This is a genomic window from Sediminibacterium sp. FW305-C-61 (genome assembly GCF_058231065.1).
In genome coordinates this window covers 288,357-346,027 of sequence record NZ_JBIQXR010000005.1, presented here as the reverse complement: position 1 = coordinate 346,027, position 57,671 = coordinate 288,357, and the positions used below count along the sequence as shown (strand labels likewise).

Annotated in this window: 46 protein-coding genes (2 of these 46 cut by a window edge); 27 read left to right on the top strand and 19 right to left on the bottom strand. The window is 39.7% G+C overall.

Features of this window, described 5'->3' with window-relative positions:
• The 3 genes in view from ACH30E_RS14570 to arfB are tightly spaced (at most 3 nt apart) and all read right to left on the bottom strand, a layout consistent with a single transcriptional unit that may run on beyond the window.
• Positions 1 to 296 carry the start of a cytochrome-c peroxidase gene (locus ACH30E_RS14570; protein WP_490825197.1) on the bottom strand. The gene continues 778 nt to the left of window position 1, outside the view, so only the first 296 of its 1,074 coding nucleotides appear in the window; its start codon is at positions 294 to 296; its stop codon lies beyond the left edge, outside the window.
• The gene (locus ACH30E_RS14565) at positions 293 to 988 is read right to left on the bottom strand and encodes an MbnP family protein (RefSeq protein WP_490825199.1); all 696 of its coding nucleotides are present in this window, start codon (positions 986 to 988) and stop codon (positions 293 to 295) included. Before ACH30E_RS14565 ends, ACH30E_RS14570 begins: the two co-directional genes overlap by 4 nt.
• Positions 989 to 991: 3 nt before the next feature.
• On the bottom strand, positions 992 to 1,402 hold the full coding sequence (gene arfB, locus ACH30E_RS14560) for an alternative ribosome rescue aminoacyl-tRNA hydrolase ArfB (protein WP_366517268.1): 411 nt from the start codon (positions 1,400 to 1,402) through the stop codon (positions 992 to 994).
• A gap of 36 nt (positions 1,403 to 1,438) precedes the next feature.
• Between arfB and dtd the strand changes: the two genes are divergently transcribed.
• The 3 genes from dtd to ACH30E_RS14545 are packed head-to-tail and all read left to right on the top strand — an operon-like array spanning position 1,439 to position 2,612.
• Positions 1,439 to 1,891 carry a D-aminoacyl-tRNA deacylase gene (gene dtd / locus ACH30E_RS14555; protein ID WP_294997284.1) on the top strand — a complete coding sequence of 151 codons (453 nt, stop codon included), beginning with the start codon at positions 1,439 to 1,441 and terminating at the stop codon, positions 1,889 to 1,891.
• The gene (locus ACH30E_RS14550; protein ID WP_490825200.1) at positions 1,891 to 2,292 is read left to right on the top strand and encodes a group III truncated hemoglobin; all 402 of its coding nucleotides are present in this window, start codon (positions 1,891 to 1,893) and stop codon (positions 2,290 to 2,292) included. The genes dtd and ACH30E_RS14550 overlap by 1 nt, the downstream gene beginning before the upstream one ends.
• Entirely contained in the window at positions 2,289 to 2,612 is a 324-nt protein-coding gene (locus ACH30E_RS14545; RefSeq protein ID WP_490825202.1) for a nucleotide pyrophosphohydrolase, read from the top strand. Before ACH30E_RS14550 ends, ACH30E_RS14545 begins: the two co-directional genes overlap by 4 nt.
• A gap of 99 nt (positions 2,613 to 2,711) precedes the next feature.
• On the opposite strand, the gene ACH30E_RS14540 is transcribed toward ACH30E_RS14545, so the two are convergent.
• Positions 2,712 to 4,106 carry an aminopeptidase P family protein gene (locus ACH30E_RS14540; RefSeq protein WP_490825203.1) on the bottom strand — a complete coding sequence of 465 codons (1,395 nt, stop codon included), beginning with the start codon at positions 4,104 to 4,106 and terminating at the stop codon, positions 2,712 to 2,714.
• Positions 4,107 to 4,636: 530 nt separating this feature from the next.
• Here ACH30E_RS14540 and ACH30E_RS14535 point away from each other — a divergent pair.
• On the top strand, positions 4,637 to 6,100 hold the full coding sequence (locus ACH30E_RS14535; RefSeq protein WP_490825204.1) for a glycine--tRNA ligase: 1,464 nt from the start codon (positions 4,637 to 4,639) through the stop codon (positions 6,098 to 6,100).
• Positions 6,101 to 6,217: 117 nt separating this feature from the next.
• On the top strand, positions 6,218 to 6,601 hold the full coding sequence (locus ACH30E_RS14530; RefSeq protein ID WP_490825205.1) for a four helix bundle protein: 384 nt from the start codon (positions 6,218 to 6,220) through the stop codon (positions 6,599 to 6,601).
• Between the two features lie 61 nt (positions 6,602 to 6,662).
• Here ACH30E_RS14530 and ACH30E_RS14525 read toward each other — a convergent pair whose 3' ends face one another.
• Positions 6,663 to 7,391, bottom strand: a complete 729-nt coding sequence (locus tag ACH30E_RS14525) for a ferredoxin--NADP reductase (protein ID WP_490825206.1) — start codon at positions 7,389 to 7,391, stop codon at positions 6,663 to 6,665.
• Positions 7,392 to 7,914: 523 nt separating this feature from the next.
• Positions 7,915 to 10,479 (bottom strand): zinc-dependent metalloprotease, encoded by a 2,565-nt coding sequence (locus ACH30E_RS14520; RefSeq protein ID WP_294989908.1) that lies wholly within the window; start codon positions 10,477 to 10,479, stop codon positions 7,915 to 7,917.
• A 341-nt stretch (positions 10,480 to 10,820) separates the two neighbouring features.
• Between ACH30E_RS14520 and ACH30E_RS14515 the strand changes: the two genes are divergently transcribed.
• The 8 genes from ACH30E_RS14515 to ACH30E_RS14480 all read left to right on the top strand — a co-directional run bounded on the left by ACH30E_RS14515 (position 10,821) and on the right by ACH30E_RS14480 (position 18,628).
• The gene (locus tag ACH30E_RS14515) at positions 10,821 to 11,687 is read left to right on the top strand and encodes a MotA/TolQ/ExbB proton channel family protein (protein WP_294989911.1); all 867 of its coding nucleotides are present in this window, start codon (positions 10,821 to 10,823) and stop codon (positions 11,685 to 11,687) included.
• Positions 11,688 to 11,756: 69 nt separating this feature from the next.
• Positions 11,757 to 12,404, top strand: coding sequence for an ExbD/TolR family protein (locus ACH30E_RS14510; protein ID WP_294989914.1), 648 nt, complete (start codon positions 11,757 to 11,759; stop codon positions 12,402 to 12,404).
• Positions 12,405 to 12,461: 57 nt separating this feature from the next.
• Complete coding sequence (locus tag ACH30E_RS14505) at positions 12,462 to 13,013, top strand: ExbD/TolR family protein (protein WP_294989917.1); 552 nt, start codon at positions 12,462 to 12,464, stop codon at positions 13,011 to 13,013.
• Positions 13,014 to 13,071: 58 nt separating this feature from the next.
• Positions 13,072 to 13,905 (top strand): energy transducer TonB, encoded by an 834-nt coding sequence (locus ACH30E_RS14500; protein WP_294989919.1) that lies wholly within the window; start codon positions 13,072 to 13,074, stop codon positions 13,903 to 13,905.
• 219 nt (positions 13,906 to 14,124) lie between these two features.
• Positions 14,125 to 14,949, top strand: coding sequence for an energy transducer TonB (locus ACH30E_RS14495; protein WP_294989922.1), 825 nt, complete (start codon positions 14,125 to 14,127; stop codon positions 14,947 to 14,949).
• 189 nt (positions 14,950 to 15,138) lie between these two features.
• Positions 15,139 to 16,521, top strand: a complete 1,383-nt coding sequence (gene mnmE / locus ACH30E_RS14490; protein WP_490825208.1) for a tRNA uridine-5-carboxymethylaminomethyl(34) synthesis GTPase MnmE — start codon at positions 15,139 to 15,141, stop codon at positions 16,519 to 16,521.
• A 457-nt stretch (positions 16,522 to 16,978) separates the two neighbouring features.
• Positions 16,979 to 17,524 carry a hypothetical protein gene (locus ACH30E_RS14485; protein WP_490825209.1) on the top strand — a complete coding sequence of 182 codons (546 nt, stop codon included), beginning with the start codon at positions 16,979 to 16,981 and terminating at the stop codon, positions 17,522 to 17,524.
• A 30-nt stretch (positions 17,525 to 17,554) separates the two neighbouring features.
• Positions 17,555 to 18,628: a putative phage abortive infection protein gene (locus ACH30E_RS14480; protein WP_490825210.1), complete on the top strand. Its 1,074-nt coding sequence runs from the start codon at positions 17,555 to 17,557 to the stop codon at positions 18,626 to 18,628.
• A gap of 399 nt (positions 18,629 to 19,027) precedes the next feature.
• Here ACH30E_RS14480 and ACH30E_RS14475 read toward each other — a convergent pair whose 3' ends face one another.
• The 3 genes from ACH30E_RS14475 to ACH30E_RS14465 form a co-directional block, all read right to left on the bottom strand.
• A complete protein-coding gene (locus ACH30E_RS14475) occupies positions 19,028 to 20,473 on the bottom strand; it encodes an RtcB family protein (protein ID WP_490825211.1) in 1,446 nt (481 codons plus the stop codon).
• Between the two features lie 107 nt (positions 20,474 to 20,580).
• Entirely contained in the window at positions 20,581 to 21,678 is a 1,098-nt protein-coding gene (locus ACH30E_RS14470) for a slipin family protein (RefSeq protein WP_490825213.1), read from the bottom strand.
• Between the two features lie 579 nt (positions 21,679 to 22,257).
• Positions 22,258 to 23,418, bottom strand: coding sequence for an AAA family ATPase (locus ACH30E_RS14465; protein WP_490825215.1), 1,161 nt, complete (start codon positions 23,416 to 23,418; stop codon positions 22,258 to 22,260).
• 618 nt (positions 23,419 to 24,036) lie between these two features.
• Here ACH30E_RS14465 and glpK point away from each other — a divergent pair.
• From glpK to ACH30E_RS14430, 7 genes are all read left to right on the top strand, one after another.
• The gene (glpK, locus tag ACH30E_RS14460; RefSeq protein WP_490825216.1) at positions 24,037 to 25,530 is read left to right on the top strand and encodes a glycerol kinase GlpK; all 1,494 of its coding nucleotides are present in this window, start codon (positions 24,037 to 24,039) and stop codon (positions 25,528 to 25,530) included.
• A gap of 210 nt (positions 25,531 to 25,740) precedes the next feature.
• The gene (locus ACH30E_RS14455) at positions 25,741 to 26,850 is read left to right on the top strand and encodes a hypothetical protein (protein ID WP_490825217.1); all 1,110 of its coding nucleotides are present in this window, start codon (positions 25,741 to 25,743) and stop codon (positions 26,848 to 26,850) included.
• 2 nt (positions 26,851 to 26,852) lie between these two features.
• Positions 26,853 to 28,421, top strand: coding sequence for a toxin-antitoxin system YwqK family antitoxin (locus ACH30E_RS14450; protein ID WP_490825218.1), 1,569 nt, complete (start codon positions 26,853 to 26,855; stop codon positions 28,419 to 28,421).
• A 174-nt stretch (positions 28,422 to 28,595) separates the two neighbouring features.
• On the top strand, positions 28,596 to 29,165 hold the full coding sequence (locus ACH30E_RS14445; RefSeq protein ID WP_490825220.1) for an RNA polymerase sigma factor: 570 nt from the start codon (positions 28,596 to 28,598) through the stop codon (positions 29,163 to 29,165).
• Positions 29,162 to 29,971, top strand: coding sequence for a HEAT repeat domain-containing protein (locus tag ACH30E_RS14440; protein ID WP_490825222.1), 810 nt, complete (start codon positions 29,162 to 29,164; stop codon positions 29,969 to 29,971). The genes ACH30E_RS14445 and ACH30E_RS14440 overlap by 4 nt, the downstream gene beginning before the upstream one ends.
• Positions 29,972 to 29,996: 25 nt before the next feature.
• Entirely contained in the window at positions 29,997 to 30,860 is an 864-nt protein-coding gene (locus ACH30E_RS14435; RefSeq protein WP_490825223.1) for a DUF4097 family beta strand repeat-containing protein, read from the top strand.
• Between the two features lie 9 nt (positions 30,861 to 30,869).
• A complete protein-coding gene (locus ACH30E_RS14430) occupies positions 30,870 to 31,694 on the top strand; it encodes a DUF4097 family beta strand repeat-containing protein (RefSeq protein WP_490825224.1) in 825 nt (274 codons plus the stop codon).
• A gap of 162 nt (positions 31,695 to 31,856) precedes the next feature.
• Here the strand turns inward: ACH30E_RS14430 and ACH30E_RS14425 are convergent, their stop codons facing one another.
• The 6 genes from ACH30E_RS14425 to ACH30E_RS14400 form a co-directional block, all read right to left on the bottom strand.
• Positions 31,857 to 33,266, bottom strand: coding sequence for an OmpA family protein (locus ACH30E_RS14425; protein WP_490825226.1), 1,410 nt, complete (start codon positions 33,264 to 33,266; stop codon positions 31,857 to 31,859).
• 201 nt (positions 33,267 to 33,467) lie between these two features.
• Positions 33,468 to 33,956 (bottom strand): hypothetical protein, encoded by a 489-nt coding sequence (locus ACH30E_RS14420; RefSeq protein ID WP_490825227.1) that lies wholly within the window; start codon positions 33,954 to 33,956, stop codon positions 33,468 to 33,470.
• 51 nt (positions 33,957 to 34,007) lie between these two features.
• Positions 34,008 to 34,163 (bottom strand): lmo0937 family membrane protein, encoded by a 156-nt coding sequence (locus ACH30E_RS14415; protein WP_490825228.1) that lies wholly within the window; start codon positions 34,161 to 34,163, stop codon positions 34,008 to 34,010.
• Positions 34,164 to 34,266: 103 nt separating this feature from the next.
• Positions 34,267 to 34,491 (bottom strand): CsbD family protein, encoded by a 225-nt coding sequence (locus ACH30E_RS14410; protein ID WP_490825229.1) that lies wholly within the window; start codon positions 34,489 to 34,491, stop codon positions 34,267 to 34,269.
• A gap of 94 nt (positions 34,492 to 34,585) precedes the next feature.
• Positions 34,586 to 34,939, bottom strand: coding sequence for a cupin domain-containing protein (locus tag ACH30E_RS14405; RefSeq protein WP_490825230.1), 354 nt, complete (start codon positions 34,937 to 34,939; stop codon positions 34,586 to 34,588).
• A gap of 97 nt (positions 34,940 to 35,036) precedes the next feature.
• Entirely contained in the window at positions 35,037 to 35,597 is a 561-nt protein-coding gene (locus ACH30E_RS14400) for a helix-turn-helix domain-containing protein (RefSeq protein WP_490825231.1), read from the bottom strand.
• Positions 35,598 to 35,745: 148 nt separating this feature from the next.
• Here ACH30E_RS14400 and ACH30E_RS14395 point away from each other — a divergent pair, with 148 nt between their 5' ends.
• A complete protein-coding gene (locus ACH30E_RS14395) occupies positions 35,746 to 37,101 on the top strand; it encodes a 3-keto-disaccharide hydrolase (RefSeq protein ID WP_490825232.1) in 1,356 nt (451 codons plus the stop codon).
• Between the two features lie 102 nt (positions 37,102 to 37,203).
• Positions 37,204 to 38,556, top strand: coding sequence for a Gfo/Idh/MocA family protein (locus tag ACH30E_RS14390; protein ID WP_490825233.1), 1,353 nt, complete (start codon positions 37,204 to 37,206; stop codon positions 38,554 to 38,556).
• Between the two features lie 87 nt (positions 38,557 to 38,643).
• Here ACH30E_RS14390 and ACH30E_RS14385 read toward each other — a convergent pair whose 3' ends face one another.
• A complete protein-coding gene (locus ACH30E_RS14385; RefSeq protein WP_490825234.1) occupies positions 38,644 to 39,630 on the bottom strand; it encodes a LacI family DNA-binding transcriptional regulator in 987 nt (328 codons plus the stop codon).
• A 298-nt stretch (positions 39,631 to 39,928) separates the two neighbouring features.
• Between ACH30E_RS14385 and ACH30E_RS14380 the strand changes: the two genes are divergently transcribed.
• From ACH30E_RS14380 to ACH30E_RS14365, 4 genes are all read left to right on the top strand, one after another.
• Positions 39,929 to 42,991, top strand: coding sequence for a SusC/RagA family TonB-linked outer membrane protein (locus tag ACH30E_RS14380; RefSeq protein WP_490825236.1), 3,063 nt, complete (start codon positions 39,929 to 39,931; stop codon positions 42,989 to 42,991).
• An 18-nt stretch (positions 42,992 to 43,009) separates the two neighbouring features.
• Entirely contained in the window at positions 43,010 to 44,623 is a 1,614-nt protein-coding gene (locus ACH30E_RS14375) for a RagB/SusD family nutrient uptake outer membrane protein (RefSeq protein WP_490825238.1), read from the top strand.
• 107 nt (positions 44,624 to 44,730) lie between these two features.
• A complete protein-coding gene (locus tag ACH30E_RS14370) occupies positions 44,731 to 48,075 on the top strand; it encodes a VCBS repeat-containing protein (protein WP_490839009.1) in 3,345 nt (1,114 codons plus the stop codon).
• 4 nt (positions 48,076 to 48,079) lie between these two features.
• Positions 48,080 to 51,439, top strand: coding sequence for a VCBS repeat-containing protein (locus ACH30E_RS14365; RefSeq protein WP_490825240.1), 3,360 nt, complete (start codon positions 48,080 to 48,082; stop codon positions 51,437 to 51,439).
• On the opposite strand, the gene ACH30E_RS14360 is transcribed toward ACH30E_RS14365, so the two are convergent.
• From ACH30E_RS14360 to ACH30E_RS14350, 3 genes are all read right to left on the bottom strand, one after another.
• Positions 51,417 to 52,346, bottom strand: coding sequence for a hypothetical protein (locus ACH30E_RS14360; RefSeq protein WP_490825241.1), 930 nt, complete (start codon positions 52,344 to 52,346; stop codon positions 51,417 to 51,419). The two genes, ACH30E_RS14365 and ACH30E_RS14360, sit on opposite strands and share 23 nt — an antisense overlap.
• A 66-nt stretch (positions 52,347 to 52,412) precedes the next feature.
• Positions 52,413 to 53,735, bottom strand: coding sequence for a vanadium-dependent haloperoxidase (locus ACH30E_RS14355; RefSeq protein ID WP_490825243.1), 1,323 nt, complete (start codon positions 53,733 to 53,735; stop codon positions 52,413 to 52,415).
• Positions 53,736 to 53,739: 4 nt separating this feature from the next.
• Positions 53,740 to 57,291 (bottom strand): VCBS repeat-containing protein, encoded by a 3,552-nt coding sequence (locus ACH30E_RS14350; RefSeq protein WP_490825244.1) that lies wholly within the window; start codon positions 57,289 to 57,291, stop codon positions 53,740 to 53,742.
• A 53-nt stretch (positions 57,292 to 57,344) separates the two neighbouring features.
• Here ACH30E_RS14350 and ACH30E_RS14345 point away from each other — a divergent pair, with 53 nt between their 5' ends.
• Positions 57,345 to 57,671: the beginning of a kojibiose hydrolase gene (locus ACH30E_RS14345; RefSeq protein ID WP_490825245.1), read on the top strand. It continues 1,707 nt past the right edge of the window; only the first 327 of its 2,034 coding nucleotides appear in the window; its start codon is at positions 57,345 to 57,347; its stop codon lies beyond the right edge, outside the window.

The window sequence follows — 57,671 nt, the reverse complement described above, 5'->3', positions numbered from 1 at the left end:
TTAAAACCATGACTCAGGTTATGATCATAAGTATTGAATGCACCAAATTGCTGGTGACAGGTACCGCATGAGATAGATCCGTCTTTGCTCAATCGTGTATCATAAAATAGCTGTCTGCCAAGTTCAATACCTTCTTTGGTAAGTGGGTTCGATTTAAAATCATATACCGGTTTAGGCCAACCCTTCGGAACTATAAAAGAAACAGGTGTTGGTTTAATAATGTTGTTGAGTGTGATCCATGAAATAGACAACGAAGCAAGTATGGCAATGGTTATTATGGTTCTTGAATACCTCATGGTTGCTGGTTGATCGAGAACATGGTGCTGTAATTATTGGCAAAACGAATGGCCAGTGCACCGGGGCTATGACAAATAGGCGTTTTGGCAATATCAATGTCTTTGAACCAGACAGAAGCATCTGCAACAATGGATATTGAATGGGTAAATACAGGACTCTTTAATTCAATATTTCTTGTGGTATTCTGGTTGTTGCGAAATCCTCCAATATGATAGGTAAACTGTTTACCCGCAATCATCGAACTACTGGCTGTTCCTTCCAGTTTGGCCATGATATAACCGGTGTTCCAGGTCCAGAACATACCCTGCAGTGGGTCCAATGCACCTGTTTGAACGCCGGATACATTGCGGATACTATCAACACCTAATAAAAAACCAATGCCAACATAATCATCTTCCGGAACGCTTAGTGTTAACCGGGTAGTTTTTTCATCAGCAATATCTATCAGGAAATATTCATTGGCTGGTGTGAAAATTTTGCCCTTGCTGTTGGTGAGTTTAATATGCGAAACATAATATTTGAAACGATTTACAACCAGTGTATCCTTACCCAGGTAATAGGTTTGTTCTGGTATTAGCGGGTCGGTACCGAATCGATTAACGAATTGTATGGTTAGTGGCCGAACTTTTTGGGCCCTTGCTTCAGCAAAAAAACAGGTTATGAGATATAAGAGGCAGAATATTCTTTTCACAATTCAGAGATAATCGTTCTTGTTGATTTTTTTTCTTTGCGCTTTATTACGGGTATGCATTTTCTTTGACTCCAATCTTTTCTCCTTCGCTGCTTTACTGGGTTTTGTGGGCTTGCGAATTTTCCTTTTAATAAGGGAAGTAGTGATAAGCTGGGTGATTTTACGGATCACTTCCTCCTTATTGCCCAATTGCGATCTTTCAGATTGTGATTTTACCAGCAGATAACCATCATCTGTAATCCGATTGCTTAGTCGATCAATAATCATGGCTTTTTCTTCATCGGTAAAAAATACCGAGTCTGCCACTTTCCAGCGGCCTTCTACCATGGTTTCCACTTTGTTCACATTTTGACCGCCTTTGCCGCCACTGCGTGCAGTCTGGAATTGTATTTCGGTTCTAATATCTATCTTCATTACAAAATAAAGTTCGTACAAAAAGCGGAATCAATTATGAGAATTGTGATTCAAAGGGTAAGTGAAGCAAGTGTTCAGGTTGATGGGCACATCACAGGAAGTATACAACATGGTTTACTGGTACTTGTGGGTATTGAAGACATTGATACCAAAGAAGATATAGAATGGTTAAGTAATAAAATCGTAAACATTCGATTGTTCAACGATGCCGATGGGGTGATGAATTTATCGGTAAAAGATGTCGATGGTGAAATTTTACTGGTAAGCCAGTTTACCCTGCATGCCAGTACTAAAAAAGGCAACAGGCCTTCTTATATACGTGCATCCAAGCCCGATATTGCCATTCCCATGTATGAGGAAATGATTAAACAGTTATCTGGTGATCTGGGTAAGCCGGTGCAAACAGGTATTTTTGGTGCCGATATGAAAGTGCGTTTACTGAACGATGGTCCGGTAACCATTGTGATGGATTCAAAAAACAAAGAGTAATGGACATTCAAAGTCGGGCAGATATTGAAACACTCATGCGTGCCTTTTATCAGAAAGCCATTCCTGATGCTGTTATCGGGCATTATTTTACTTCTGTAATGCAAATGGATCTGGAAAAGCACCTACCTGTTATTATAGATTTCTGGGAAACGGTGTTGTTTGGTATGGCGCGATACAAAGCAAATGCCATTGCGGCACATAAACACCTGCATGAAAAGTCGCCTTTTACAGACGCTCATTTCAATCAGTGGGTAACTTTATTCCAGGCAACAGTAGATGAATTATTCAATGGCGATAAAGCCGAGCTTGCTAAACAGCGGGCTTATTCAATAGCAACAGTGATGAAAATAAAAACCATTCATGCTGATGCCCCCATCAACCATCAAAACAAATCATTATGACCATAGCAGCAGCTCAGGAACAGGTAGACCAATGGATTAATACCACTGGTGTGCGTTATTTCAATGAATTAACCAATCTCGGCATTTTAATGGAAGAAGTCGGAGAGTTAAGCAGACTGATGGTAAGAAAATACGGGGAACAGTCGTTCAAAGAATCCGACAAAGGCAAAGAACTCAGCGATGAAATGGCCGATGTATTATGGGTATTAATTTGTCTGGCCAACCAAACAGGCGTAAATCTGACAGAGGCACTGGAGAAGAATTTTGAAAAGAAAAATATCCGCGACGCGGATAGACATAAAAATAATCCGAAACTGTAGAAGAGAGATGAAACAGAAAAATAAGAAATAAGGAATAAGAAATCAGAAAGGAAAAAACAAATCCTACTTCCTGATTTCTTATTCCATGTTCCTTATTTCTTATTTATCAAATATGCTTTTCTGCTTTGCCATCTTCTCTATTTCTGCAACCGAGCGTGGTGAGCCGGCAGAGAGGTTACGATGTCCGTCTTTGGTAATCAGGATATCGTCTTCAATACGAACACCAATACTCCACCATTTTTTGTCGCATTTGCTTCCAGGGGGAATATAAATACCTGGTTCCACAGTAATGTAAACACCTTCCTGTAAAATACGTGGACCCATATCATGTACATCTAACCCAAGGTGGTGCGATGTGCCATGTGGAAAGTACTGACGTGCTTCCTGTTCATTGGCTGCAATGCCCAGCTTAATTAAGCCACGGTTAACTACACGACGTGCGGCAGCATCTACATCTCCAAATGGTGCGCCTGGTTTACAGGCTGCAAAACCAGAATCCTGCGCTTCTAATACCAGTTCATAAATCAATTTCTGTTCAGGAGTAAATTTGCCGTTCACCGGAATAGTTCTGGTAACATCGGCAGTATAGCCATGGTATTCAGCGGCGCAATCGCTCAACAGCAGGTCGCCGTCTTTCATTAAACGCAGGTTGGTAATATAGTGTAGTACACAAGCGTTTTCAGATGATCCATTGATACTTGGATAGCCTGGATATTCAGAACCATTTTTCTTAAAATTATATTCCATAATGGCCTGAGCCTGGTATTCTGTCATGCCTGGTTTTACAGCTCGGATCACATCATTGTGCCCCTCAACACTATAAGCTGCAGCTTTCTCCAGCAGCTTAATTTCTTCTGGCTGTTTAATCCCCCGTAATGACGACATGATCATACGTGTAGAGCGATCGCCAAGTGGTTTTTTTGATTCGGTGATGAAGTTGTCTACAATAGCAGCCATACGTGATAACTGGTCGCGGTTGCTGTATTTCGATAGAATATCTTCTCCTTTATATAAACTCAATATGGTATCTACCGTATTAAAATCGAAAGTACTGGCAGTGAATTTATCGTTGGTGAATACGTTCGCTATTTTGTATTTATTCTTAACGCCATCCACACCCAAAATTTTACCTGTCCACATTTCTTGTTGTGGATTGCGGTTCTGTACAAAAATGAACTCTGTTCCGGTGGCACCAAGGATGGTTACTGGTTTTTTGAAAAGCAGAAGAAGTGAATTGGGTTCTTCAAGTCCCGTTAAATAGTAAAAATTTTTGCTTTGTGCATATTGGTAATCAACATCATTGTTTCTTACCCTTACCTGCGAAGCGAAAAATACACCTACGGAATTATCCGGCATCATTTCCCTGAATGCAGCTCTGCGGCCAGCATGGAATTCGGGACTAAGGTAATCGTTAGGATACTCGGTAGTTTGCTGCGCCATAGTGATGGCTGGCATCAACAAACAAAGCAGCCTGAAGCAAGTTTTTCTAAGCATGTTGTATTTTTTTGAGCGCACTAAAACTATAGGTTTTCAGTGAGTCGGGCGAAAAAAAATGAAGAATGGAACTGAACTTGGCATCTTGTCATAACCCCTGCACCATGAGCTATACGACAAATGTCCTCTCCTAAGTGGGTATAAAACAAGTCTTAAAATAGCAGGTTCAATTAGGAGATTTGTATAACATGAATAAAAATCATCATAAACATCCTTCAAACTCCTATATCCAACCATTATTTAAAGGAGGGACTTTGATCGGGGGTTGATGGGGATCGGATGGGGATGAGATGGGTAGATATTTGCTTGTTGAACCAATGTGTCCGGGGAAAAATAGCTCCTGGCTGTAGGTCAAGGGTAGGATAGAGCACATCGATCTTTGAATTAAATCAACGATACCCCGGATTGAATAATTAACGCAAAACTGTACAAGTTTTCCCATTAATAGCAGAAGCCTAAAATAACCGCCAATCAAGGCTTGCTGCTTGCAGCTTGGAGCTTGCAGCTTATTCTCTTACTTTTGCCCCGTTATGAGCATACAACAAGACAATCGTTTTCAGGCTATTATATCACATGCCAAAGAGTATGGATTTGTATTTCCCAGTAGTGAAATTTATGATGGATTAAGTGCGGTGTATGATTATGGTCCTTATGGAGCAGAACTGAAAAAGAATATCCGTGATTACTGGTGGAAAAGCATGACCCAGATGCACGATAACATCGTAGGTATCGATGCCGCCATTTTCATGCACCCTACTACCTGGAAAGCTAGTGGTCACGTAGATAATTTCAGTGACCCGATGATCGATAATAAAGACAGCAAAAAAAGATACAGGGTAGATCATTTACTGGAAGCCAAAGCGGATCAGCTAAGAGAGAAAGGTGCAGCAGCAGAAGCCGATGCCCTGATCGAAGCAATGGAAAAATTACTGGCTGCTGAAGATTTTAGTGGACTCAAACAACTGATGGACGACCAGAAAATTGTCTGCAGTGTGAGCGGGACCGCTAACTGGACAGATATCCGTCAGTTTAACCTCATGTTCTCTACCCAATTGGGTTCGGTGGCAGAAGATGCTGATACCATTTACCTGCGTCCGGAAACTGCTCAGGGTATTTTTGTAAACTTCCTGAATGTACAGAAAACCGCCAGGATGAAAGTGCCTTTTGGTATTGCACAAACAGGTAAAGCTTTCCGCAACGAAATTGTCGCACGCCAATTTATTTTCCGCATGCGTGAATTTGAGCAGATGGAAATGCAATTCTTTGTTCGTCCCGGCACACAAATGGAGTGGTACAATTTCTGGAAACAGGAGAGACTGAACTGGCATTTAAGTCTTGGTATACCGGCTGAAAAATACCGTTACCATGATCATGTGAAACTGGCGCATTATGCAGACGCAGCATTGGATATTGAATACGAATTCCCTTTTGGATTTAAAGAGGTAGAAGGTATTCACAGCCGTACCGATTTCGATCTGAAGAGCCACCAGGAGTACAGCAAAAAGAAACAGCAATATTTTGATGCTGATATAGACCCTGCAACAGGTAAACCCTACGGCAACTATATTCCATATGTGGTAGAAACATCCATTGGTTTAGATCGTATGTTCCTGTTGGTAATGAGTCATGCATACGAAGAAGAAACCATTACCAAAGAAGATGGTAGTACTGATAGTCGTGTAGTAATGCGTATTCCCGCTAAAATCGCCCCGAATAAACTGGCCATTCTTCCATTGATGAAAAAAGACGGCTTACCGGAAATAGCGAAGCAGTTACTAGACGAGTGCAAGCCGCATTTCAAATGTTTCTACGAAGAAAAAGACGCCATCGGTAAACGCTACCGCAGACAAGACGCCATCGGCACACCATTCTGCGTAACAATCGACCATCAAACCAAAGAAGATGGAACGGTAACCATCAGACATCGTGATAGCATGAAACAGGAAAGAGTGGCGATGAGTGAGGTGAAGAGGATTGTGATGGAAGCGATTTAAACAGAGGAATAAGAAATAAGGAATAAGAAAGTAGTATTCATAGCGTATTTATACATCTTATAAATACGCTATTTTTTTATATATATAATGATGAAATTTGTGTGATAAAGCTGTTGTATGGAAACCAGATACAAATTTGATCTTGAAGACAGGTTGATTCAGTTTGCAGTTCATTGTATACAAGCCGCAGAGAAATTACCTAAAACATTTGCTGGAAATCATTTGGGAGGGCAATTGACCAGAAGTGGTTCTGCACCTGCTTTGCATTATGGGGAGGCACAATCAGCAGAATCAAGAACTGATTTCATTCATAAAATGAAAATCGCATTGAAAGAATTACGGGAAACAAGAAATTGTCTTGCCATTATAGAAAAATTGAACTGGGAAATTTCAATTAACCTGTCAACAATAATGCAAGAATGCACAGAACTCGTATTTATCTTCCTCAAATGTATTGACACTGCTAAAAAGAATAATACACGTAAATACACCTCTTCCTGATCCCGTATTCCTCTAAAGACTTTCTTATTCCTTATTCCTTATTTCTTATTCCTCTGTTCCCTCACCCATAAAGTTCAAGGTGAATATCTTTCTTCTCATACCCCATGGCGATGATGCGTTGTTTGGCTTCGTCGATCATGTTTTTCCAGCCGCAGAGGAAGAAATGGGAAGGCTTTTTTTGAATGCGTAAAAGATCTTCGTAAACGCCGTGTACATATCCTGTATATGCACCTTCTGCTACTGTTTCTTCGCGAGAGAAGACAGGGTGGTAGTAGAAGCCGGGCATTTCTTTTTCAAGTTGTTTCAGTTCTGGTCCATAAAGACAGTCGCCATGTTTTCTGCAACCAAAAATGATATGTATATCCTGATGTGGAAGTTTATGTCGGTGGATATGGTGAGCCATTGAACGGAAAGGGGCAATACCGGTACCGGTGCAGATCAGGAATAAATCTTTCTCGATTATTTCCGGTAAGGTGAAAACACCTTGAGGGCCGCGTAAGGTAAGTTCCGAGCCTACTTGAATTTCTTTGAATAAATAGTTGGTGCCTGCGCCGTCTTCGAGAAGTACAATTACCAGTTCTATAATATTGGTTCCATCTGGCGCGGAGGCTATGGAATAGCTGCGCCAGCGTTTATTTTTCTTCTCGTGTATGGGGAGGTCGAGTGTTACAAACTGACCGGGTTTAAAATCAAAAGAAGCCAATTCCGGAATCTCGATCCAGAAACGTCGGGTAGAATCGGTAGCGTCTTCAATCCTGATGACCTTACCTATGCGCCATGGTTCAAGCATACGAATGGTTTTACACAATGTAAGGATAATTTGAAAATTTGAAAATTTGGAAATTTGGAAATGAGGAGGATTATAACAACTTCGTTGTTATGAATAGAATAGAATCCCCATCAATAAAGCATTACTGTCCGGGGAAATTTAACCGCGAGATGTAGGTGTTGCGTATGATGGAACACAGATCTTCATGATTTTCAGGATCTATCATGATAAATCCTGAAAATCATGAAGATCTGTGTTCTATTAATAGCAGATAGTGCATTTACGGCAACAAAATATTTCTTTAAGCAGCTGACTTTAAATTTTCTCCCACCTTTAATTCCATTAGAAGCAGAAAGTCTAAAATAAGCACCCGTCAAGGCTTGTAGCTTGCGGCTTGAAGCTTGAAGCCAATTTTCCCCGGACAGCAATGTCAATAAAGCTTTGCCTGCATTTCATTTCCAAATTTCCAAATTCTCAAATTCCCAAATTAAAAAAAGGCGCAGTAGTTAATTACTGCGCCTTTTTCAAAGAGGTAGATCCTGCTTTATTTAGGGTCTAATGCTCTTTTTATTTTTTCAGCGAGGTCTTGTAGGTGAACCTTGCTCATTTTGTCTGCATTGGTAGCAGCAGCAGCGTTTACCTGTGCGCGTAACTGAGTAAGTTGTGCACGGGCAATACTGTAAACATCGCTACGGCTGTTAGCGCCAGAAGCATATGGGTTAGTGAATCCGCCACCAAATACAATTGTTGTTGCATTGGTTTGAGGAGGGTTCAACAGGTTGTTCAGTTTCTCTACATAACTTTTCTGCAGCATTCTGCGGTAGTTATCGATGGCTTTATTTGATTTCAATTCACTGAACAGATCATTTTGTAAGTCGTTCATCATTTCAAGTGCGCTATAAGCTTTATCTGCACCGAAACGTTCTGCGCTATACTGCATGCGGTTTAACCTATCGAGGGTTAACAGTGTACCCAGTGCACCTTCCTGCGCTGCAGCCAGTGGATCATTTGTACCTGGAGGATTGATTTTATCCCAGATTTTTTTGTCGATCAGCCATTTTGGAGTCTGGAATACCTGACGGTTCATATAGCCTAAAGCTTCGCGCTGCATAGCTTTAGGAACAGGCTCATAAACAGGCTCATCCTGTTCTGCAACTTTAAAGGTTTCATAAACACCACCGATATTTCTGGAAACGTGTCCATAATAACGACGGTATTGACCCAGTAACTGACCGTACATAGTGGCGATATTACCATTCAGATCGCCTTCTTCTTTGGTCCATTCTACAAGGTTGGCAAGAATGCGTTGCAGGTTTTTAATACCGTAGTCACTAGCTTTAACAGCATTGTCACTAAGGTCTTCGCTCTGGCTTCTAGGATCAGCCTGGTTACCTGATTCATAAGTACCAAACCATGTACGTGGGTTGGCTTTTAGTGTTTCAGTGATCAGTTTGTTACTGTTCTTTTTCACTTCTTCTTCTGTTGCACCGGGAATATATCCATAGCCCCAACGCATTGCCCATGCATCGTAATCACCGATACGTGGGTATAAGCCTTCTTTGCTGATATTATCTTCAGGCTGTGCTACGTAGTTAAAACGAGCATAGTCCATGATAGAAGCGGTATGTCCATTAGCTTCAACCCAGGCTTTATCACGCAGTTTTTCAACTGGTGTTTTGCTGCTGCTTCCCATGTTATGGCGCAGACCAAGTGTGTGGCCTACTTCATGTGAAGAAACGAAACGGATCAGGTCGCCCATCAGGTCATCGTCAAATTTCATTTTACGTGCACGTGGGTCAGTAGCTGCGGTTTGAATCATATACCAGTCGTGTACCAGTTTCATAACGTTATGGTACCAGCCGATATGGCTTTCGAGGATCTCACCGCTTCTTGGGTCGTGAACATTGGGTCCGTAAGCGTTCTCGGTAGGAGAAGCAAAATAGCGTACTACAGAGAAGCGTGCATCTTCCAGGCTCATAGTAGTATCGTTTTCGGGCCATTCTTTACCAACGATGGCATTTTTAAAACCAGCTTTTTCAAAAGCTTTCTGCCAGTCGTTGATACCAAGGATCAGGTGTTTTCTCCACACTTTTGGTGTAGCCGGATCGATATAGTAAACGATTTGTTTTTTAGGTTCAACCAGTTCGCCTCTTTTCCATTTTTCAACGTCTTCGTCTTTTGGCTCAAGTCTCCAGCGAACCGCAAATTCTTTGTTTTCAACTTTTTGCTGGTCGTCACCGAATAATACGTAATCATCGGTAAAGAATCCAACACGTTTGTCTGCAATACGTGGAGTCATTGGTTTCTCAGGTAACAGGAGCATTGAAGTGTTGAGTTCAATGGTTACAGCACCAGCAGAACTAGCTGCAGGGATGCTTGCACCACCGCCACCGCCGCCAATTGCGGGAGCTCCGCCAGTACCGGCATTGAAAGTTTTTACCGTTCTGATTTCGGTATTAATAGGGTAAGTGCTTATTCTTTGGATAAAAGACCTGTCGGCTGCAATCGGACCAAGTCCGAAAGAACGCTTGATGCCGGCATTGATGCTAACAACCTGGTTATCACCTTTAAAGTAATCGGTAACATCTAAAACCACTGAACTGCTATCTTTTCCGAAAGCTGCAATCGGGAAAGAAGCGGCGATGGCATTCAGGTTAGAATTGGTAACGGCTTTGTAAATGTCATCTTTGGCATCTGCTGCATTAACCAGGGTAATGGTACGGAGGAAGATATTGTTGCTTGGTCCTTTTTCAAAGGCCAGTGTTTGCTGGTTGGCGATTTCACCACCATAGGCTCCACGGCCGTTTCCTGAGATAGCAGGTACTTTAATGTAACGTGTAACTGCAAGAATTTCACGGCCTAAGATATTATTAGGTACTTCAAAGTAGTATTTATCGTCTACTTTATGTACTGTAACCATACCTTTTTGCGAGATAGCCTTATTGGTAATCACGTCTTTGTAAGCTCTGGGTCCCTGGCGTTGTGCGCCGCCGCCAAAACCCTGGGGAAAATTTCCTGCTGCAGGGGGTGCATTGCGGGAAGTATCTCTGGTTTGGGCAACCGACACAGTTGAGGCCAGCAACGCTGCTGCGATAAAATAGTTTCTCATTGTTTCAGTTAAGTGGTTTTGAATAATCGTTAAAGATAGGATCGTAAATTAATCAACAATTTTTTTTTCGGGTGTGTTGGATGAATGGTAAAAGCTTTAATTTGGGTCGGTGAAAAGATTGGGGTGTTTTTAGGAATCCTCCTATCTTGCTCACTTCCCGACTGCGGAGGTTTGCGGTTTTTTGCCGAATCAAATTTGCCGCTTTCAGGAAAATACCTATTTTGTAACCCCTTTCGGACTTTTGAAACAATGTTTGACCTGTGAATTACATTTTTCATTAGCATTGCGAGGAGAATTTTTTAAATCAATTGTTATTTTAAAAAACAAAAATCAATCGAATCATGGCTGAGACAAAACCAACTGCAACGGCTGCAAAGAGCGCCACGTCTGTTCAACCTAAGAAGAGCAGTAATTTAGTTGCAACACTTGCCCCCATCTTTTGTATCCTGGGTGGTTACTTTATCTGGCGCGTAGTATTAGGAAGTGCTGGTAACTTTACTACACCTGATCCTGATCCAAGTCATTGGTTCTGGCCAGCACACCAGGGTCCGAAGGGAACATTCACTAAAATGTATGAAGGTGGTATCGTAGTACCTATCCTGATTGGTACATTCTTAACAGCAGTTACTTTCAGTATTGAAAGATTACTGACTGTATCTAAAGCTACTGGTGCAGGAAACATTGCTGAATTCATCCGTAAAGTACAGTTCCACCTGGCTAATAAAGATGTTGACAAGGCTTTGGCTGAGTGCGACAAGCAAAAAGGATCTGTAGGTAATGTAATGAAAGCAGGTCTGCGTAAGTATAAAGAAATGATTGGCAATACTGAGCTTGAAACTGAGCAGAAAGTATTGAACATTCAGAAAGAAATTGAAGAAGCAACTGCACTGGAACTGCCAATGCTCGAAAAGAACCTGGTATTCCTTTCAACAATCGCTTCTGTAGCAACCCTTTTGGGTCTGTTCGGTACCGTATTAGGTATGATCCGTTCATTCTCTAAACTGGGTGATGAAGGTGGTGGAGAAGCTGCACGTGAACTTTCTCAAGGTATCTCTGAGGCCCTGTATAATACAGCCCTTGGTATCGGTACTTCAGCTATCGCGATCATCATGTACAACGTATTTACAACTCGTATCGATGGTATCACTTATGGTATCGACGAGTCAGGATTCACTTTAACTCAAAGCTTTGCGGCTAACTACAAATAATCTTTGATTGTTTGTATGGAAAATGAAAAGTTTTGAATCTTAATTAGTGAATGCTATAAATAAATAACAATGGGAAGAGCCAAATTACCTCGTAAAAGTACCAACATCGACATGACAGCCATGTGCGATGTGGCCTTTCTCCTGTTGTCGTTCTTTATCTTAACTACAAAGTTCAAGCCGGCTGAAGCCATTGCTGTAACCACACCAAACTCTGTGGCGGCAAAAGTGGCACCCGATAAGGACATTGTAATGATCACGATCGACAAGGATGGCAAGGTATTTATTACGATGGATGAAGAACAAAAGAAAGAAGCGGTGTGTAATGCATTGAACAGCCAGCTAAACCTGAATATGAATGTTGCTGCATTCAAAAAAGCAGGTTTCTTTGGTGCCCCCTTCTCTCAAATGTCCTCTTTTCTTTCCTTACCTGAAGACCAGCGCAAGGGTGATAAATTACCCGGTATTCCGGTTCAGGACTCAACCGATAACCAAATGGTTACCTGGATGAGGGCCATAACCGATGCTTACCTGGGTAGCAAAATGAACCTGTTGGTAAAAGGTGATAATGCGGCCAAGTATCCTGCTTTTAAAGCAGTGATCGATGCTTTCAAGAAAACAGATCAACTGAAATTCCAGATGATTACAAATCCTGAAAGTGTTCCAACTGGTACCGAGCTTTGGAAGAAAACCATGGCTGGAGAGAAAAGAGAAGAATAAATACTGTTGATCAGTAGTAAGTAAACAAAATACTCACGAAAACTAAATTCTACCGTTATGGCAGAAATGGATACCTCGAGTAGCGGGGGCCACAAAAAGGGCCCCGGGGTCAAGAAAGGGAAGAAACTCTCTACCCGTGTTGATCTGACGCCCATGGTTGACCTGGGCTTCCTACTCATTACATTCTTTATCTTCACCACAACGATGAGTCAACCTACGGCTATGAAGCTCTTTTTGCCTAAAGATGCAGATAAGCCTGAGGATCAGAATAAGGCCAAAGAATCTGGTGTTATTACCCTGTTATTAGGAAAAGACAATAACGTCTTCTACTATGAGGGTCAGTTGGCACCGGATGGTTCTAACTTCAAATCTTCTAATTTCAAGGAAATTCGTACGGTATTGCTTGAGAAAAAAGCACGTACCAACGAAAAAGACCTGGTAGTAGTTTTGAAGCCTTCATCTGAAAGCACTTATAAAAATGTGGTGGATATTCTGGATGAAATGACCATCAATGTGTTAAAGCGCTATGCGCTGGTGGATATTTCCCCTGTTGAAGAACAATTGGTTAAGTTGTCTGACGCCTCTGGTGGCGCTTCTGCATCAAATTAATTTGTTTTTCGGTATGGAAAATACCTCAAAATGAATCATACATTTTAAAGATCTAACAATGGACGTAAATAAAATATTAACCGCGGATATCCTCGATATCATATTTGAGGGTAGAAACAAAGAGTACGGCGCGTACCAACTCCGCAGAACCTATAATAAGCGTATTACTTTCGCTATTATCGGAACTGTGCTGGTGTGCCTGCTTTTCCTGGTAGGTTCATTGGTTGCCAACTCTTCTAAAAAAGAACAAACCCAGATTTTCGTACAGGATATGGAACTGGAGAAAGTTCAGCAGGAAGAGAAAAAGCCTGAACCACCTCCTCCGCCTCCACCACCAAAACAAGAGCCTCCTAAAGTCGAGATCACCAAATTCACCCCTCCAAAAATTGTGAAGGATGAAGAAGTGAAACCAGAAGAGGAAATCAAGGAAGTGGAGAAACTGGAAGATACCAAGATTGGTACTATCAACCAGGAAGGTATTAAAGACGAAGGTATCGTTGCTCCCCCAGTGGAAGTAAAAGGTACCGGCGTTGTTGAAGCGCCTAAACAGGAAGAAGACTACGATAAAGTATTTACCGTAGTACAAATTCCTGCGGAATTCCCTGGTGGTATTCCTGCCTGGACAAAATACCTTGAGCGTAACCTGAACCGGGATCTCCCTGTTGAAAATGGTGCACCTCCGGGAAAATACACTGTAATCGTTTCATTCATCGTTGATAAAAACGGTGGCATTAGTGAAGTAAAAGCTGAGAACGATCCAGGTTATGGTACAAAAGACGAAGCGGTTCGCGTTATCAAACGTGGTCCTAACTGGAAACCAGCCGTTCAGAACGGACGTCAGGTAATCTATCGTCACAAACAAAGTATCACATTCATGGTAGCCGACGAATAATCGCTCCAGAGAATTTATAATGAAGCCAGCTACATTTTTGTAGCTGGCTTTTTTTGTGAATGGTCAATGGTGAATGGTCAATTTTGAATGGTCAATAGTCAATAGTCAGAAGTGAATAATATAGTAGATTAAAAATGTCATTCACTATTCACAATTGACAATTGACAATTCACATTATGGAATTTTCTGCTCCATGTGTCTCATTAAAAACACAACGCTATGGAAAAGAAATTCACTCAGCGCAATGATATCTTAGAGATATTGTTCGCTAACAGAAACAAAGACTATGGTGCTTATGAATTACGCGTGATGTACAATAAACGCATGAAATATGCACTATCATTCATGTTGCTGCTCTGCTTATTATTTACGGTTGGTTCTATTCTTGCCAATGGAAAAGACAAATCAAAAGTAATTGCTTATGTTGGTCCGGTACTTGAACTGGAAGATATTACAGAGCCTCCCGAAGAGCCGGTAAAACCTCCAGAACAAAAAATTGAACAACGTCCTGTTGCACAAGAACCACTGACCCCTCCCAAAATTGTAGTCGATAACCTTGTGGAAGAAAAAGATGTAATGCTGGAAGTTGATGATTATGAAAAGGTAAAAATAGGGAATACAAAAATTGAAGGAGATATTATTGATGTGGTAATGCCTCCTGTAGAACCCACCACTTCTGTTACAAAAGGAATAAAGTCAAATGCAGATGAGTTAGATAACAAGTTTATATCGGTACAAATACCTGCGCGTTTTCCCGGTGATATACAAGCATGGACCCGTTATTTAGAGCGCAACCTTAACAGTGACATTCCGATTGAAAATGGAGCTCCCGCAAGTGTATACACAGTAATTGTAACTTTTACAGTAGACAAGGATGGAAAAGTAAGTGATGTAAAAGCTGAAAACGATCCTGGATACGGTACCAAAGAAGAAGCCATCCGCGTAATAAAAAAAGGCCCCAACTGGATTCCCGCAAACCAGAACGGTAATCCGGTAGTGTACAGACATAAACAAATGATTACGTTTAAAGTGAGCGAGCAGTGAGGGAGTGAGGGGTGTGAATTGTCAATGGTGAATTGTGAATGGGTTAGTTTAGTATTAAATACGGGATCACTAAATCTTCACTAACACACAACCCTCCATTCACCATTCACCATTCACAATTGACAATTCACAAATCAAACCTCAAAGATCAAAGATCAATCTATTGTATCTTTGCAAAAAGAAATCTGCATGTCTATTCACTTATCAGGTTGGGATGATACCATTGTGGCATTGGCTACACCGCAGGGTATTGGGGCTATTGGCGTGATCAGGGTAAGTGGAAAAGATACTTTCACAATACTTAACCAGCTTTTTCCTGCTAAAGACCTAACCGCACAGGCATCGCATACCATTCATGTTGGTTTTTTAAAGGAAGGCGAGCAGGTATTGGATGAAGTGGTTTTGTCACTTTTTAAAAATCCACGTTCATATACGGGTGAAGATGTAATTGAAATAAGCTGTCATGGTTCGCCATTTATACAGGAGCAGGTAATACATGCGATTACTAAACTTGGTGCGCGACTTGCCAAGCCGGGTGAATTTACACAAAGAGCATTCCTCAATGGTAAGCTCGATTTGGCCCAGGCAGAATCAGTGGCCGATTTAATTGCGAGTAATACAGAAGCAAGTAGAAAAACAGCTTTGCATAATATGCGCGGTGGTTTTTCCTCCGACTTGAAAAACCTGCGTGAGCAATTGATTCGTTTTTCGGCCATGATAGAACTGGAATTAGATTTTTCGCAAGAGGATGTAGAGTTTGCCGATCGTACAGCTTTGAAGCAATTGATAGATGAGTTGGATGGATCTATACTGCAGCTCATTAAATCTTTTTCGCTCGGTAATGTTATTCGCAATGGTGTACAGGTAGCTATTATTGGTAAACCCAATGCAGGTAAATCAACCTTGCTGAATGCATTGCTCAACGAAAACCGTGCGATTGTGAGTGATATTGCCGGCACAACAAGAGATACTATTGAAGAAGTGATCAATATCAACGGTATATTGTTCAGACTGGTAGATACGGCGGGTATACGAGAGCATACGGCTGATATTATTGAACAGATAGGGGTAGAGAAGAGCCTGGAGAAAATGAATGCATCGGATATTGTATTGTACCTCTTCGATGTTAATGAAACAAGTGTTGACGAGCTTAGAAAATTTGAAGACACACTGAAGGAAAAAAATATACAGTATCTATTAGTGGCTAATAAGGTAGATACTGCCAGCCCTGATACAATTCAGTCCATAGTCCATGGTCCATGGTCCATTGCTATTTCTGCCAAAGCCAATACCGGTATCGATATATTAAAACAAGCCCTCACCCAAAAAGCCATCAGTGGCGATGTAAATACCGAAGCAACCATCGTAACCAATGCGCGCCACTATGATGCCCTCTTAAAATTATCCCAAGCGCTAAGCGATGTGCGCAATGGCATGAACGACCATATACCCGGCGATCTCCTAGCCCTCGATATCCGCCAATGCCTCCACTACCTTGGTCTGATAACCGGTGAGATTACAAATGAGGATCAGTTGGATTTTATATTTAGTAAGTTTTGTATTGGGAAGTGACGAGCGTCAGCGAGTCGTCCGACTCTGAGGATAACCTCACCACTAAACGTCATCCCGAGCGAAGCGAGGGACCTACTGAACGATAGCACCTTCTCATAATCAATGAGTTAGTTTGATTTCATTTTTATATTTCTGTTGATTAGCGTATTAGTTTTGCGAAAAGACTATTTCTGTTACTATTTTTTAGTGGTAACAGATTTGGGAAGTGAAGGGAGATTATGGGTAAGAATTATACGTTATTATATACAATGATGCATTAGTGAACAGAGTGAATGACTATAATATTGCAATTTTATAATAGTTAGCTGATTTCTTGTAGATATCAATTTTTATTTGCATCTTGTAATTCCCCCCCCCATATAATTCTCGAAATTTACCTTATAAGGTATCAAGACCATATAGACGTAGCTAATTTCTTTTAATAGAATAATAATCATTAATATTAAATCATAAATATATGTTTGGTAATCTGATTAACAATTCCCTTATCAAAGAACTTATAAAAGAAAAACAGCTTTCTATAACACCGATTGATCTTCGACTTTTGCAACTTGCACAATATCCTCTACGCCCCTTAATTGTGTGGGAAGTAAAATCCGAGAATGAAGGAAGGCAAGTTCATTATTTCACTGAAAAAGATAATAAGTTTACCTTAAAGCCGAAAACTTATTACTGGATCGATGTGTACGAATCTATTAAACTACCGCTTGGCATAGTTGGTCGTTTTATTAGCTCATCTAATTTAATTGAAAAGGGTTTAATACTAACATCAGGTAAAATCGAAAAACCATTTGGTGAGCAAGGTGAGCGAATCAGATTTGGGTTATATAATGTTTTGGAAAATAGTACTACACTTGAGTTTATTAATAGGATTGCATATATCCAATTTATGGACTTGCGAGGCATGGATAATCATGAATACAAAATGACAAATTACGATAAACAAGTTTATTCAGGTAGGCGAAGTAATGAAGACGATGGCCCAAATTATGAAAATGAATGATAATTGTCATTACCCAAAAACTTAAAACCAGTGAAAACTTTCGATAGTAAATTTTGGCGAATTTTTATTCCATTCTTGATTTTAATTATAATAATTCTCTTTTTTCCAGCTTGGTTCACACGTTATTCATGGTTCAAATTGGACTTCACGAAAACTGGTCAAGTAGGAGACACGCTTGGGGGAATAATGGGTCCTTTTATCGCAATTGCCGCTGCAATTTTAACTTTTTTCGCTTTCTGGGTTCAATATAAAGCAAATGAGCAACAGAAAGTAGATTTAAAAGTGGAAAGGTTCGAAAGTAAGTTTTACAATATGATTGAAATCTTGCGTCAAAATGTATCCGAAATTACAATAGATGAATCACTGTCTAGTAGAAAATCTTTCATTTCAATGTTTGATGAGCTAAGATTTTTGTACTTATATACTGAGGAGTTTTTTAATCGACCTAGCCAGAGGCGATTAATTAAATCTGTTACTGGAAAAGATCAACTAGTTAGAGAGGAGGTGTTCAATATATCTTACCTAATCTTCTTTTTTGGAGTAGGTCAAAATTCAACAAAACTAGTTTTGAGTTTAATTAATGAAAAGTATGAAGGTTTAATTATGAATCTAGAAGAAGACTTGAAATTCCAACAAGTCAAATGGCAGACTAATAATCGCGAAATATCTATAGAAGAAAAGACATATGAGGGGGATAGTTTTTTTGTTTTAAAATTATCATATAGACCTTTTGATGGGCATCTATCAAGATTGAGTCATTACATCAGACATTTATTCCAGCTGATTAAGTTTATAAACGATCAACCAGAAAAAGTTCTAGACTATGAAGCCAAATATAATTATGCTTCTACTGTTAGAGCGCAACTTTCTGCTCACGAACAATTGTTATTATATTACAATGCAATGTCTGTATTAGGAAAACCATGGCTTGATGTAGAGAATAATTTGCTGAAGAAATATTGCATGGTTAAAAGTATTCCTTTGCCTCTTGCCGATTTTTACAAACCTCCTGAAGAGTGGCTTCCTGAAAAGAACGAACAAGGTAAAGTAATGTTTGAATGGATTGAAATTAATAAACGAATGTCTTCAATCTCAAATCGATAAAAGTAGTACGGTTTTTATCATCTAATTGCTAATAAAACACAACACACCATTTCTCCGGCTTGCATCATCATAAATTGTATTGGGTCTAGCTCCCACAATTGCAGTAGAAAGGCTTATAAACAAACAGGAAGGGAGGAAAAACTCGAAAATACACGATTAGAAGCTGAATACTTAGATAAAAGCAAAACTTAATTTAATTTCACTTAGCTAAAGACAAATAAATAAGGATAAGATATGAATAAAATAAGGATAAAATTAGGATAAAATAAGGCTATTGATATAGAGTGATTTCGGGAAGAGACAAAAGTTACCTGAAATTATCTATAAAAGGCAGTTGTCTAATATTCATGTCTGTCTTTTCAAGTATTTATAAAGTATACACATTGAACCGCTTTTGTTTTATTCCCCATCCCCCATATTTCTCTTTCTCAATTGCTTCGGCCCATCACTACACATTTTTACAATCTTAGGTGCAAAGCTCCCAACAATATCTACCAGTTCGGTTTGTGCCGACATAACGGTATGTATGTCTTTATAAGCAAATGGTGCTTCATCGAGTCCACCTCCTAATAATGTTACACCAGCTTTATCAAGTGTTTCTTTCATGGCTTTATGTGTAATGGAGCTGATGGCTGCAGACCTGCTCATTTTTCTGCCGGCACCATGCGCCGCAGAATGAATGGCTTCGCTTGTACCTCTACCTTTTACTATAAATCCATTTGCAGACATACTACCAGGTATGATACCCAGTACATCTTTACCTGCAGGTGTTGCGCCCTTTCTGTGTACAATCACTTCCTCACCATCAAGCATTTCTTTCCATGCAAAATTGTGGTGGTTCTCTACCATTTTCATAGGTGACCTACCCAATTGCTTGGCAATTTTTCTATGAATGATATGGTGACAAGCACTTGCATAATCACCCGCCAGGTTCATGGACAACCAGTATTCCTGTCCTTCCGCTTCATTTAAGTCGAGCCAGGCCAGGTTCTTAGCTTCACCAGGCAGCTTTCTTTTTTCAATAGCCACTTTTGTATAGTGGTTGGCAATATTGGCGCCAAGTCCTCTGGAACCAGAGTGCGACAAGAGACCGATATATTTTCCGGGTTCAATACCCAGCACTTCATCTTTCTCTTTAATTTCTACTTCGCCAAATTCTACAAAGTGGTTACCACTTCCGGATGAGCCCAACTGTTTCCACGCTTTACCATGCAGCGACCTGAGTAATGCGGTGGAATGAAATTCTTCTCTGTCCATCACTTCGTGTTCTTCTGCTGTTTTAAACTGTGCACCACTCCCAAATAAAGTTGCTTCATGAATTTCTCTTGAAAAAAAAGAAGTTCTGTTTTTCAAGAGTGCAGGATCCATATCGAATACTGACAAACACATTCTGCAACCAATATCAACCCCAACGCCATAAGGAATTACGGCGTTTTTTGTTGCCAGCACACCGCCAATGGGTAAGCCATAACCATGGTGCGCATCGGGCATTAGTGCTGCTTTTATGGATACCGGTAATTTGGCTGCCATATATATTTGGTGTAATGCACCGGCTTCTATATGTTCAGGTCCGTAAATACTTACCGGCACACCAGTTTCATTCATGGTTATACTGTTTGTATTGCCAGCTTCTTTCGGAAGCAATTTTATAGCAATACTTCCAAGCGCAGTGTCATCTTTATAATCTGCAGGATGTGCCAGTACATTTTTTAAAAGTTCAAAGACTTCATCTTTATTGCTGAACTTATAAAATTTATCTACTACAGACATCGCTACCGGAATTACCGGACTCTCCGGGTATCCGATAGCCCTCAATTCTTTTGCTGTTATTTTTAACTTGCTCATTTCATTTCTTGTTTAGGATAGTGCTGAATAAGCGCCATCCTTATGTTATTGATTGGCTTTGTTAAAATGCCGGAAGCTGTAAGTTGATTTACAACTTCCGATGCATTTTATTTACCTGGAATGAAGAGATGTTTTAGCTGATCGGACAACACGCCGCTGTTGTTGACAGTGATGGTGCTGATTTTGTCGGCAATTTTTTCAACATACTCCATTTCTTTCAGTTTCCAAAGCATAGTGTTCTCTTCCATCAGCTTAGCTGTGTTCAGCAAGCTTCTGGTGCTTGCGGTTTCTTCTCTCCGCATAATGATATTGGCTTGTGCTTTCTTTTCGGCAACCAGTACCTGGTTCATGATATCTTTTACATCGCCTGGTAAAATAATATCCCTGATACCCAACTCAATTACCTGCACACCCAATGTACCTGCTTTTAATTGCAAACCGTTTAATACTGCTGCAGAAATAGTTTCCTTTTTCTCTAACAGTTCGTCAAAGTTTACAGCGCCGATATATTCCCTTAATGCCAGTTGAAACAATGCATACAATTGTTTGTCGTATTCCTTGTTGTCAAGCAATGCTTTTTCAATGTCTGCGATTTTAAACTGAGCATAGGCGTTGATTCGTAAAGCAGCTTTGTCTCTGGTCAGTATTTCCTGACCGTTGAGCTCAATTTGTTGCTGACGCATATCTGCCTTGGCTACCATTATCGGCACCGGGTTTTTAAACCACTGGTACACGCCGCTTTCCAGTATGCCTATGTATTTTCCATCCATGAACAGCAATGCTTTTTCATAGCTTTCTACGGTATAAGACCGAACATAGGGTACCAGTAACTTATGTGTTAACAGGCTTTTATCGATTGCTGCGTCTATATCAGGTTTGCTGATATCGGCTATAACAAACCGGTATTCGTTTGCACCTTTCCAGAAAGTATACCTCCCAACAGTAAGTACTTCTTTCAAATAGCCATTTTCAAATTGTAGGGCTATTTCATTATCTCTAACTTCAACCAGTTGTAGTTTTTCGGCCAGTGCTTTATCCTGCAACAAGATATTCAATTCCACAGGCGCTACGAATGGCTTGTACAGATCGTAAATTAATACCTCTTTGCCCCATAACCAGTAATTTCCTTCTGCAAGGAAACCCTTGTAAACGCCTCTCTTCATTACAATGCCTATTTGATAGGCGTTGATTCTTACGTTTTTCATTTGTTTCAATTTTAATGCTTAATGATAATAGCCGGAGCACAGTGGCATTTCTTTTCACGGAGTCTGACAGGATGGAACTCGCTGCTAGCGGTTTGACTTATGCTCTGTTGAGCAATTATCCTGAACCATTTGCTGCTGTTTCATTGTGTCGAACTGCAGGTGTAGGGAAATGTGGAATAACCGGAACTGGTATACGCAATGCCAGCTGTTCCTCCCCTGTGCTACAACTATTGGTCTGCATCTTTTTATAGAAGTGATGCACTTCTTCTACATTAACAGTGTAGTGCTTTACCGTTAAGCAATTCCGACATCGTCGGAAGCGGGACTCGAACCCGCATAAAGGCTGTTGCTCTAACCTGTTGAGCTATCCCGGTATTACCGGGAGGAGGACTCGAACCCCCAACACACAGATCAATGGAGGATTGTACACTTTGCTATAATAGCATACAGCCGGTTACTACCGCTGCACTAAGGTGCTTTGTAATACACGCTTCTGGTTTATTATCAAAGTATATGATCCTTCTTGCCGTTAAGCAAGCTTTTATGGATATTTAATCCTTTCTTTTTACATGCATTGCATCAGTTAACCAATGCGGCATCTCTCCTGAAACCGATAACACTGGTATGTACTGCCTCGTGAAAGTTTTCATCGGGGTTGGTAATTTCTGCCAGTGTCATTGGCTTACTGATCACTTGATCAAGTCCCAAATGATTACTCAGGTTTTGCGCTTTTGCAATTTCAAGTTTGCCAAACTCGTATCTTGCTATCAGCCTCCCCTTTCTCATCAATGCTTCATCAATCATATTTACCGCACTGTTGAAAGTGCAAATGATCTGAACGTTCAAGCAGTCGCTCAATAAACCATCGCTGATATTGAGCAGGTTACTTACACTGCTTTGACTACTGTATCTTCTGTCCATGATGATGTTTTCTGCATCCTCAATTATTAATACAGCATTCGGGTTATCGAGTAAAAGGTCCATGAATTCAGGGTTCATGAGATTACCAGCTACACCAGGCGAAACGAAGAGAACTTTTTTCTTCAGTCCACCTATCAGGTGACGCAGGTAAGTAGTTTTGCCAGTGCCCGGTAAACCGTGCAGTAACACGATGCCTTTTTCATTTTCCTTACTCAGTCGCTCTTTGATCACCGCATCTACTGCTTTGAAATCGTCGTTGTAATACAGATCGAGATCCAGTTCAGTAGGTTGAATAGCCAGCGATTTCAGATCCAGTCCATAATTAGACTGTGTAATGATGTTGATTTCAAAATCTGCTTCTTTCTCTAATTCCTTGTGTTTACTGAATGCAAGAATCATGTTATTGGCTTTTTCATAATCCTTATTGCAAAACAGTATTTCTGCATAGTCTTCGCCCAACGAAATCATCATACGATCTGCCATTACCACCAGTGTTTTTGTGAACTCAATGCGCGCTGCTTTCCAGTTATAATAGTTTCGCTGGTAGGTTGCTATCGGTTCTCCAAACTGCTTTTCATTGATCATGGTTAATACTGCACCTGCATCTAGATGGCCAATAAAAGCAATAGCCGGTATTTCGTTAAACTCTTTCAAAAAGAAAGCTTTTGGTTCAACAAAGTGATGATCGAATAGCTGTGTCTGTCCTTTGTTTCGCTTGCTATTGATGTGCTTCATCAACCTGCGGTAAAGTGCAGGCAGTCTGATGAGTAGCCACACCAGTAGGTAAGTGCTTATAAAAGTTAGTATAATAAGTTCCATATAATTTTTGTTGTCAGGATTCGGTTTTTGAATCCATCGTTTTAAAATAAAAAACCCGGTCTGAACAACAGACCGGGTCATACCTCCTTGCCGGATTAATACCGGCTAAGTCATTTATGACAACACAGTCGTGTTGATTGATCTGATTGATAGGTAAAAGACACAGTATGCCCTTTCCAATCAATACGATTGAATAAGTTGAATGATTGTTTTTGTTGTTTCTTTTTCATACTGCTTCTTTTTAGTGCAATAAAAAACCCCGCAGTTGGCGGGGCTTTATGTATGATGATGTTGAATCATTTACAAATTTGAAAAGCTCCCGACCAGCACACAATACCCATCTGTATTGTAGTTGAACTGCCATTTGTTATTGCGTTGTGTCTGTGTCATTGTTTATAATTACGGGTGCGAAATTGTGCTTTTTTTTTGAATCACAAAACATTTTTTTAAAAATATTTTTTTTGAGACTCGTACAAAGCGCCTCTTTACAACAATAAATGATGAAAGAGAACAGACGAATACACATATATGAGTACATCTGTATCATCCTTATTTGCTAACATCTAATGGCCAATTGCTAATAGCAAATAAGCAAATAATGTCTTGTATATTTGGAATATGCCAAAATACATCCTATCCTTCGACCAGGGCACTACGAGCTCAAGGGCCATTATCTTCGATAAGCAGAGTAATATTATTGCTGTAGCACAGAAAGAATTTACCCAATATTTTCCGCAACCAGGTTGGGTTGAGCATGACCCTACAGAAATATGGTCTACCCAATTAGGGGTAGCAACAGAAGCGATTGTTAAAGCCGGACTTACCATTCAGGATATTGCGGCAATAGGTATTACCAACCAACGTGAAACAACAGTTGTGTGGAACCGTAATACAGGACAGCCTGTTTACAACGCCATCGTATGGCAGGATAAAAGGACCGCCGATTATTGTAATCATTTAAAAAAAGCTGGTCATGATGCAGAGATACTCGCAAAAACAGGGTTGGTAACTGATGCTTATTTCTCTGCCACAAAAGTGAGGTGGATACTTGAAAATGTAGCAGGTGCAAGGGAAGAAGCGGCAAAAGGTAATTTATGTTTTGGCACCATCGATTCATGGCTATTATGGAAACTAACCAATGGCAAAGTTCATGCAACCGATGTGTCGAATGCAAGCAGAACCATGATGTTTAATATCCATAGTTTGCAATGGGATGAATCATTGCTTGCCCTGTATGATATTCCCCTGTCTATGTTGCCGGAAGTTCGCTCAAGCAGCGAAATCTATGGTTATACCCAACAACTACTCACCGCTGTAGAAATTCCGATTGCAGGTATTGCCGGAGACCAGCAGTCTGCACTTTTCGGTCAGATGTGTACAGAATCAGGTATGGTAAAAAACACCTATGGTACCGGTTGTTTTATGTTGATGAACACAGGTAATAAGCCGATGAAATCTGCCAATAATCTGCTAACTACTATTGCCTGGAAAATAAATGGCGAAGTTTCTTATGCACTGGAGGGAAGTGTATTTATCGCCGGTGCTGTAGTTCAATGGCTGCGCGATGGACTTAAACTGATCGCCACATCTGGCGAAGTGGAAACACTTGCAGGACAAGTAACTGACAATGGTGGTGTGTATATGGTGCCTGCTTTTGCAGGACTTGGCGCTCCTTATTGGAATCAGGAGGCAAAAGGTTTAATCATAGGTATTACAAGAGGAACCACCGATGCACATGTTGCAAGAGCTGCCGTTGAAAGTATTGCTTTTCAAACCATGGATGTTTTGAAGGCAATGGAAGCAGATGCAAATATTCATATTAAAGAAGTTCGCGTAGATGGTGGTGCAACCATCAATAACCAACTGATGCAATTTCAGAGTGATATACTTTCTACAAAAGTAATCCGACCAAAAATAACAGAAACCACTGCACTCGGTGCCGCCTATCTGGCAGGCCTTGCTATTGGTTACTGGAGCAGTATTGAAGAACTCAAAAAATACTGGCAGGCAGAAAAATCATTTGAAGCAACCATGCCGGCTGAACAGGTTGAGACTCTTCAAAAAAATTGGGGTAAAGCGATCAGGGCAGCACAGGCTTTTACAGAAGGATAAATTTTATATAATGTGAGATTCTTGTACTCGGCATTTTTCCTGTTGAAAATAATTCATGTGTTTTCAACTACCTAAAAACAGGTATCTTTTTAAATCCTTTTTCAACAATGGAGGTATGTTTATGCGATTCAGTTACTTTTAATGACTGAATTTCAAATGCTTAATAGACGCGAAGCCTCCGTCTTTGTTATATTATCTGAGTTTTATGTTATGAACAGAAGATATACCATACCAGTTATTATCAGCAGCTTTTTTTTACTACTCTTTCTGGCAGGCAAAGCACAACAGGTTGAAAAGATTTTATTGAATGAATCATTTGCCAACAATAATCGTAACTGGCCGGTTTCTGCTGACGGCAATCCCAAAATGACCATAAGAGAAGGAAGGTATTTTATTCAATATATGCCTGATATGAATACCTGGAAAGCCACGCAACCTGTGCAAAGTGTGCAATGGAGTTACCTAGTTTTTGAAACATCTGTTTATTTTCAGTCAGACCGTATGGGTCAAAATGCAGCCGGTATTATTTTCGGAAATCTTCAACAAGGTACTACCTACCAGTTCCTGGTACAACCAGATGGTAAGTTTGCTTTTTTTAAGACGATGAATGGTAAGACCACTGCATTAAAAGATTATTCTTTTAATGTAAAACTGCGTAAGGGTGTAAATGAAGAGAACAGGCTGAAGGTTTTGGTACAAAATAATACCACAAGGTTGTTTATCAATGAATCCTTGGTACATGTAGAACAGGTTTTGCCTTCCGGGAAAGACTTTGGTGTATATGTGGTTAATAATTGCGATGTAGCATTTGATCAGTTGGTGGTAACGTCTTCGGTGTTAAATGACAACCAACAGGTGCTGCCAGATCCGCCCAAACCGAAGGTAGAAGAGAAAGTATATACCTACGAACAGGGAGCTGAAACAGGCGTAACTAAGAAGGCAGATAAAACGGCAGATCCATTACCAATTGCCGTTCATTTCACCAATAAATCGAGCAAGCCACTTTATGTTATGGTATCTTATGTGCCCACAACTGAAAAAGTAGGGAGCAATTATTTTGTTGATAAATACTGGTTTACACTTGGCAAGGGTGCTACAGGTTATTACTTTGATACCTATAACCTCATCTTTTATTTTTATGCCGAAGACCAGACCCAGAACTTTTGGGGCAATAAAAAAGTTTGGGACGGTGGACGACGTTCAGTTTACACCAATGGAAAAAGGTATTATATGCGGGAATATTCTATACAGAAAGACAAGCTCGTATATGATGCCAACAATAATCGCTACACTTTTACCTTAGATCTTACAAATAAATAGTTATGCTAAAACAAAAATTGTTTTGCCTTTTAATGAGTTGTACCAGCCTGTCTATGCTGCAGGCACAACGTATTGAAACATTAAAAGACACATTGGTAATGAATAATAACCTGCGTTATGTTTCCCTCAATGCACAATTAAAACCCGGGAAGACAAATGTCTTTTTCTTTACCAACGAGAATTGTAAGGGTTGCATGAATCAGACCAATGTACTTGAGAAATATTTTACCAATAATCCGGTCCCGACTAACATGAGCTTTTCGATTGTTTTCACCGGAAAGGTTAAGGACAAATCTGAACTGGCAGCATTCAACTCATCCGATATTTCTTTTGCCAGCATTTATATAGACACGAGTGAAACCTATAGTAAATTTATCCGGCTGGGAAATAATCCGATCGTGTTTTTTGTAAATGATAAGGGACGTATTCTATATACACATAGTGAGGCAGACCCATTGCCTGCTATCAAAATTAAAGAAGTTGCCGATGGCTTATTTACTGGGCGTATTAATCCTGAGAAACTGAATTTTGATGCTAAATGGATTCCTTGTAACCCCGATACAGCAACTTATTTCAGGGAATATACCTGGAACAATATAACCAAACGTTATGTGCTTACTGATTATTTTAAAAATGGAAAACCCCAAATGAAAGGACAATACAGTCGGTTAAATCCACTTGTGTCAGAAGGGGCATTTAGTTTTTATAGAAACGACGGTACCCTTGAATCAACACGTTATTACCAGGATGATAATTTTGCTGGACAATGGGTATACTATGATTCCAGTGGTACAGCTTTTGAATGGTTACAATATAAAGATGCTAAACTGGCAGGGCCATACAAAATAGTTTATGAGGATCATACCTATCTGACAGGCCAGTTCCTTGATGGAGTAAGAACAGGTACATGGAGGGGATATTCAGCAGACGGAAAAAAGCTACTGGAGAATACCTGGATAAAAGGCAAATTGAATGGCATGTTTACCGGCTGGAATATGGAAGGACGCCCATATATGAAAGTGAATATGAAAGATGATGAAGTGTTTTTTGATTCCATTCCGGTTTTGTTATATGATAACGGACAGCCTATTGCAGATGTATTTGGTATTTCAAGTGATAAAAAATCTGCTAATATCAGGTACTATAGTGAAAATGGTGCATTGACACTTTCCAGAACACTCCTTGGAGGCGACAGGATAAAAGCAATATTTTATAGAGAAACAGGTCTTCCGATTGCAGAATATGAGCTGGATCTAAAGAAAAAAGTAATGGATGGCACTTTTACACTTTGGTATGATAGTGGCAAGAAAAGGTATGAAATCAAATACAGCAATAATAAAGTACAAGCTGGTTCAAAAGTCTGGTATGAAAATGGAAAATTAAAAGAGTATTATGACCCGTTAGATAAAAAAGTTAAGTCTTATGATGAATCCGGGAACCAAATAGCTTATCCTGAATTCAGTGACCTGAATACACTGATTAATGATGCTAAATGGACCAAAGACAGATATGAATTAGTGGTAAAAGGTACAGAGCAGTTTTATGATATTATACGAAGCCTGATATTATAATTTAAAAAGAAGCCCCCCGCTTCAACCTTTTATTATCAATTTTAATAAAGCAAAAGACCTCAAAAGGGTCTTTTGCTATTTAGCAAGGGTAAACCAGTAAAAAAATCCCGCTATCTTGTAACTTTCTTTATCTCTCTCAGTTTATATCTCAAACCGTGTAAAACTATCCTGCGATTGGCAAACGAATCTATTGATAATCAACTTATGTTCAGGGTAAAAGAAGGGAACCTGGATCAGATGGGACTGCTTTTCGACAGGCACCATCGTTCGCTCTATGGCTTTTTTTACCATAATACAGGGTTGAAAGATGCAAGTGAGGACCTGGTTCAGACGGTTTTTATGAATATGATTCGGTCAAGGGCCACTTTTACGGGTTCGTATAAGTTTGAAACATGGATGTATACCATTGCCCGTAATGCCCTAAAAGATCATTACCGGAAGAACAAAAGAGCATCGGCTTTTGTAGACGCAGATGATGTAGCCTATCAACTAAAAGATAGTGCTGAAGCAGATGATAAAATACACCGGAAAGAAGAAGAGCAAATGCTAAAACTGGCACTAGACCAGTTGAGTGAAACAGACAGGGAACTCATAATTCTTTCCAGATATCGGGAAATGAAATACCAGGAAATCGCAACGATAATGAACCTTACCGAAGGTGCCATTAAAGTGCGGATACACCGAGCGGTGAAACAACTAAAAGATAATTATTTAAAACTCAGCCATAAAACCATTTTATCATGAACTGTGCATACGACAAAGAGCAACTATGGTCACTGGCACTGAATGAACTCAGTGAGGCAGAAAAAGAAAAGGTGAACCTGCATGTAAATTCCTGCGAAAGCTGTAAAGCTGAACTGAATGAAATCATGGGCTTCTGGAATATTACCGCATCACTCCCTGAACCGGAAGCACCCACAGGTATGAAGCAACGCTTTATGACAGAACTGGAAAACTACAAACAACAACAATTATCGCGCAGCAATGTATTTACTGACTGGAAAGTTCGATTGAATACACTTATATCCAATCTCACCACACCAAAATTTGGCTACGGACTGGCTATGTTACTGATAGGTATAGTAGCAACTACTTTTTTCTTTAAAACTCAAGGTAATAGCGGCGAAGAAGTACAGCAATTATCTTCTCAGGTAAAAGAGATGAGGGAAATGCTCGCATTAAGCTTACTTGAACATCCTTCTGCTTCAGAAAGGCTAAGGGCCGTAAGTTATGTGGAAGAAATAGACACCGTAGATAACAGGGTGAAAGATGCATTACTCACTACACTCAATAATGACGAGAATATAAATGTGCGACTAACAGCATTGGAAACACTCTCTAAAATGGCTACTGATCCTAAAGTGAGAGAAGGACTGATTCAATCTATTGCACACCAGGATTCTCCATTGATACAATCTGCACTGGCAGATCTGATGCTGAAATTGCAGGCAAAAAAATCGGTTCGCTCATGGCAACAATTGCTGAAAAAACCCGAAACCAATGATGCAATCAAGGATAAAATTAAACAAACCATTCACCAACTGAGTTAATTCATTTCATTAAACCCCCTTAACAATGAAAAAAATCTATCACCTGCTGCTCGCGGGTACACTAATCCTATGTGCCTGCACTGACCTGCCCGCACAGGAGTTTAAAGAGCATGTGTCAAAACAATTTACTGTAAACCCGAAAAACCATGAAGCTGTACTTGCCGTGTATAATGTTTTTGGTTCCATTAAAGTAGAAGGTTACGACGGCGATAAGGTTTTGCTTGAAATTGATAAAAAAGTAAAAGCTAAATCGCAGGAAGAAGTTGACAAAGGAAAAGAAGAATTTAAGTTTGAGATGGAACAAATGCAAGACAGTATCCTGGTGTATATTTCAGCGCCTTACGATTCCAGACCACGGAATAGATGGGACAGAAACGATGATCGAAAAAGTATCAAATACACTTACTATCTTGAACTGGTGGTAAAAGTACCACATGGAATAAGGTTAAGGGTATCAACCGTAAATAATGGCAATATCAATGTAGCCAATGTGTTTGGGGATCTGTATGTGAGTAATGTGAATGGATCAATTGACATTGAAAATGCTAAAGGCATCACTAAAGCAACAACAGTGAATGGCAAACTGAATGTACGGTATGCAGCAAACCCACCAGCAGCTTCAACCTATCATACCATAAACGGCGATATAACAGTTTATTATAAAAATAACCTGGATGCTGAATTGTTTTTCAAGAGTATGAATGGTGAATATTATACAGACTTTGACAATACTGAGCCTATAAATAATGCAATAGTGAAAAATGCCGAGGCCAATGAAAAAGGAACGGTGTATAAGATTATTAAAAATGCAGGAATTAAAATTGGCAATGGCGGAAAACAATTTCATTTCGAAACCCTGAACGGAAACGTTTATATCAAAAAATCATAAAACAACTATATGAAACAGCTAAAATATATCTTCTTACTGGCGCTTATTTGTATAACCACCAGTATCCTCGCACAGTCAACCGAAAAAGAACAATTAACCGTAGCGTTAAGCAGTCCTGGTAAGCCTTATAAACTCAGGGTAGAACTGATTACCGGTTCCATAAAAGTAACGGGCCATACAGCAGACAATATTCAGATTATAGCAGATGCAGACGAGGAAAAACAATCTAAAGCAAAAGACAAAACCAAAGAAGGACTCAAAAGAATTGGCGGATCGGGTGGATTTGAAATAAGAGCCATTGAAAAAAACAATGAAATCGTTATCAATAATAATAGCATCTCCCGTAAGGTTGATATTGAACTCAAAGTACCACAAAATGGAACCCTGATACTCAAAACCATTAATCAGGGTGATATAGTAGTAACTAATGTAAAAGGTGAATTGGAAATCAGCAATATCAATGGCGATATCAAACTTTCCGGAATTACAGGTTCTGCTGTAGCCACTACGACTAATGGAGATATCAATGTAAGTTTCAATGGTGTTACAGATGGCAAGCCAATGGCATTCTCTACTTTTAATGGCGACGTAAATATCAGTTTGCCTGCATCAGCCAAGGCAAACCTGAAAATGAAAACAGATCAGGGAGAAATTTACAGCGATTTTGAAGTGGCTGTAGAGAAAGGAAATGCTGCACCGGTAAAATCAAGTAACGGCGGAGTATATAAAATAAGCAAAGACAGTTGGGTTTCTGGAAAGATCAATGGCGGTGGCGCTGAAATGATGATAAAGAGCTGGTCTGGTGACCTGGTGATCAGAAAAGCCAAACAATAAAATTACCCCCTATAAGTTCTCATGTGCATCAGCTATCTGAACGGAAAACAGTGAAGATAAACTGATCAAAACGGCATCATTCCTGGTGCTGTTTTGTTTAAAATCCATTCCATAAAAAAACCGAATCTGATGCCAGATTCGGTTTTTTTATGGAATAGATTATTAATAAATGGTAAACTCAACACGCCTGTTTTTTTGTCTGCCATCTGCAGTTTTGTTACTGGAAGCTGGTTCTGTTTCACCACGTCCAAGCGCTTCTATCTTTGAATTTTTTGCACCCTGATCTACAAGGTACTGTTTCACTGACTCAGCTCTTTTTCTTGAAAGTATCATATTTGCCGCATCAGAACCTACGTTGTCTGTATGTCCGATCAAAGTAAGGTTAATGTTTTTCTCATTTAATAAAGCTGCTACTTTATTCAGGTAAGGAAAAGAACGGGCACGGATAGTTGATTTGCCGAAATCAAATTCAAGGTTGCGAATTGCATCAGAAACTATTTGCTTGTCTTCAGGTGTAATAACATAAGTTGTAGTAATAGATTCAACCTTGTAAACAGTGTCTTTTTTAATGGATATTTCTGGTAAAGGACAACCTGCGCCATCTACTTTTTTATTGTTTGGGGTTGAAGGACATTTATCGAAATAATCACTTACACCATCTCCGTCTGAATCGGTTTTCATCCTGTTTAATTCATCCTGTAACCCGTTTAATGAAGCAAGGCGGCTGTTATACCTCTCTTCGCTTGCAGCTAAAGCAGCTGCCAGTGCATCGTCGCCCGATTTCATATTACTGGCAAGTTGTGCAGGAGGGTTGTGTCTGGCCAATTGCGCCCTGTTTGCTTTTCCAAGTGCAAATTCAAGACCTATATGGCCATAAGAAAAGCGATCACTGATATAAGGCTCTTTATAATAACCGTCTAAGTCATCACCATCCACCAAACCGATTGTATAACCAATATCCAGGTTTACTGTACGTGAAATATTGGCTTTAAAGCCAAGACCAATCGGTACATAAAATCTTGTAATGCTGCCGGAAGGTTTAAAGTCAACATTAACCCCTGCTGAAGTTACCAACGTAGGGTTATAGTTAATGGCGCCCCCTCCCAATGAAATATAAGGTTGAATAGCAGTGTGTAACTGCGACCAATTTATATTACCTAAAGTAGCAACCGCACTTAAACTGGTAGCCCAATGAATAGCAGTTTCAAATGATTTATACGGACTCACAGGAGGTGCTCCAGCCCATAACCTGTCATTATTGGCTTTTAGGGTACCTCTTAAAAAGTCGGCCTGAATTCCAAACACATGCGATACCTGGGCCTTGATATATCCACCATATCCTAAGGAAGGTTTCCACTTCGAAAAGTCGTTTCTTCCGCCAAATGCTGAACTGGGTATTAATGCGCCGGCATGTAGCCCGAACGACCAGGTATTAAATCCTTTATTACCAGAGAACAATGGGGGAGCGATGACAGCGCTTATTCTATTGCTGGTGTCCTGGGCTGGTATATCAGATATAACAGTTAAAAATCCAGTAAAAAGAAGAAAGCTTTGAATGATTATTTTTTTCATAACAGTAAACTGATTAGGATCATTTATTTGATAAAATCAGCTTTGTAAAGGTGTATTATATTAGAGAGGTTACTGTTACACACTTATGATTATGAATTACAAAAATCCGATTTCATGGTCTGGTGAAAATAAAAGCCACCTGCATAACAGGTGGGCTAATTGGAGTAACCGTGTATCAATCAATACTTCTATATGGATGTATTAAAATGTGTATCTCAAGCTGATACCACCATCCATATAAATATAGTTACCACCAAAAAAGTCAACAAAAGGTTTAAGATCCATCGTTAAATTAATGGGTGCTTTATTGAATTTATAATCAAGTCCAACGATACCATCAATACCTAAAACGGTTGTTGCTGTATATCTTCTGTTATCGTTGTAGTAGTAACTGCCACCATCACTAAAGAATCCAACGTGTGCGCCAAATCCGTATAAAAATTTTAAGGAACTGTTCTTGCTGGTGGGACTATGTTTTTCAAATAATCCGGTTACAATAAAACTTTTTCTACCCACACTTAGAATACCTTCCAGTGCGGTTTGACTGTTAGTAAAGTGTTTTACGGTAATGCCGCTTGTTAAACCGCCCAGTCTTATACCTAATCCTGTATTATATGATTGGGCAGTAACTGTAGTATTAAAGCTTATAATGATGATTATAAGCGAGCTGATTAAATATTTTATCTTCATGTCAAAATTTAGTTTAATGGTTGGTGATGTTATTTCAGGATCAGAAAAAATTCAGAGTGGGTTTCTTCCCCTGATTATCCTGAGAATAATGGCTATAATTGCTATGAATAGCAGTATATGGATGATTTGCCCGGCATTGTATGCGAAATAACCTGTAGCCCAGATGACAATCAGTACAATCGCAATAATGTATAATAAGTTACTCATGATGGTATATTTTGAGAAGGAAAAAGAGCATAGGCCTTTTACAGCCTATGCTAGCCAAAACCCCACTGTATAAGAAAAAATCAAAAGATTTTTTTGTTAGAAATTAAGATTGGTTCATTTCTTTTTCAAGAATGGCTGTGGTTTCTTCCAGGGTCTTACCCAGGCGATTGCCAACATTTTTCAACAATTCAGCTTCTTTCCCTGTTTCAAATTTCAGATCGTCGTCTGTAAGTGTGGGATATTGTGATTTTAATTTAGTGGTGAGTATTGACCAATTACCTTTTACTTTAAAAGCAGTAGGCGCTGTAGTAACATTGTCTGTTGTCATTTTGTAATTTTTAGTTCGTTGTAAAGGTGCGTGCAATACAACTGTTTATTGTTACAGATGTTTGCGTCTTTGTTACAAAAATTACAGGGTGGGCTTATTCTTCATACCCACTTTTGATAACGGTGCTTAACATTTTGAATTTTTCCACCGCATTGAATATATGTTTGGCATGCGATGGTATGATGATCCCATCTCCTGGTTTTAAATGATGCAAGGTTTGATTAATAATTAACTCAGCTTTTCCTTCTATGATTTGTACATAAGTGTCGAATGGTATTAGTTTCTCCGATAGTTCTTCTCCGGCATCAAAGGCGGTGATGGTAACATTGCCTGTAATTTTTTTGATGATGGTTTTACTCAGTACAGCATTTGGTATGTATTCAATGATTTGAACAATGATGTGTGCCTGGGATTTTTCCAACTCGATATTATCGTGAATAGGTGTCATTTTTTTAGGTTATCAGGTATGAATAAATAGGAATGCATAAAGTTGCTTTATATTCCAGCATAGTTTCTTACATAATACACACCAACTGTTATAATTTTTACAGATTTTCCAGATTCTGCATTCTTTTCTGTTTCATTTTTTTGTAAAAGGAAGGAGAAAGGCCAGTTACTTTCTTAAACTGGTTCGAAAGATGTGCAACACTGCTGTAATGTAATTTGTAAGAAATTTCTGTTAAGCTTAACTGGTCATAGAGTAAAAGTTCTTTGACTCTTTCAATTTTGTGAAGTATAATGTATTGCTGGATAGTAATGCCTTTTACTTCAGAGAAAATATTGGAAATGTACGTGTAATCCTGTCCGATTTTTGTACTGATATATACTGAATAATTTGTGTCTGGTAGTTCATCAGAATAATGAACCATTTCAGTAATAATGTTTTTAATTCTTTCAATCAGAATACTTCGCTGATCTTCCAGGAGTTCAAGGCCCGATTTCAACAGATTGGTGCTTAAAGTTGATCTTTGTTCTGCTGATATGTCTTCAAAAAGTTCAACCATGCCTAATTCTAAAGATGCATAACGAATACCTAAAGCATGTAATTCCTCTTTAACCATCATTTTACAACGAAGGCTAACCATGTATTTTATATAGAGTTTCATTTTTTTGGATAACGGACTTAACCGGTGTGGATGTATGTAAGGTAACCTATAATACGGGTCTGGCTTGAATTACTTTAGTTTGTTGCGTAACTACCAGTTTGTCAGGGTGATAAAAAGTTTTTTTGTATCTTTTTCAAAATTTTTAAGGATGAAACTTGCTTTATTGCCGGTAGTATTACTGATGTGTTTACAGATACTTGCACAGCAAAAATCTAATGCCTGGGTTAATTTATTCAATGGCCGCGATTTAAGCGGTTGGAAAACATTGAACGGGAAAGCCAAATACAGTGTTTCAAATGGAGAAATTGTAGGTAATACCGTATCCGGTGAACCCAATTCATTCCTTGTTACGGAAAAAACTTATCAGGATTTTATTCTGGAACTCGAATTTAAACTGGATGATGCCATGAACTCAGGTATACAGTTTAGAAGTGAAAGCAAACCCGATTACCAAAATGGTCGTGTTCATGGATACCAGTATGAAATAGATCCATCTGCACGTGCCTGGACAGGTGGAATTTATGATGAAGCCAGAAGGGATTGGTTGTACACCCTCGATTATAATCCATCTGCAAAGACGGCATATAAAACTGGGCAATGGAATAAATGCAGGATTGAATGTATTGGTAATGATATTCGAACATTTGTAAATGGAATTGCAACTGCGCATATTATTGATGATATGACTACCGAAGGTTTTATTGCATTACAAGTACATGCAATCGGAAAAAATGATGAGCCGGGAAAGCAGATCCGGTGGAAGAATATTCGCATTCAAACCAGTAATCTAAAACCCACTCCTGCGGATAATGTATTTGTGGCTAATTTTCTCCCCAATAATTTATCAGAAGCCGAGAAAAAAAATGGGGTTAGTTTATTGTTCGATGGTGCCAGTACAACAGGCTGGAGAGGAGCATATAAGTCTGGATTTCCACAAAAAGGATGGGTGGTAAAGGATGGCACCATCAGGGTAATGCCATCAACAGGAGGAGAGTCGGTAAATGGCGGAGATATTGTTAGTGAAAAAGAATATGGGGCATTTATATTGCAATTCGAATTTAAACTAACAGATGGAGCCAATAGCGGAGTAAAATATTTTGTAACAGAAAGTGAGAAGAATATGGGTTCTGCTATCGGATTAGAGTACCAGGTGCTGGATGATGAGAAACATCCAGATGCCAAAATGGGTTCTATTCAAAACAGAACACTTGCATCATTGTATGATCTCATTCCATCTGTAAGAGAACCAAGGGCAAGAAGAAAAATAGGTGAGTGGAACAGAGGAATGGTTGTGGTACAGCCAAATGGATGGGTTACACATTACCTCAATGGATGGAAAATGCTGGAGTACCAGCGTGGGGCACAGTACTATTATGCACTGGTGGCCAAAAGCAAATATGCACAATGGCCAAATTTCGGCATGTCGCCCAAAGGCAGAATATTACTGCAGGATCATGGAAACGAAGTGTGGTTCAGAAGCATAAAAATTCAGGAATTAAAATAGATTTATTTCTATTTCATCATAACAATGAAAGCAGTATGACTCCGGTCTTTCTGTCATCGGACAGTCATTCTGACGAAGGAAGAACGAACTAAAAAAATAACCATGTCAACAAACAGAAGAAAATTTATTGAGCAATCGCTGAAAGCGTCAGCAGCAGTTTATGCAGCATCCATGGGAATGAGTGCATCCAGTTATGCAAGAATCATTGGTGCAAATGATCGTGTACGGGTAGGTGTGGTGGGCTTTTCTGAACGATTCAAATTTTCCTTATTACCCTGTTTTCAAAATCATTTTAAAGAATTGAATTTTGATATTGTTGGTGTATCTGATTTATGGAAGATCAGAAGGGAGGAAGGTCAGGCATACCTGAAAGAAAGAATGGGACATGATATCACTGCTTTCAGAAACAATGATGAACTGTATGCATCGAAGTCAGTGGATGCAGTAATTATCAGTACAGCAGATTTTCAACATGCATTGCATTGTATTGAAGCCGTGAAAAATGGTTGTGATGCTTATGTGGAGAAACCATTTGCAGAGACCATGGAAGACAATAAGGCTGCGTTGAAAGCTGTAAAAGCTTCTGATAGAATTGTACAGATAGGATCGCAAAGACGAAGTGGCGCAAATTATAAGGCTGGGGATGAGTTTGTTAAGAGTGGCAAGTTTGGTAAAATAACGATGGTGGAACTAAGCTGGAACGTAAACCAGCCAGGTCGCTGGCGCAGGCCCGGATTAGTGGCACAATTGAAAGAATCTGAAACAGACTGGAAAAGATTTTTGATGAACCGACCATTCGAACAATGGGATCCGCGCAAATACCTTGAATACCGTTTGTTCTGGCCTTATTCATCAGGCATGCCTGGTCAGTGGATGTCTCATCAGATTGATACCGTACATTGGTTCACCGGTTTAAAGCATCCGCGTAGTGTGGTAGCGAATGGTGGAATTTATATGTGGAATGATGGAAGAAGAAATTGGGACACTACTACTGCCGTATTTGATTATGGAACAAATGATAAAGATGGTTTCCAGGTAATATTTACTTCACGTATGCACAATGGTGATGAGAACCCTACGGAGATTTATTATTCTAACGGAGGAGAAATGAATTTGAATACCAATAAAATTTCTCCCAAGGGCGGCTTAAGAAGAAATCATGCGGAAGCCATGCAAATGCAACCCAACTTATTACCAGAAATGAGTCTCTTAGACAATGCCCCAAAAGTTGTTGCATCAGCAAACACTGGTGGTGATGCACTTACATCTGCACATATGCGTAACTGGATGGAATGTGTGCGTAGCAGACAACAACCGAATGCACCAGTAGAAGCAGGTTATTATCATTCCATAGCCAACATCATGACCACTGCTGCTTCACGCTCCGGCATGAAAGCCACATTTGATGAAGCGAAGCAGGAAGTGATAGTTGGAGGGAAGACATTTAAGTATTAGTCCATAGTCCATAGACTTCCATAGAAAACTTCCTCCCATGGACTATGGTCTATGGACTATGGACGCTATCAGTATCATTCGCTAGTCTTACAAAGACCCCCCTTCCACTAGCACCGAATCGACCAGAAGTTCTTTTGTGGTTGAAGTTGCATTGATGCAGGTCATCATGTGGGAGAAACTGAGATGTCCCATTTTTTCTCCGCTGGTTTCAATATAGGTTATTTGTGGGTGGAAGAGTTTTGGAATAGTTCCATTACTGATGGTGAGCAGGGCGATATTATCCGGGTAGCGTAATCCTCGTTCCTGGATGGTTTTCAATACACCAATCAATATTTCGTCACTCATACAGAAAATGATATCTGGCTGGTATTTGTTGAGCATGTCGTTAGTAATAGTTTTGGCGTCTGCTGAGTTATTGGCATGTTCAATTAGTAATTCAATTTCCTGATGGGATTTAAAAGAGCTTTGTAAAGCTGCTTTTCTTTTTTGTGTGATAGATAGATCTGGGTTGCCCAATATGGCAAGAATAGATTTATATCCTTTATCCAGCATTAACCTTGAAGCCAGTTGTGCACTCTTTTCATCGGCCATACTAACGCTGAAAATACCCGGGGTATCTGGTATATTGTCGAAATACACTACAGGGATATCTAATTCAGTCATGCGTTCAAATCCTTTCAGGTCCTTGGTTTGAGCGCTAATGCATGCGAATACTCCTGATACCCTGTTTTGCCGGAAGAGTTTCAGGTTTTCGAGTTCAATTGCTGGGTCGTTTCCAGATTGGAGAATCATAACAGAATAGCCAAGTTTACGGGCGTCTTCTTCAACTGCAGCAATAAAGGTTTCATAGAAATAATTGCATACAGTGGGTACCATTAGCCCGAGTAGCTTACTGTTTTTAGTGCGTAATTGTACAGCACTAGCATTTGGTTCGTATTCCAGGGTTTCTGCCAGTTCAATTACTTTTTGTCTTGTTTTGATAGAAATATCTGGATGGTGTTTTAATGCCCTTGAGACAGTTGAAATGCTGATTCCCAGAATTTCTGAGATTTTTTTTAGGGTAGTTTGTTGCATTCCGGTTATTTTTTACCCGTGTAATGTAAATAAAATTTCCACAGCAAACATTTCCGCAAACCATTGCGGAAAACTTTTTTATATTCTTAACTAATTAAAAATCAACACTTTATTATCTTTTAAGAAGTAAAAATCAGTCATGTTTCATTTTTTTCAAGCATCTTTTCTCCGATCTTTAAAGTCTTGTAATGGGTACGGAGGTCATTTTTCCCAGAAAATAGAAAATTTTAAGAAAAAATTTTGTTTCTGAAAAAAATGTGTACTTTGTACACGCTTAATAACCAATAAACTGCCATTTATGAACCTTTCGAAGCTTGTCAGGCCCACGCTTGTGGGTTTACTCGCTTGCGTATTTACCCTATTCGCGCAGGCACAAACGAAAACGGTTACTGGTAAAGTAACTGACTCAAAAGACGGTTCACCATTAGCTGGTGCATCTGTTTTAGTAAAAGGATCCACCACTGGTGCACAAACCGGTGCTGATGGTACTTTTAAAATTTCCGTTCCTTCTTCAGCAAGAACATTAACTATCTCCTTTTCTGGATATAGCTCTGTTGATGTGAACATTTCTTCATCGAATACTGCCAATGCCTCGCTTACTGCAACTGCAGATGCGCTGGCCGATGTGGTGGTAATCGGTTATGGTACCAGAAAATCGAAAGATGTAACTGGTTCTGTTTCCCGTGTAACTGAAAAAGACTTTAACAAAGGTCAGATCGCTTCTCCTGAACAATTGTTGCAGGGTCGTACTGCCGGTGTACTTGTAACACCATCAACTGGTGAGCCAGGTGCTGCAGCGACTATCAACATCAGGGGTACCGGTTCTATCAGTGGTGCACAGGAACCATTGTATGTAATTGATGGAGTGCCCCTGATTCAGGGTGGTACACTCGGTACAAACGGTAGTGGTGTTGAAGGTGGTACAACTGCTAAAAACCCACTTATCTTCCTGAACCCAACAGATATCGAAAGCATCACTGTATTGAAAGATGCATCTGCAGCAGCTATCTATGGTTCAAGAGGTGCAAATGGTGTAATCCTTATCACAACTAAACAAGGTAAAGGTGGTAAAGGTGGTGTATTCTCTTATGGAGCATCTACTACCATCGCTACAACTGCACGTCGTTATGACCTGATGAAGCCACAGGATTTCCTGCTTGCTGCTAAAAAAGCGAATATCGATGGTGGTGCAGATCCAATTGCTGCTGGTGCTGCGGTTGCTTTGATTGATAAAGGAGCCAACACAGACTGGCAGGATGAAATTTTTAGAACTGCTATTTCTCAGAACCATAACCTTAGCTGGTCTATGAGCAGTGGTGGTACTACTGCACGTTTAAGTGGTTCTTATGACAATCAGGAAGGTATTGTAAAAAATACCGGTTTAAAAAGATTGACTGGTCGTGCTAACCTGAGCCAGAAAATGTTGAAAGACAAACTGAAGCTCGAAGCAAACCTGACTATGTCAAGAACAGAAAACTCTTACGCGCCGCTTTCTAATAATGCCGGTTATCAGGGTAGCTTACTGGGTGCTGCACTTCAGTATAACCCAACTAACCCAGTTTACAATCCAGATGGTAGTTTCTACCAAACAGGTGATCAGCGTAACCCAACTCAGATGTTGGCTTATTTTACTGACAATGATCACATCAACCGTTTCCTGGGTAACTTCTCTGCTAGTTACCAGATTACCAAAGACCTAACTTATAAAGTGGTTTTAGGTTTGGATAATTCCAAATCTGAAAGAATTTCATTTGCTGATCCACGTCTGGGTACAGGTGCTTATGGTGGAACAATCAATGTATTTGGTAAAGACTATGGAAACCAGATACAGGGTAATGGTCGTACAACCAAACAAAACCTGGAAACAAAATCACAGTTGGTTGAGCATTATGTAACTTATGATAAAACTTTCAACGACAAGCATGCATTCAATGCTGTTGCGGGTTATTCATACCAGAGCTTCCAGAATCGTTACAATGCCTCTTTTGGCTGGGGTGTAAAAACACCGGTAGTTGGTCCTAAAGATGTATTTGTAAAAGATTATAGTGCATTCAACAACTATGCGAATTTTGTTCCCAACTTCGATAAGAACGAATTACAGTCTGTATTTGGTCGTTTAAACTATACTTACAACGATAAATACTTCTTTACTGTAACTGTAAGATCAGATGGTTCTTCTAAATTCGGTTCTAACAACCGTTATGGAACTTTCCCAGCGTTTGCTTTCAAATGGAGAGTACTGGAAGAATCATGGGCACAGAAAGTATTTGGTGGCTTCCTGAGCGATCTGAGCTTCAGAGCTAACTATGGTACATTAGGTAGCCAGGATAACCTGGGTTCTTATGCAGCCCTGAACCTGCAACAAACATTTGATGTAGGTGCTGGTCCTGTTACACGTTTCATTCAGCAGGGTAACCCTAACCTGAAATGGGAAGAAGTAACTACTACTGGTATTGGTTTAGACTTCACTACAAAAGACAGAAGATTATCTGTAACCTTGGATTACTATAACAACAAAAGAAAGAACATGCTGTTCTTCGCACCAACTCCTGGTGGATTTGCTCCAACCAGCAACTGGTGGATCAACTTAGATGGTAAAGTAATCAACAAAGGTTGGGAAGCAAGTGTTAACTATCGTGCTATCCAGGGTAAGAAATTTAGCTGGGATATCAACTATAACATGACAACCGTTAGCAACAATATCGAAGGTTTACCAACACCAATCAATACAGGTGCGGTAAGTGGACAAGGTCTGACTGGTGCATTCGCACAAACGCTGACCAACGGTTCACCGATCTTTACCTGGTCAATGCCAGTGTTTAACGGTTTCGATGGTAATGGTAATGCCCGTTATGGTGCAGGTGCTTCAAACCAACTGGTAGGAAGTGCATTACCTAAGTTTTTTGCCGGTTTAACCAACAATTTCTCTTTAGGCAGATGGAACCTGAGTGTATTCCTGAATGCAATTACTGGTTTCAAAGTGTATAACAATACTGCTAATGCGTTATTCCTGAAAGGAAGCTTACGTAATGGCCGTAACGTAACAAATGCTATCGGTAATGGACCAGAAAATCCATTCAACCCAGGTTCAGTTTCAACACGCTTCCTGGAGAAAGGAGATTTCATCCGTCTTGCTAACGTAAACCTGAGCTATGCATTTAACCTGAAGAAAAACAGTCTCTTCAAATCACTTTCAATCTATGCATCTGGTCAGAACCTTGCATTGATTTCAGGTTACACTGGTATCGATCCTGAGGTGAACGTAGATAAGAATATCAATGGTATCCCTTCACGTGGATTTGACTATACGCAATATCCAAGACCAAGGGTTATCACAGTAGGTCTTAATGTTGGATTTTAATCAATAAAAACTGAAGTAATGAAAAATATAATCAAAAGTAGATTTATACCGGTGCTTACCGCTGTAACTGTACTTAGCATATCATGCTCCAAGCTTGACCCAAAGCTGGAAGCTCCAAACTCGATTGCACCAAACACAGCCGGTGGAGCACCAACTGCTCCGTCTATCGCTGCGGTGTACGAACAATTAAACCAATTAACCGGTGGCCAGGGTAACTGGTTCGGTTTACAGGAACACTCTACCGATGAAATCATGGGCCCAACACGTGGTACTGACTGGGATGACTTCGGTACATGGCGTCGTCTGCACCTGCACACCTGGGGTCCTGATCATAACCAGATCAACGATACCTGGAATGGCTTGAACGGTGCATTGTTCCAAACTACACTGGTTGCTGAAACTGCATCAGGTTTAACTAAAGCTGAAGGACAGTTCCTGCGTGCTTTCTTCCGCTTACTGGTTTGTGATATTTATGGTCAGGTACAAACACGCCCTGCATCTGCTGCAGCAAATGTGATTCCTGATGTTATGACAAGATCAGAAGCGATTGATGCAATTATTACTGAACTGGAAGCTTCAGTTGCTGCATTACCAACTTTTACACCAGCGCTTCGTGGTCAGGTTACAAAAGAAGCAGCTTATGCTTTATTGGCTAAAGCTTACCTGAACAAAGCTGTTTACAAACAAGCTCCTACATCACCAGCTGGTCCTTACTCATTTGCGGCTGCTGATATGAATAAAGTGATTGAGTATTGTAACCTGGTTGCAGCAAATGCAAGCTTTTCAATTGATCCTAACTACTGGGATAACTTCAAATGGGATAATGGTACCCAATCATCTGAAAACATCTTTGTACGTAAATCAGGTGGTGACGCAAGAGCGGGTAATGGTGCTAACCTCGTATGGCAGACTTGCCAGAGCTGGCACTATAACCAACGTCCATCAAGCTGGAACGGTTTCGTAACACTGTCTCAGTTCTATGATAGCTTTGAAGATGTAGACGTTCGTAAATCAACTGCACTTGCTGGCTACACTAACCTCGTTGGTTCTAATGCTGGTTTCATTGTAGGTCAGGCACGTGGTCCGGTTAACCCAAGCAATCCTAAAGAACCAGGATCAATTGGTAATCCAATTGGTAACCTGTACGATAGAAGTGGTAATCCATTGGTCTTTACCCGTAACGCTTCTATTTTCTTCAACGGAGAAGCAAGCGGTATCCGTGTAAATAAATTCCCACTCGATCCTTCAACTATCAATGATGGTGGATGGAGCAGTGCCAATGAGTTTCCTTTCTTACGTTTTTCTGATGTACGTCTGATGAAAGCAGAAGCTTTATTAAGAGGTGGTACAACAGGTGCTAATGGCGAAACTCCACTGACCATCGTAAACGGCATTCGTGCTGCGAGAGGTGCTTCAGCACTTGCATCAGTTAACTTATCTGCTTTACTGGCTGAAAGAGGTCGTGAACTATACCTCGAAGGTCACAGAAGAACAGATATGATTCGTTTCGGTGCTTTCAACGCTCCTGTTGAAGAAAGACCAAACGCTTCTGATGCTTATAAAGTGGTATATCCAATACCTACTACCGCATTGGCTTCTAACCCTAACCTGAAGCAGAATTTCGGTTATTAATAGATGTGCGACCATTAATTTTAAGCCGGTCAGATTTTTTTCTGACCGGCTTTTTTTTATAACATATATATACGCCCTTCAGCCACTATTATTTGTTATTTTAGCATATGATGATGCAGAAAAGAAAATGGTTGTTGATTGCTTGTTTAGCCAGCTTTGCAGCCTGCACAGAAACCAAAGAAGATACAATCTTCACACTCGCTACCGACACTAATATTCAATTCAGGAATACACTCACAGAGTCGGAATCATTCAACGTATTCAAATACCGCAATTTTTATAATGGTGGTGGAGTAGCTACAGGTGATCTCAATAATGACGGATTACCGGAAGTTTTTTTTACCGCTAACCAGGGTACCAATAAATTATACCTGAATAAAGGCGATTTAAAATTTGAAGATATTACTGAAAAAGCAGGCATCACCTACAATAATGAATGGAGCACAGGAGTGGTTTTTGTAGACATCAATGCAGATGGATGGCTTGATATTTACGTATGCAATGCGGGTAATATGCTCAACAAAGCACTGCGGAAAAATAAATTATACATCAACAACAAAGACCTCACTTTCACAGAGCAGGCAGCAAAGTACAATTTAGACAACGACGGCTACTCAACCCATGCATCCTTTTTCGACTACGACCTTGATGGCGACCTTGATTGCTTTTTGGTGAATAATAGTCCTATTCCGGTGAATACCCTCAATTACGCCAACATGCGTAATATTCCAGAAGCAGAAGCACCTTATGCTGAATTTCTAAAAGGAGGTGGCGACCATTTATTCCGCAACGATAATGGTGTTTACAAAGAAGTAACAAAAGAAGCTGGCATCTACGGAAGTATCATCAGCTTTGGATTAGGCGTTACAGTGGGTGATATAAACCTCGATGGTTATCCAGACGTATATGTTTCGAACGATTTCTTTGAAAAAGATTACCTGTACATCAATCAGCGCAATGGCACTTTCAAAGATGAAATAGAAAACCGCACACAGCATATCAGCTTCTCTTCAATGGGTGCTGATTTACAGGATATCAACAACGACGGTAAACCAGACATCTTCACTACCGATATGCTACCCGGCGATGATTATCGCCTTAAAACAAATACTTCCTTCGAAGGTTACGATACGTATAAATTAAAACAAGACCAGGGATTCTACAATCAATTTACCCAAAATGCCTTACAGGTAAATAATGGGGATGGTAAATTCATGGAAACAGGTTTTTACAGTGGTGTTGCCGCAAGCGACTGGAGTTGGGGTGCTTTGATGTTTGATGTTGATAATGATGGCTATTCAGATATCATTGTTTGCAACGGAATATACAGAGATGTAACCGATCAGGATTTTATAGACTTCTTCGCTAATGATGTAGTGAACCAGATGGTGATGAAAGGAAAAAAAGAAGAAGTAAATAATGTGATCGATAAAATGCCTTCGATACCTATACCCAACAAAGCATTTAAAAACGAAGGGAATCTCCGTTTTACCGACGCAGGAAAAAAATGGGGGCTTGATTTGCCTACTTTCTCCAATGGTGCTTCTTATGCCGACCTCGATAATGATGGTGATCTTGATCTGATCATTAACAATGTAAATCAGGATGCCCTGGTTTACCGAAATAATAGCAGAAATGATACTTCCTATGAATACCTTGCCGTTCAACTGAAATTTCAGCATCAGAACCCCTTCGCCGTTGGCAGTACCATCAAAGTATTCGCAGGTGATCAGGTAATTACCAGAGAATTAATACCCAGCAAAGGTTTTCAATCATCTGTTGAATACAAACAAACGATTGGATTAGGAGCAAGACATGCCGATTCTATTCAGGTACTATGGCCAAATAAAAAACTTACAACGGTAATAAATCCGGCTGTTAAAGAAATCATCACCATTCAATACGATAGCAGCACCGCAAGAAATAATGCTTTCGATTATGAAAAACCGCAAAGCCCCTTATTGAGTCCTGTCCAAACAACTTTCGAATCACATAAGGAAGATGAACATGTTGATTTCTACCAGGAAAGAAATATTCCTTTCATGTTATCCAAACAGGGGCCTAAAACGGCAGTGGCAGATGTGAACGGGGATGGACTGGAGGATGTTTTTATTGGAGGTGCTGTTGGACAAGCTTCGCAGCTATACCTGCAAACTGCAAAAGGTTTTGTGAAGAAGAATACACCCGATTTCGAGCGGTTTACTTTTAATGATGTAACTGCATCATTTTTCTTTGATGCGGATCGGGATGGTGATCTCGATCTTTTTGTTGGAGGTGGAGGAAATTTTGCGCCGGCATCATCAGAAAAATACCAACACCAATTATACCTGAACGATGGTAAAGCCAATTTTACACTGCAGTCTGGAAGCTTCCCTATCAGTCATACCAATACCGGTGTAGCTATATCATTAGATTATGACCAGGATGGAAAGCAGGATATCTTTATCGGAAGCCGGAGCGAACCACAAAACTACGGCGTATCACCACGGAGTTTCTTGTTTCATAATGAAGGCGGCGGAAGGTTTGCCGATGTAACAGAAAAAGTGGCACCATTTCTTACTTCATTAGGAATGATCACCGGAGCAACCTGGGTTGATTTGAATGCAGATAAAAAACAGGAATTATTAATCGTGGGTGAGTGGATGTCGCCAAAAGTATATTCATTCAGCAATGGACAGTTTAAGGCACAAAATTCCGGATTGGAAGATGCATTGGGCTGGTGGCAATCAGTTACAGTAGGCGATCTAAATGGTGATGGATTCCCCGATCTGGTTTTAGGAAACCTTGGACAGAATTTTTATTTACGTCCCGATCTGAATAATCCGGTAAAACTTTGGATAAAAGATTTTGATCAGAATGGTACTGTAGATAAAATTTTCAGCCACACACTTAACGGCAAGGAAGTGCCGGTATTCATGAAAAAGGAAATTACCGATCAGATTCCATCGCTTAAAAAAACGAACCTGAAACACGCTGAATATGCTGATAAAACCATTCAACAGGTTTTCAATGACGGCCTTAAAGGTGCTGCCACATTGGTCGTAAATAATGCAGCCAACTCAATCGCCATCAACGATGGTAAGGGTGGATTCAAATTACAGTCATTACCATATATGTCTCAGCTTTCCTCAATAGAAGCTGCGGTAATCACCGATATCAACCAGGATGGGAAAAACGATATTGTAGTAGCCGGAAATTTCTTCGATCTGCTTCCTCAATTCTGTAGTATCGATGCTTCCTACGGCCAGGTATTGATCAATAAGGGTACAAATAGTTTTGAAACATTGTCTTGCCTGGCATCGGGTTTAACCGTTCAAGGTCAGGTAAGAGATATGGCCATACTGAACCAGAAAAATAAAAAAGGGTTATTGTTTATCCGGAATAATGATACGCCATTGTATTATCATATCAACACAATAGCAAATCAACCGCCTAACAAGCCTGCAAAATAATCGCATGAAATTAAGAACGCTCAATTATAGTATTGGCCTGTTGATGATTTTGATGGCTGGATGTTCACAGAAAAAAACGGCTTCGTTGTTTGTTCCGTTAACCCATGAACAAACAGGTATACACTTCAGTAATAAAGTACAACCTACGCCTTCTTTCAACCTGTTTTCTTACATGTATTTTTATAATGGGGCAGGTGTTGGTGCTGGTGACTTTAACAACGATGGTTTAATCGATTTGTTTTTTGCTGCTAATCAACAACCTAACGCTCTTTATCTCAATACAGGTAAACTTAATTTTAAAGATGTTACGGCGGAAGCTAAAATACCCTCAGATGGCAACTGGAGCACCGGTGTTTCAGTTGTAGATATTAATAACGATGGGTTACTCGATATCTATGTTTGTAATGTCGGTAATTATAAAACCTTAAAAGGTAAAAATCAGTTACTTGTTTGTCAGGGTATTACCAATGGTGTTCCGGTTTACGCTGATCAGGCGGCTGATTATGGATTAGATTTTTCCGGTTTCAGCACACAAGCTGCTTTTTTAGATTATGATGCTGATGGTGACCTCGATATGTTTCTCCTGAATCATTCCGTAAACCATGATGGTAATTATGCGCCAAGAGGGCTCTTTGTGCAGACTTATGATTCACTTGCCGGACAAAGACTTTATCGCAACAACCAGCAGATAGGAAAGGATGGAAAGAAAAGCATCGGATTTTCGAATGTTACCAAAGAAGCGGGTATTAATGGCAGTAAAATCGGTTACGGTTTGGGCGTAACTGTTGCAGACATTAATCTCGATGGATGGCCCGACATTTATGTAGGCAATGATTTTCATGAGAATGATTACCTCTATATAAACCAGCAAAATGGAACATTCGCTGAACAGGGCAGTAAGCAACTGATGCATACCAGTCAGTTTAGCATGGGTGTAGATGTTGCAGATGTAAATAATGATGCATATCCTGAAATAATATCCATGGATATGCTCCCTTATGATCCTTATATGCTAAAGCGTTCCCTGGCAGAAGATGATTACAATATTTTCCAGCAAAAATTGCAATACGGGTACACTTATCAATATGCACGGAATAACCTGCAATACAATAGAAAAAATGGCATGTTCAGTGAGGTTGGTCAATATGCAGGAGTGCATGCCACCGACTGGAGCTGGGCCTCTTTATGGATGGATTTTGACAATGATGGTTTGAAGGACCTGTTTGTGTCAAACGGTATCCCTAAAAGGATGAACGATATTGATTATGTGAATTATGTTTCTGGGGATGATTTACAACAAAAATTAAAACAAAATACCATCCAGGATAAAGACCTCTCCTTAATTAGTAAATTTCCTGAGATAAAAATACCCAATCAGTTTTTCCGAAATACCGGAAACCTTAAGTTTCAGAATTTAACGGATAGTATTCAAAATAACCTTCCAACATTTTCAAATGGCTCTATTTATGCTGATCTGGATAATGATGGAGACCTTGACCTGGTGGTAAACAATATCAATGATCCGGTGCTTGTTTATGAAAACAAAACAAATACAACTGGTCAGGAAAAGAACTTTGTAAAGGTTGAACTGAAAGGAGATTCAAATAATGTAAATGCACTGGGGGCCAAATTATTACTTTATGCAAAAGATCAATTATATACTTATGAGCAATACCCGGTACATGGATTTCAATCGAGTATGTTATTGCCTTTACAGGCCGGGTTAAAAAATATTCAGGTTGATTCAGCATTGGTAATCTGGCCCGACAGAACCTGGCAGCCACTGCAGCTATCAAATGAAACCCTGGTGAAGCTTTCTTATAAAAAAGGACTTCCATTATTTGATTTTGCACAACGATTTGCTAAGACTGTTGATGCCAAACAAAGTTTGCTTGAAGATATTACCAGTACAACGGGAATTAACTATAAGCACCAGGAAAATGTTTTTAATGAATTCGACAGAGAGCCATTGATACCACATATGGTTTCAACGGAAGGGCCTGCTTTGGCAGTTGCTGATATAAATGGAGATGGATTGGATGATGTTTTTATCGGAGCATCCAAAGGATTTAAAAACGCAGTATATACCCAAACTACTTCAGGAACTTTTGTTAAAATGAACCAACCTGCTTTGGCTGCAGATTCAATGTGGGAGGATGTGGATGCGATATGGGTAGATGTAAATAACGACAAAGCCATTGATCTGGTAATAGCAACGGGAGGTAATGAGTATTATGAGAATGATGAACACCTCCGACCATTATTATACCTGAATGATGGTAAGGGAAACCTGAGGAAAAAAGCAAACGCATTTACTGAAATTGTGAATACCCAGAGTAAGGTAATTGCAGACGATGTTAATGGGGATGGGTTCATAGATTTATTTTTTGCCGGCCGATCAGTACCATGGGCTTACGGAATGACGCCCAGGTCTTATTTAATGTTGAACGATGGTTATGGAAATTTTAAAGATATAACCCCAACTGTTGCACCGGCACTTGTACAACCCGGATTGATTACAGACGCGCAATGGATAGATATGGACAAGGATCAGCAAAAAGATTTACTCGTTGCTTATCAGTGGGGAGGAATTGAACTGTTTTTGAAAAGACAGAACGGCTTCGAACGAAAAATGATTACCACTAAAAAAGGTTGGTGGCAATCGATCTATGCCGATGATATAGACCAGGATGGTGATATAGACCTGATAGCAGGGAATTTTGGTTTGAACAGCCGCATAACAGCTTCAGAAAAATACCCTGTTAAAATGTACATGAACGATTTTGATGATAATGGAAGGGTAGAACAGATTATGACCTATTTCGTTAACGGAACGGAAATGCCCTTATCTAGCAAGTTGCAACTGGAAAAATCGATACCTGTACTCAGGAAAAAATATTTATATGCGGCTGATTTCGCCAAAGCCGAACTGAAACAATTATTTGCACCCCAAAAGTTCGAGAAAGCCTATCAGCTTGAAACAAATTGTTTTGAACACCTATTGTTACTGAATGAAGGTGATCTTAAATTTAGTGCACAGGCATTGCCACAAGAAACCCAATTCAGTCAATTAAGAGCCGTTATAAAAATGGAGAACAACGGTAGCCCTTACTGGCTAACGATGGGGAATTATTACGAGAACAATGTTGAAATTGGTCGGCAAGATGCTGACTTTAGTACGATATTGCAATACGTAAAAGGCAAGGGATTGGTAGCCAATACGGCTAAATCTCCTTTAATTACTGGCCAGGTCCGAAAAGCCCAACCTATCTTAATTAGAAAGAGTAAAGCTTTTATTCTTGCCAGAAATAATGATGCAGTAGTTGTATTGCAAAGCCGGTCTACTGAAAAACAGGGTAATTAATGGTAGTAAGCCATTTGGTGCTGTCTTTTTCTGTTAACCTATTGGTGAGTAATCGCTCAAAGGAAATGGCCGGAGATACTTTTCTGTAATCATTTACATAGAACTGAACGGCTTGCCTGCATTGTTGAATAGCTGAAGGGCCCCCTTTAACCTCGGAAACAACAATATTACCAAGCATCATTTGTTTCAACAGAAACTTTCCTTTAGTTGGCAGATCCCTGTCTGTTGCCAAGGCCACCATTGCCATGTATTTGTTTTCACTTTCTTTCGAAATATTTAAAATGGGGTCATTTACAATTTTACCATTTTCCGCAACTACATAGTCTTCAACTTCTTTAATCAGGGCATATACTTCTTCCATGCCAGGCTCGTGATCGAAATACTTACTGGTAGATACATAAGATGAGTTGGGTACTTTCCCCAGTTTTATGTCGAACCCGTAAACTTTCTTTACATCAGATAAGGCAGTGCCTATATTGTTGAACAGTTCATTCAGGGTTTTTACTGCACCACCAGATACTATATTTTGAAATACTTTGGTAAATGGATTTCTTGACAGCGAAACAGTAGCAGTCATGGTAATAGCAGTTTCTGCATTATAAGTAGCGATAGACTGAAATGAAAAATTGATGGATCGATTATCTAAACTACCTGTTAGTTCGAAGCCGTTTAACAATATTGTTTTGATATTGAACTTTGCATCTTTGTACGTGATAGTGCTATCATTAACTATTTCACCTGGCCACCATCTTTTCCAATCTCCTTTATTTACAATAACCCTTGAAATGCCATCAAAGGGTATGGGGGAGTTTATTTTTATGGTATAAGTTTTATTGGAGGGAAGTAAGAAGCCAACGATAGTTATAATTACCAGAAATGACAAAACAAGTAGCAAAAATCGTTTCATAAGTCAAAAGCCGTTTAGTATTCAAATGTAAGATAGTAAGTGGCAATGAAATCTAATGACATAGGGTTATTTGCTTAAAAAAACCTGGTTAAAATAGTTTCCGATTTGTTGTCCTTGTTTTTGTCCATTTATTACTGCAGAACGATAATGTATGCCGCCATACATACGACTCATACTTACTTCATAAGATGCTGCTTCCAGTGATGAGAAACTTCTTTCAAGTCCAAGGTATTTAAGTTCCGTAGTATCATGAAAAGCAGTACTCTTCCCAAATATTGCCGACAAAACAGTGGCAGCGGCAGCAGATATTACACTATGTCCACTGGTATATTCCGGAAAAGGTGGGGTTTGCAATAAAGTGTTCCATTCAGAAGCTATATGTTCCCTGATAACGGTAACAGGTCTTACTGTTTTGCTGGAGTATTTTTCTTCCCAGGTAGAAATAAAGGCATCAAAAACGGCTGCTGACGCAAGCGCATAAGCTTGTGCTATAACCAATTCCGGCTTGTTGGATTGCTTGCCCAGAATACCAATAATACCCATCCAGTGACCAACAGGGGTAGTTTTTTTGTTGCCATACATTAAGTGGCCTTTATGTTCAGACACGAAAGGGTTATCATCCCAATATTTAGCAATTAGTTTTTGTTCATCGGTTAAGGTTTTACTCATATTATATACTTCAAGCAATTCTTTATAATACTGACTTGATGGATCGAGACTAAAAGCTGGAGGTCTTACTGGTTTAAACTGCGAAGCAGAATCCATCAGAAGGGGTTTAATATATTGCCAGTTTGGTTCAACTGCTTCTTCATAATCAGGTGGTGTTTGTTGCCATATGCCTGTTTCTTTCAATACACTAAACTTGGGCATTCCACGGGTTAGCTTATATCCATCATTTCCTGCACGCTCCAATATTACACCCGCCACTTCTTCACCCCAGGCAATAGATCTTGTTTTTATTGCATCAGCTATATTTTCAAAATTAACCAGTAATTGTTCCCTGCTTTTTTGGATACTGTCTTTAGAAAATACCAATGCCTCAGCTACTTTCATAAATGCAATCACCGCAGAAAGCCGAAAATCATACAATGCATTAGTGTCCTTTAATATTGGTTGTCTGAATCCTTTTAGAGAGGGCAGCATACTTTTATAGGCTTTGTCTGACGGACAAAGTGCTTCATAATACGCAATATTACTGTAGGCGTACATGCGACTAGCAACCGGAGGATTTACAATATCATAAACTATTGCATCGGTGAGTTGTTGCTCACAATCGTATTGTAAAGGGGCGCCTGAATAAATAGTTTCATTGTTGCCTGATTTGCAGCTATATAATAAGCAGCAAAACATGCTCAATGAGCATATTCTTCTACTGATAAAACGTTTCATAGGTTTAGGGTTTAATAGTTCTGCTGATTTTATTCCCTGAATAAATATCTACAGATGTAATTGTGTTGTTAATGGAAAGGAAACGAGCCGACTGAGACAGAAAGCCTTGTCCATAAGTATATTCTTCTTTTCTTTTCTGCCCATCTCTCAGGTGAACAATAGCGTAACTTTCATTTGCTGCTAATTTGGTATAGCTGCCTATAAAATTTTCAGCACGGAAAAGCTTTAATAAGTCGCGATTCTGTCCGGCAGCGATGGCCATTTTATCATTAACCAATAAGCTGACAAGAGATCTTCCGTTTGCCGGTGTATAGAATCCTGATTTGGCGATGGATAAACTATTGAACCCTTTCTTGCCATTATTCATAAGTACAAGTCCATTCAATGCATCATGTTTTCCAAGAAAAGGTGCCATGGCAAATTCATTGCCGGTTAAAGCAAGATCGATCCATCCATCACCATTCATATCTGTTGCTACGATGCCGTATACAGGTGCAAGCTGGGCTTCGGCAGGCAAACTGTGTATTTCAAAATTCAGGTTGCCTTTGTTTTCAATCCATGCATGTTGCAAATAGTTGGCACTTGCCTGATAAGCGTCTTTTATTACGGCTGCAGGAAATAGCTGGCTCATATCTGCTTTAGCATAGCTACTGTAATTTGGGAAACGTTCTTTCATCACATTCATTTCCCTTAGCAACATATCTCTTCCGGCAACTGGAAATTCTTTTAGTTCACCTCCGGTTTGTGCGGGAAGCCAATGACTGAATATGGCATCGAAACTGGTATTGTTGTCGAAATCTTTTCCATAAACTTTCAATGGGTATTGGTCTGAAGCTTTTAAGAATCCATTACTACCGTAATTCCCAGCTACATAATCCATATCACCGTCATTGTCTAAATCAGCAGCAACAATACTGTTCCACCAACCTTTGTATGCATCAAGTGCTGTAGTTGTTTTACGCAGTGAAGAACCTGTATTCTTAAGCAAGAGAATATTTCCCCAGTCGCTGGTAAGCAGTAAATCAATTTTTCCGTCATTGTCTGCATCAGACCAGACGGCCGAGGTGATCATGCCAATGTTTTGGAGATCAGGTGCAAACTTGCTGGTTACGTCGGTAAAGCTTATTTGTCCTTTTTTGGAATCATTGCGATAAATAAAACTACTGGTTGGTAATGGATATCTTCCTGGTATAACCCTTCCACCAATGAATAGATCTATATCCCCATCCTGGTCGTAATCTGCTCCTACTACACAACTTTTTGTTGCCCGGTTATTGGTAAATGATGTTGTTATTTCTGTAAAATTTCCTTTCCCGTCATTTTCATAAAAATGATCCATATAGGCTTTAGTCTGAGGTTGGTTTTCTGCACCACCGGAAACGATAAATATATCCAGGTCATTATCACTATCGGCATCTAATAGTATGATGCCTGCATCATCCTGGTATTGCGGTACATCAGAACCAGGTAATTTCTTTCGTGTGAATTTTCCCGCAGAAGATTGCATGAAAATACTGGCATGGAAAGGAGATCCACCACCGCAGACGATATCGTCGAGCCCATCACCATTAACATCACCTACAGCCAGCGAAGGTCCATATTGGGTGAGTTTATGTGGTAGTAAACGTTGAATATCAAAGTCTATAAAATCAACTTCTGAAAATCCATAGTTGATACCAGCAGCCGCGGTAATATCCAACCATGCTGAACCGTGGTTTTCAGTAACTGATGTAATAGTGTCTCGATATGCATTCGCAGCATTAAAAAATAAAGTAGTATTGGTTGAAAGGTTTTTCTTTATTTCCTGTCTGCCATCCGGCCATACTACTTTAATTGAATCGATCTTGTCAGTTTTGCCTAATCCAAAATGAATGGTTTGATCAACCGTTGATAAGTAACCCCTGTAAGGTGAATGTTCAATCGATTGGTGCCCACGTGGTGTATATACATGTACCTTGGTGCCAAAACCTGCGATATTCTGCGTCGTTCCTTGTAGCCCTATCCTTACATAATTTGATTTTTCTTTTTGGTCCTGCTCTTTATTCTCAAGTAAGGTAGCAGGCATATTGGTATTGTTGATCACAATATCGAGATCGCCATCATTATCTAAATCAGTATAGGCCATCCCAGCAGAAAAAGTCGGAAAATTAACGCCCCATTCTTTCGTTCTGTCAATAAAATGTAAATCGCCATTGTTTTGAAAAATATAGTTACTGATTTTAACTATTGGTAATTGCTTAAGAACTTCTTCAAAAGGGGCGTTAGCAACTGCGTTATCCCTGTACGACATAAAATCTTTATCCGACATGTCTTTTGGCAATCCATTGCTTACAAAAAGATCTCTCCAGCCATCATTATTCGCATCGAACAATAAAGGGGCCCAACTCCAGTCGGTGTTAGCTACTCCACTGAAATAGGCAATATCACTAAATGCTGGTCGCTGGATACTGTCATATCCCGACGGAAGCATTCCCTGGTTTAATTGAAGCGTATTACGAGGGTATTGATAAATGTAACCAAAGCGATCGCTGTTTTGAAAAGTCTGGTAGCTGATATCGTTATGCATCATTTTTTGTCTGTAGTTATCTGCCGGCATCATATCTGTTTCAATAATATCTGCAAGACCATCATTGTTTATGTCTGCTATATCATTGCCCATTGCATTTCTACTGGTATGTTTAAAATAGGCAGCACACTGATCTGAAAATGTGCCGTTCTTATTATTGATGTACAGTATATTATTTGACAAGTAATCGTTACTGACGTAGATATCTTTCCAACCATCATTATTAATATCTGCGATGCTTACACCAAGTCCATGACCTTCAATAAGTATTCCTGCTTTTGCAGATACATCTTTGTAAACAGGATGTTGTAGTGATGAGTCAAAATTATTTTCAAGTAGCTTGTCTGTATTCGGCCAAGTGCCATTTTTTCTTATTGGTCGGAATTCATTTGGGTAAGTGCCATCAAGATCGTTTACTAATAGGTACACATCAAGGTCGCCATCATTATCGTAATCGAAAAACGCAGCCATATGTGTGTTTGAAGCATCATCTAATCCATAAGCTGCCGCTGATTCTTTGAAGATGGGGATGCCTGTTTTTTTATCTATGCCCTGGTTCACATAGAGTAGGTTTTTTCTTTGGGTGCTATCTGTTAGTACAGCAGCGCATACGTAAATATCTTTCCATCCGTCATTGTTAATATCAATCACACTAACACCTTTGCACCATTTGCCATTTCCTCCAACACCTGCCTGATCGGTGATATCTTCGAATACCAGTTTGCCTTTGTTGAGGAAAAGTTTATTCGATGATCTGTTCGCGGTAAAATAAATGTCCGGTAAACTATCGTTGTTAAAATCTCCAATACCAACACCTCCGCCATTATAAATGTATTCGTAGTTCAATACATTTAGTTCAGGCGTTTCAGTAATAAGATTGTTGAATTTGAGTCCCGATTTTTCTGGGTCAATTTCCCGGAAAAGGGTATTCGATTGCTTGCATGACAATACCATCATGCAAACGATTGCGGCAAGCATTATGTGCTTCATACAGGGTTTTAGATTAAATTTGAGCTAGCTCAAGTACTTCTAAAATACGCATTATGAAACGATTGCCGCTTATTTATGTCCTATTTTTTTTGTTTGTTTTTACTGCAGCAAATGCCCAGGACCCCTGGAAACTTTCTGTACCATCAGTAAGTACTGCGAACTACTACGGTGTAACAGTAGCTAATGGAATGATTGGAATTGTTTCTTCACCAGAACCCTTCAAAGTAAAAGAAGTAGTGTTGGCTGGAGCATATGACCAGTATGGCCGTGGCAGGGTAAGTAATTTTCTGCGAAGCTTTAACCTGTTGAATATGCAATTGGGAATTGACGGACGTAATATCGGTTCAGCAGATGTGAAGAATATGAAACAGGAGCTGGAT

Excerpts from the sequence above, each read along its gene's own strand:
- ACH30E_RS14410 (WP_490825229.1), bottom strand. The coding sequence starts at position 34,491 with ATGACAACAGACAATGTTACTACAGCGCCTACTGCTTTTAAAGTAAAA.
- ACH30E_RS14495 (WP_294989922.1), top strand. The coding sequence starts at position 14,125 with ATGGAAAAGAAATTCACTCAGCGCAATGATATCTTAGAGATATTGTTC.
- ACH30E_RS14500 (WP_294989919.1), top strand. The coding sequence starts at position 13,072 with ATGGACGTAAATAAAATATTAACCGCGGATATCCTCGATATCATATTT.
- ACH30E_RS14515 (WP_294989911.1), top strand. The coding sequence starts at position 10,821 with ATGGCTGAGACAAAACCAACTGCAACGGCTGCAAAGAGCGCCACGTCT.
- ACH30E_RS14415 (WP_490825228.1), bottom strand. The coding sequence starts at position 34,163 with ATGAGTAACTTATTATACATTATTGCGATTGTACTGATTGTCATCTGG.
- ACH30E_RS14470 (WP_490825213.1), bottom strand. The coding sequence starts at position 21,678 with ATGAAAAACGTAAGAATCAACGCCTATCAAATAGGCATTGTAATGAAG.
- ACH30E_RS14405 (WP_490825230.1), bottom strand. The coding sequence starts at position 34,939 with ATGACACCTATTCACGATAATATCGAGTTGGAAAAATCCCAGGCACAC.
- dtd (WP_294997284.1), top strand. The coding sequence starts at position 1,439 with ATGAGAATTGTGATTCAAAGGGTAAGTGAAGCAAGTGTTCAGGTTGAT.
- ACH30E_RS14530 (WP_490825205.1), top strand. The coding sequence starts at position 6,218 with ATGGAAACCAGATACAAATTTGATCTTGAAGACAGGTTGATTCAGTTT.
- ACH30E_RS14545 (WP_490825202.1), top strand. The coding sequence starts at position 2,289 with ATGACCATAGCAGCAGCTCAGGAACAGGTAGACCAATGGATTAATACC.
- ACH30E_RS14385 (WP_490825234.1), bottom strand. The coding sequence starts at position 39,630 with ATGCAACAAACTACCCTAAAAAAAATCTCAGAAATTCTGGGAATCAGC.
- glpK (WP_490825216.1), top strand. The coding sequence starts at position 24,037 with ATGCCAAAATACATCCTATCCTTCGACCAGGGCACTACGAGCTCAAGG.
- ACH30E_RS14505 (WP_294989917.1), top strand. The coding sequence starts at position 12,462 with ATGGCAGAAATGGATACCTCGAGTAGCGGGGGCCACAAAAAGGGCCCC.
- ACH30E_RS14420 (WP_490825227.1), bottom strand. The coding sequence starts at position 33,956 with ATGAAGATAAAATATTTAATCAGCTCGCTTATAATCATCATTATAAGC.
- ACH30E_RS14540 (WP_490825203.1), bottom strand. The coding sequence starts at position 4,106 with ATGCTTAGAAAAACTTGCTTCAGGCTGCTTTGTTTGTTGATGCCAGCC.
- ACH30E_RS14455 (WP_490825217.1), top strand. The coding sequence starts at position 25,741 with ATGAACAGAAGATATACCATACCAGTTATTATCAGCAGCTTTTTTTTA.
- ACH30E_RS14550 (WP_490825200.1), top strand. The coding sequence starts at position 1,891 with ATGGACATTCAAAGTCGGGCAGATATTGAAACACTCATGCGTGCCTTT.
- ACH30E_RS14370 (WP_490839009.1), top strand. The coding sequence starts at position 44,731 with ATGATGATGCAGAAAAGAAAATGGTTGTTGATTGCTTGTTTAGCCAGC.
- ACH30E_RS14350 (WP_490825244.1), bottom strand. The coding sequence starts at position 57,291 with ATGAAGCACATAATGCTTGCCGCAATCGTTTGCATGATGGTATTGTCA.
- ACH30E_RS14390 (WP_490825233.1), top strand. The coding sequence starts at position 37,204 with ATGTCAACAAACAGAAGAAAATTTATTGAGCAATCGCTGAAAGCGTCA.
- mnmE (WP_490825208.1), top strand. The coding sequence starts at position 15,139 with ATGTCTATTCACTTATCAGGTTGGGATGATACCATTGTGGCATTGGCT.
- ACH30E_RS14355 (WP_490825243.1), bottom strand. The coding sequence starts at position 53,735 with ATGAAACGTTTTATCAGTAGAAGAATATGCTCATTGAGCATGTTTTGC.
- ACH30E_RS14365 (WP_490825240.1), top strand. The coding sequence starts at position 48,080 with ATGAAATTAAGAACGCTCAATTATAGTATTGGCCTGTTGATGATTTTG.
- ACH30E_RS14450 (WP_490825218.1), top strand. The coding sequence starts at position 26,853 with ATGCTAAAACAAAAATTGTTTTGCCTTTTAATGAGTTGTACCAGCCTG.
- ACH30E_RS14535 (WP_490825204.1), top strand. The coding sequence starts at position 4,637 with ATGAGCATACAACAAGACAATCGTTTTCAGGCTATTATATCACATGCC.
- ACH30E_RS14435 (WP_490825223.1), top strand. The coding sequence starts at position 29,997 with ATGAAAAAAATCTATCACCTGCTGCTCGCGGGTACACTAATCCTATGT.
- ACH30E_RS14475 (WP_490825211.1), bottom strand. The coding sequence starts at position 20,473 with ATGAGCAAGTTAAAAATAACAGCAAAAGAATTGAGGGCTATCGGATAC.
- ACH30E_RS14525 (WP_490825206.1), bottom strand. The coding sequence starts at position 7,391 with ATGCTTGAACCATGGCGCATAGGTAAGGTCATCAGGATTGAAGACGCT.
- ACH30E_RS14465 (WP_490825215.1), bottom strand. The coding sequence starts at position 23,418 with ATGGAACTTATTATACTAACTTTTATAAGCACTTACCTACTGGTGTGG.
- ACH30E_RS14440 (WP_490825222.1), top strand. The coding sequence starts at position 29,162 with ATGAACTGTGCATACGACAAAGAGCAACTATGGTCACTGGCACTGAAT.
- ACH30E_RS14380 (WP_490825236.1), top strand. The coding sequence starts at position 39,929 with ATGAACCTTTCGAAGCTTGTCAGGCCCACGCTTGTGGGTTTACTCGCT.
- arfB (WP_366517268.1), bottom strand. The coding sequence starts at position 1,402 with ATGAAGATAGATATTAGAACCGAAATACAATTCCAGACTGCACGCAGT.
- ACH30E_RS14485 (WP_490825209.1), top strand. The coding sequence starts at position 16,979 with ATGTTTGGTAATCTGATTAACAATTCCCTTATCAAAGAACTTATAAAA.
- ACH30E_RS14400 (WP_490825231.1), bottom strand. The coding sequence starts at position 35,597 with ATGAAACTCTATATAAAATACATGGTTAGCCTTCGTTGTAAAATGATG.
- ACH30E_RS14430 (WP_490825224.1), top strand. The coding sequence starts at position 30,870 with ATGAAACAGCTAAAATATATCTTCTTACTGGCGCTTATTTGTATAACC.
- ACH30E_RS14425 (WP_490825226.1), bottom strand. The coding sequence starts at position 33,266 with ATGAAAAAAATAATCATTCAAAGCTTTCTTCTTTTTACTGGATTTTTA.
- ACH30E_RS14360 (WP_490825241.1), bottom strand. The coding sequence starts at position 52,346 with ATGAAACGATTTTTGCTACTTGTTTTGTCATTTCTGGTAATTATAACT.
- ACH30E_RS14375 (WP_490825238.1), top strand. The coding sequence starts at position 43,010 with ATGAAAAATATAATCAAAAGTAGATTTATACCGGTGCTTACCGCTGTA.
- ACH30E_RS14520 (WP_294989908.1), bottom strand. The coding sequence starts at position 10,479 with ATGAGAAACTATTTTATCGCAGCAGCGTTGCTGGCCTCAACTGTGTCG.
- ACH30E_RS14510 (WP_294989914.1), top strand. The coding sequence starts at position 11,757 with ATGGGAAGAGCCAAATTACCTCGTAAAAGTACCAACATCGACATGACA.
- ACH30E_RS14395 (WP_490825232.1), top strand. The coding sequence starts at position 35,746 with ATGAAACTTGCTTTATTGCCGGTAGTATTACTGATGTGTTTACAGATA.